Annotated in this window: 51 protein-coding genes, 1 pseudogene and 1 riboswitch (1 of these 53 running past the window's edge); of the genes and pseudogenes, 18 read left to right on the forward strand and 34 right to left on the reverse strand. The window is 49.8% G+C overall.

Features of this window, described 5'->3' with window-relative positions; genetic code table 11:
* Positions 1–253: 253 nt before the first annotated feature.
* From C2M35_RS03470 to C2M35_RS03535, 14 genes are all read right to left on the reverse strand, one after another.
* Positions 254–529 carry an HU family DNA-binding protein gene (locus C2M35_RS03470; protein ID WP_105201414.1) on the reverse strand — a complete coding sequence of 92 codons (276 nt, stop codon included), beginning with the start codon at positions 527–529 and terminating at the stop codon, positions 254–256.
* Positions 530–651: 122 nt separating this feature from the next.
* Positions 652–1182 (reverse strand): DUF3833 domain-containing protein, encoded by a 531-nt coding sequence (locus C2M35_RS03475; protein ID WP_105264606.1) that lies wholly within the window; start codon positions 1180–1182, stop codon positions 652–654.
* Positions 1179–1679, reverse strand: coding sequence for a chalcone isomerase family protein (locus tag C2M35_RS03480; protein ID WP_105201416.1), 501 nt, complete (start codon positions 1677–1679; stop codon positions 1179–1181). Before C2M35_RS03480 ends, C2M35_RS03475 begins: the two co-directional genes overlap by 4 nt.
* Positions 1680–1693: 14 nt before the next feature.
* Positions 1694–2203 carry a DUF2878 domain-containing protein gene (locus C2M35_RS03485; protein WP_105264607.1) on the reverse strand — a complete coding sequence of 170 codons (510 nt, stop codon included), beginning with the start codon at positions 2201–2203 and terminating at the stop codon, positions 1694–1696.
* Complete coding sequence (locus C2M35_RS03490) at positions 2175–3440, reverse strand: SAM-dependent methyltransferase (protein ID WP_105264608.1); 1266 nt, start codon at positions 3438–3440, stop codon at positions 2175–2177. The genes C2M35_RS03485 and C2M35_RS03490 overlap by 29 nt, the downstream gene beginning before the upstream one ends.
* Entirely contained in the window at positions 3440–4153 is a 714-nt protein-coding gene (locus tag C2M35_RS03495) for a DUF1365 domain-containing protein (protein ID WP_105264673.1), read from the reverse strand. Before C2M35_RS03495 ends, C2M35_RS03490 begins: the two co-directional genes overlap by 1 nt.
* 58 nt (positions 4154–4211) lie before the next feature.
* Positions 4212–5468 (reverse strand): NAD(P)/FAD-dependent oxidoreductase, encoded by a 1257-nt coding sequence (locus tag C2M35_RS03500; protein WP_105201419.1) that lies wholly within the window; start codon positions 5466–5468, stop codon positions 4212–4214.
* A complete protein-coding gene (locus C2M35_RS03505; protein WP_105201420.1) occupies positions 5465–6172 on the reverse strand; it encodes an SDR family NAD(P)-dependent oxidoreductase in 708 nt (235 codons plus the stop codon). Before C2M35_RS03505 ends, C2M35_RS03500 begins: the two co-directional genes overlap by 4 nt.
* Positions 6169–6597, reverse strand: coding sequence for a nuclear transport factor 2 family protein (locus tag C2M35_RS03510; RefSeq protein ID WP_105214114.1), 429 nt, complete (start codon positions 6595–6597; stop codon positions 6169–6171). The genes C2M35_RS03505 and C2M35_RS03510 overlap by 4 nt, the downstream gene beginning before the upstream one ends.
* Complete coding sequence (gene phrB, locus C2M35_RS03515; protein WP_105264609.1) at positions 6590–7987, reverse strand: deoxyribodipyrimidine photo-lyase; 1398 nt, start codon at positions 7985–7987, stop codon at positions 6590–6592. Before phrB ends, C2M35_RS03510 begins: the two co-directional genes overlap by 8 nt.
* Entirely contained in the window at positions 7987–8937 is a 951-nt protein-coding gene (locus C2M35_RS03520) for a YbgA family protein (protein ID WP_105201423.1), read from the reverse strand. The genes phrB and C2M35_RS03520 overlap by 1 nt, the downstream gene beginning before the upstream one ends.
* Positions 8937–9626, reverse strand: a complete 690-nt coding sequence (locus C2M35_RS03525; protein ID WP_105201424.1) for a ChrR family anti-sigma-E factor — start codon at positions 9624–9626, stop codon at positions 8937–8939. The genes C2M35_RS03520 and C2M35_RS03525 overlap by 1 nt, the downstream gene beginning before the upstream one ends.
* A complete protein-coding gene (locus tag C2M35_RS03530; protein WP_233998019.1) occupies positions 9619–10176 on the reverse strand; it encodes a sigma-70 family RNA polymerase sigma factor in 558 nt (185 codons plus the stop codon). The genes C2M35_RS03525 and C2M35_RS03530 overlap by 8 nt, the downstream gene beginning before the upstream one ends.
* A gap of 472 nt (positions 10177–10648) precedes the next feature.
* Complete coding sequence (locus C2M35_RS03535) at positions 10649–10921, reverse strand: hypothetical protein (RefSeq protein ID WP_105214120.1); 273 nt, start codon at positions 10919–10921, stop codon at positions 10649–10651.
* 305 nt (positions 10922–11226) lie between these two features.
* Between C2M35_RS03535 and trhA the strand changes: the two genes are divergently transcribed.
* On the forward strand, positions 11227–11853 hold the full coding sequence (gene trhA / locus C2M35_RS03540; RefSeq protein WP_105201427.1) for a PAQR family membrane homeostasis protein TrhA: 627 nt from the start codon (positions 11227–11229) through the stop codon (positions 11851–11853).
* Positions 11854–11856: 3 nt separating this feature from the next.
* On the opposite strand, the gene C2M35_RS03545 is transcribed toward trhA, so the two are convergent.
* Positions 11857–12165 carry an MGMT family protein gene (locus tag C2M35_RS03545; RefSeq protein WP_325034812.1) on the reverse strand — a complete coding sequence of 103 codons (309 nt, stop codon included), beginning with the start codon at positions 12163–12165 and terminating at the stop codon, positions 11857–11859.
* Entirely contained in the window at positions 12152–13036 is an 885-nt protein-coding gene (locus C2M35_RS03550; RefSeq protein WP_105264610.1) for a LysR family transcriptional regulator, read from the reverse strand. The genes C2M35_RS03545 and C2M35_RS03550 overlap by 14 nt, the downstream gene beginning before the upstream one ends.
* Before the next feature lie 122 nt (positions 13037–13158).
* On the opposite strand from C2M35_RS03550, the gene C2M35_RS03555 reads away from it, so the two are divergent.
* The 3 genes from C2M35_RS03555 to C2M35_RS03565 all read left to right on the forward strand — a co-directional run bounded on the left by C2M35_RS03555 (position 13159) and on the right by C2M35_RS03565 (position 18671).
* Positions 13159–14244, forward strand: a complete 1086-nt coding sequence (locus C2M35_RS03555) for an efflux RND transporter periplasmic adaptor subunit (protein ID WP_105264611.1) — start codon at positions 13159–13161, stop codon at positions 14242–14244.
* Positions 14245–17301 (forward strand): efflux RND transporter permease subunit, encoded by a 3057-nt coding sequence (locus tag C2M35_RS03560; protein ID WP_105264612.1) that lies wholly within the window; start codon positions 14245–14247, stop codon positions 17299–17301.
* A gap of 266 nt (positions 17302–17567) precedes the next feature.
* Positions 17568–18671, forward strand: coding sequence for a glycosyltransferase (locus C2M35_RS03565; protein ID WP_105201431.1), 1104 nt, complete (start codon positions 17568–17570; stop codon positions 18669–18671).
* Between the two features lie 140 nt (positions 18672–18811).
* On the opposite strand, the gene C2M35_RS03570 is transcribed toward C2M35_RS03565, so the two are convergent.
* From C2M35_RS03570 to C2M35_RS03590, 5 genes are all read right to left on the reverse strand, one after another.
* Positions 18812–19147 carry a 5-carboxymethyl-2-hydroxymuconate Delta-isomerase gene (locus tag C2M35_RS03570; protein ID WP_105264613.1) on the reverse strand — a complete coding sequence of 112 codons (336 nt, stop codon included), beginning with the start codon at positions 19145–19147 and terminating at the stop codon, positions 18812–18814.
* Between the two features lie 76 nt (positions 19148–19223).
* On the reverse strand, positions 19224–19811 hold the full coding sequence (locus tag C2M35_RS03575; protein ID WP_105264614.1) for a GDSL-type esterase/lipase family protein: 588 nt from the start codon (positions 19809–19811) through the stop codon (positions 19224–19226).
* Between the two features lie 10 nt (positions 19812–19821).
* On the reverse strand, positions 19822–20889 hold the full coding sequence (rluF, locus tag C2M35_RS03580; protein WP_105264615.1) for a 23S rRNA pseudouridine(2604) synthase RluF: 1068 nt from the start codon (positions 20887–20889) through the stop codon (positions 19822–19824).
* Positions 20890–20931: 42 nt separating this feature from the next.
* Positions 20932–22086 (reverse strand): ABC transporter substrate-binding protein, encoded by a 1155-nt coding sequence (locus tag C2M35_RS03585; RefSeq protein ID WP_158677903.1) that lies wholly within the window; start codon positions 22084–22086, stop codon positions 20932–20934.
* Between the two features lie 50 nt (positions 22087–22136).
* Entirely contained in the window at positions 22137–23312 is a 1176-nt protein-coding gene (locus C2M35_RS03590; RefSeq protein ID WP_158677904.1) for a DUF418 domain-containing protein, read from the reverse strand.
* A 441-nt stretch (positions 23313–23753) separates the two neighbouring features.
* Here C2M35_RS03590 and C2M35_RS03595 point away from each other — a divergent pair, with 441 nt between their 5' ends.
* The 3 genes from C2M35_RS03595 (at position 23754) to C2M35_RS03605 (ending at position 27886) form a co-directional block, all read left to right on the forward strand.
* Complete coding sequence (locus C2M35_RS03595) at positions 23754–25907, forward strand: M3 family metallopeptidase (RefSeq protein WP_105214138.1); 2154 nt, start codon at positions 23754–23756, stop codon at positions 25905–25907.
* Between the two features lie 144 nt (positions 25908–26051).
* Complete coding sequence (locus C2M35_RS03600; RefSeq protein WP_105214140.1) at positions 26052–26960, forward strand: hypothetical protein; 909 nt, start codon at positions 26052–26054, stop codon at positions 26958–26960.
* Between the two features lie 53 nt (positions 26961–27013).
* Positions 27014–27886 (forward strand): mechanosensitive ion channel family protein, encoded by an 873-nt coding sequence (locus C2M35_RS03605; protein WP_105201439.1) that lies wholly within the window; start codon positions 27014–27016, stop codon positions 27884–27886.
* On the opposite strand, the gene C2M35_RS03610 is transcribed toward C2M35_RS03605, so the two are convergent.
* Positions 27883–28311: an Lrp/AsnC family transcriptional regulator gene (locus tag C2M35_RS03610; protein ID WP_105264618.1), complete on the reverse strand. Its 429-nt coding sequence runs from the start codon at positions 28309–28311 to the stop codon at positions 27883–27885. The two genes, C2M35_RS03605 and C2M35_RS03610, sit on opposite strands and share 4 nt — an antisense overlap.
* Positions 28312–28471: 160 nt before the next feature.
* Between C2M35_RS03610 and C2M35_RS03615 the strand changes: the two genes are divergently transcribed.
* The 7 genes and pseudogenes from C2M35_RS03615 (at position 28472) to C2M35_RS03645 (ending at position 38650) form a co-directional block, all read left to right on the forward strand.
* Complete coding sequence (locus C2M35_RS03615) at positions 28472–29680, forward strand: aspartate aminotransferase family protein (protein ID WP_105264619.1); 1209 nt, start codon at positions 28472–28474, stop codon at positions 29678–29680.
* 24 nt (positions 29681–29704) lie between these two features.
* On the forward strand, positions 29705–30739 hold the full coding sequence (gene astA / locus C2M35_RS03620; RefSeq protein WP_105201442.1) for an arginine N-succinyltransferase: 1035 nt from the start codon (positions 29705–29707) through the stop codon (positions 30737–30739).
* A 9-nt stretch (positions 30740–30748) separates the two neighbouring features.
* Complete coding sequence (gene astD / locus C2M35_RS03625; protein ID WP_105264620.1) at positions 30749–32209, forward strand: succinylglutamate-semialdehyde dehydrogenase; 1461 nt, start codon at positions 30749–30751, stop codon at positions 32207–32209.
* 39 nt (positions 32210–32248) lie between these two features.
* Positions 32249–33051 (forward strand): annotated as a pseudogene (locus tag C2M35_RS03630) (DUF1338 domain-containing protein).
* 301 nt (positions 33052–33352) lie between these two features.
* Positions 33353–34723 (forward strand): sigma-54 dependent transcriptional regulator, encoded by a 1371-nt coding sequence (locus C2M35_RS03635; RefSeq protein ID WP_233999524.1) that lies wholly within the window; start codon positions 33353–33355, stop codon positions 34721–34723.
* A 33-nt stretch (positions 34724–34756) separates the two neighbouring features.
* A complete protein-coding gene (locus C2M35_RS03640) occupies positions 34757–35566 on the forward strand; it encodes a thioredoxin domain-containing protein (protein WP_105264621.1) in 810 nt (269 codons plus the stop codon).
* A 615-nt stretch (positions 35567–36181) separates the two neighbouring features.
* Positions 36182–38650: a hypothetical protein gene (locus C2M35_RS03645; protein WP_105258731.1), complete on the forward strand. Its 2469-nt coding sequence runs from the start codon at positions 36182–36184 to the stop codon at positions 38648–38650.
* Positions 38651–38850: 200 nt separating this feature from the next.
* Here the strand turns inward: C2M35_RS03645 and C2M35_RS03650 are convergent, their stop codons facing one another.
* Entirely contained in the window at positions 38851–41856 is a 3006-nt protein-coding gene (locus C2M35_RS03650) for an NEW3 domain-containing protein (RefSeq protein WP_105258732.1), read from the reverse strand.
* A gap of 190 nt (positions 41857–42046) precedes the next feature.
* A riboswitch (cyclic di-GMP riboswitch) is annotated at positions 42047–42133 on the reverse strand.
* A gap of 528 nt (positions 42134–42661) precedes the next feature.
* Positions 42662–43627: a ribonuclease Z gene (locus C2M35_RS03655; protein ID WP_199774382.1), complete on the reverse strand. Its 966-nt coding sequence runs from the start codon at positions 43625–43627 to the stop codon at positions 42662–42664.
* 77 nt (positions 43628–43704) lie between these two features.
* Here C2M35_RS03655 and C2M35_RS03660 point away from each other — a divergent pair, with 77 nt between their 5' ends.
* The 4 genes from C2M35_RS03660 (at position 43705) to C2M35_RS03675 (ending at position 48141) form a co-directional block, all read left to right on the forward strand.
* On the forward strand, positions 43705–43962 hold the full coding sequence (locus C2M35_RS03660; RefSeq protein WP_105201451.1) for a DUF3081 domain-containing protein: 258 nt from the start codon (positions 43705–43707) through the stop codon (positions 43960–43962).
* 135 nt (positions 43963–44097) lie between these two features.
* On the forward strand, positions 44098–45696 hold the full coding sequence (locus C2M35_RS03665) for an AbgT family transporter (protein WP_105201452.1): 1599 nt from the start codon (positions 44098–44100) through the stop codon (positions 45694–45696).
* An 80-nt stretch (positions 45697–45776) separates the two neighbouring features.
* A complete protein-coding gene (locus tag C2M35_RS03670) occupies positions 45777–46727 on the forward strand; it encodes a Solitary outer membrane autotransporter beta-barrel domain (RefSeq protein WP_158677905.1) in 951 nt (316 codons plus the stop codon).
* A 34-nt stretch (positions 46728–46761) separates the two neighbouring features.
* Positions 46762–48141, forward strand: a complete 1380-nt coding sequence (locus C2M35_RS03675; protein WP_105264624.1) for a DUF2254 domain-containing protein — start codon at positions 46762–46764, stop codon at positions 48139–48141.
* Between the two features lie 171 nt (positions 48142–48312).
* On the opposite strand, the gene C2M35_RS03680 is transcribed toward C2M35_RS03675, so the two are convergent.
* The 10 genes in view from C2M35_RS03680 to C2M35_RS03725 are tightly spaced (at most 3 nt apart) and all read right to left on the reverse strand, a layout consistent with a single transcriptional unit that may run on beyond the window.
* A complete protein-coding gene (locus C2M35_RS03680; protein ID WP_105201455.1) occupies positions 48313–48741 on the reverse strand; it encodes an excinuclease ABC subunit A in 429 nt (142 codons plus the stop codon).
* A gap of 2 nt (positions 48742–48743) precedes the next feature.
* Positions 48744–49625, reverse strand: coding sequence for a MipA/OmpV family protein (locus C2M35_RS03685; protein WP_234000016.1), 882 nt, complete (start codon positions 49623–49625; stop codon positions 48744–48746).
* 3 nt (positions 49626–49628) lie between these two features.
* Entirely contained in the window at positions 49629–50846 is a 1218-nt protein-coding gene (locus C2M35_RS03690; protein WP_105201457.1) for a beta-ketoacyl-ACP synthase, read from the reverse strand.
* The gene (locus C2M35_RS03695) at positions 50846–51571 is read right to left on the reverse strand and encodes a 3-ketoacyl-ACP reductase FabG2 (protein WP_105264626.1); all 726 of its coding nucleotides are present in this window, start codon (positions 51569–51571) and stop codon (positions 50846–50848) included. The genes C2M35_RS03690 and C2M35_RS03695 overlap by 1 nt, the downstream gene beginning before the upstream one ends.
* On the reverse strand, positions 51568–52023 hold the full coding sequence (locus C2M35_RS03700; protein ID WP_105264627.1) for a hotdog family protein: 456 nt from the start codon (positions 52021–52023) through the stop codon (positions 51568–51570). The genes C2M35_RS03695 and C2M35_RS03700 overlap by 4 nt, the downstream gene beginning before the upstream one ends.
* A complete protein-coding gene (locus C2M35_RS03705) occupies positions 52016–53236 on the reverse strand; it encodes a beta-ketoacyl-ACP synthase (protein ID WP_105264628.1) in 1221 nt (406 codons plus the stop codon). Before C2M35_RS03705 ends, C2M35_RS03700 begins: the two co-directional genes overlap by 8 nt.
* Positions 53233–53802 carry a DUF3261 domain-containing protein gene (locus C2M35_RS03710; protein WP_105264629.1) on the reverse strand — a complete coding sequence of 190 codons (570 nt, stop codon included), beginning with the start codon at positions 53800–53802 and terminating at the stop codon, positions 53233–53235. Before C2M35_RS03710 ends, C2M35_RS03705 begins: the two co-directional genes overlap by 4 nt.
* Positions 53802–55052, reverse strand: coding sequence for an NAD(P)/FAD-dependent oxidoreductase (locus C2M35_RS03715; RefSeq protein WP_105264630.1), 1251 nt, complete (start codon positions 55050–55052; stop codon positions 53802–53804). Before C2M35_RS03715 ends, C2M35_RS03710 begins: the two co-directional genes overlap by 1 nt.
* Positions 55039–57300 (reverse strand): hypothetical protein, encoded by a 2262-nt coding sequence (locus C2M35_RS03720; RefSeq protein WP_105264631.1) that lies wholly within the window; start codon positions 57298–57300, stop codon positions 55039–55041. Before C2M35_RS03720 ends, C2M35_RS03715 begins: the two co-directional genes overlap by 14 nt.
* Positions 57301–57302: 2 nt before the next feature.
* Positions 57303–57671, reverse strand: the 3' portion of a protein-coding gene (locus C2M35_RS03725) for a LolA family protein (RefSeq protein WP_105214180.1). 189 nt of this gene lie beyond the right edge of the window; the window shows 369 of its 558 coding nt (coding positions 190–558); the start codon falls outside the window, past its right edge; its stop codon occupies positions 57303–57305.

Here is a 57671-nt window from a genome sequence, read left to right on the forward strand (position 1 = left end):
CCCTCAAAGTGTAGTCAAGGAGTCCGTAAGTGTGAAATCTTGGAGTGGGTGTCTTAGTTAATTTTTTTGAGATGGGTGTCTTAGTTAATTTGTTTATATAAATAAAACTCAGCAGTATAGTGACCGTCAGTAATTCGCTCTCAGCGGCCTCCGAGTATGAGCTTTTGTACTAGCTCACAGCAAGAGTTGTTGCACTAAAAAACAGGCATAAAAAAAGGGCGTTAACGCCCTTTTTCAACAGTATTCTTTACTATTAAGAATTAACTGAATCTTTAAGACCTTTACCTGGCTTGAAGCTAGGAATGTTCGCAGCCGCGATTTGGATTTCCGCGCCTGTTTGCGGGTTGCGGCCTGTACGAGCAGCACGCTCTTTTACAGTGAAAGTACCGAAACCAACTAGCGCAACAGAGTTACCGTCTTTCAAAGAGTCAGTTACTGCACCAGTGAATGCATCCAGCGCACGGCTCGCCGCTGCTTTTGAGATTTCAGCATCGTTGGCGATTTTTTCGACTAATTGAGCTTTGTTCATTGTTTGATTCCTATTCGTTATTTTTTTTGCCTTAGCAAGACCTATATTTAAGTATTTTTATTGACTTGGCAACTGCAAACCACACATTTTTGAGAAAAAACTTCATAAAAATGGGCTATTTGTTAACGTTTTTCGATAACTAGCGTGATTTCGCCAACTTCGACTCCAAACTTATCAATTGCGGTACGGTTGATCAACCTTGTTTCGGTGACAAGAAACATCCAGTCATCAAGGGCTACCGTGATGGTGTCATCGCCATAGGGGATACGCAAACTATACTGCCAGTGCAAGGCATTACCGACCACTTTCCCCTCGGCCTGCCCCACCACATCATCGGCGCGGCCAAACACCTTTCCATTTTCGCCCAGTTCCAGATACCAGACCCGCGTGCTCTGTTCACCATCTTGCTCTCCACCCAAGTAATAAAACTGCTCATCAAGAATGCCCTTATTGCCATCCCATGAGCCCTGCATATCCACTTTGAAACGCCGGGTAACCATACCGCTGTAGTCCTGGACTATGCCATAGGCCACCAGCTCGCCGTTAAAAAAGCGCTTAAAGTCGAATTGCGGCTCTGTGCCTTCATAATCCTCTATGCTAACGCTGCAGGACACTAGCAGTATTAACAGTGGCAGTAATACTAGGTGTCTCATGGACGCCCTCCCAATAATTGCGCCCTAAGCCCGGGCTCTGTTGTCTGTGGCGATAGCCAGATTGAGGTAAAAGCGTCGCTAAACGCTGGGTCGTCAACCCGCTGCAATAACTCACCATTGAAGTAAAAGGCCCCCTGGCCGTTGGCATCGGTAACAAAGCTTAGCGTATCGCCCGAGCGAACATCAGGCCATAAGCCTTTGAGTAGCGTTTTGTAGGCCCGCACATACTCGGGTCTATCGAGCTTACGCCATTGGTCCAGTGTGGCTTTGGTGATGTCGTCGCCTTCAATATCTCGCAAATAGGTCAGCGACAAACGCATGGGATGCTGCCCCTGGCGATAGTCACCTGTATCTGTCGCCAGTTCGGCGCGGTAAATATCCCAAAATAGGTAGCGCATCACGCCTTCGCCCACACCCTGCCACTTATCTGTGGTCGCCGTGGCCGGAAGCGCAAGCACAAAGGCCGATAACAGGATTACACTTTTCCAAGCATTCATAACTGTGCTCCTTATCAACTCGTATGTGTCACTACGTGTTTAAGGTGCCGATTGATCACTACCATCAGGGTAAAAGTACCGGCCCAGAGGCCACCATAAAGAAGATAGAACTGCCACCAGGACACCCCTAAGGCAAAGATCTCAAAGTGCGCGGCGGTAATATAACTGGACGGGGCACAGAGCCAGCACAGCAGCAAACATTGCCACCAAGGCAGGCGTTTAATAAAGGCCAAGGAATGATTGATGGTGAGGATCAGGGCCAGCCACAGTAATAAAAGCCAGGCCGGAACTGTGGCGTCGGCAAATTGCAGCAGCCCAAACCATTGGGCCAGTGCCTCACAGACAAAAGCCAGCACCAGGGTGCTACATAAATAGAGGTCGCGGCGGCGATCTGACGACAGCCACAACATGATGAGCAGACACAGCGCCATTACCGGCAGTGCCCGCTGCTGAGCATAAAAAGCTGCCCACCAGCAGGTTTGAAACAATAAAAAGTTAGTAATGCAAAGCCAGCGCTGCGTCATTGGTTTTAAACCCTTGCTTGCGGGCAACTAAGTGCACAGTGCTGATAGCCCGCTGACGAAATGCGCCTTCACAATAGCCCAGGTAGTAGTGCCAGAGACGGTAAAATTGGGCATTAAATTTTGCCCCCTGTAATTGTGGCCAGGCTTTATCGAAGCGCTCACGCCAATCGGCCAGGGTGCGAGCATAATGCAAACCAATATCGTGCAGTTCGTGCATCACCAACTCGGTGCCTTGGCGCAAATGACGACTCATCTCATCAATACTGACCAGGCAACCTCCGGGGAAAATATACTGCTGGATAAAGTCGGTCTGTTTGACGTAAGTATGATAACGCTGATCGTTGATGGTGATGGCTTGAAGCAACATGGCACCATCGGGCTTCAGCAGGCTGTTACATTTGGCGAAGAAACCACCGAGGTATTGATGGCCCACTGCTTCAATCATCTCGATGGATACCAGCTTGTCGTACTGCCCCTCGAGTAAACGGTAGTCCTGTTTCAGCAGGGTGATCTTGTCTTCAAGGCCCAAGGCTTTAATCTTATTCGCCACATAATCGTGCTGCTCTTCGGAAATGGTGGTGGTGGTAACATGCACGTCATAGTGCGTGGCGGCATAGATAGCAAAGGCGCCCCACCCGGTACCAATCTCTATGACTGTGTCGCCATCTTTGAGCTGCGCGCGCTCGCAAATCAGCTTAAGCTTATGCTGCTGCGCCTGCTCCAGACTCGCTTCCTTGTGCGGATACACGGCACAGGAATAGAGCATTTCATTACTTAAAAAGGACTCGTACAGCTCGTTGCCTAAATCGTAATGAGCGACGATATTGCGCTTTGAGCCAGCACTGGAGTTACGGTTGCGCACATGCTTAAGGCGGTACGCAAGTCCGCTCAGCAGCGCAAAGCGACGCTCAAAGGCATCCAGCTGTGCCTGGTTTAATACAAATATTTCAATGAGTTTGGTGAGATTGTCACATTCCCAGTGACCTTCAATGTAAGACTCCGCCGCGCCTATGCTGCCGGAAAACGCAAAGGCCTGATACATCTTGGCGTCAACAACCTTGACCACAGCCCTAGGCTGCGCTGACTTATCTCCAAAAGCATGCACCGGCTCGCCACGCTCATGAATCTCAATACAGCCGTTTTCCAGCGTATTGAACGCTGCAAACACCAAACGTTTGGCTAACTTGGTTTTCCAGCTTAAATTTGAATTTATTTTTACCTCGGTAACTCTATCCATCATTCTTTCCCAGGGTGAGCGTAAAAAGGCACTCGTTTCAAAAATAGTTTAACTGCTTGCCAGTAGATCCCTTTGACTATGCTAAGGCTCATCGCTGGAAAGCGCTTGAGCAGATCACTCACCGCCTGTTTTTCCAACGTTCTGCGTTGCAGGCGCATGGTGGCATCGAATAACAGGGTTTCCTGGCGCTTGTTCTCAATATGGATAAGCAAGGACTTGGGTAGCACTTTAACCACCCAGTGATAATGCATATCCAAATTCATAAAAGGAGATACGTGAAAACATTTCTTAAAGTTCACTTTAGTCTGGAGATCAACCAAATAATAATGGCGCTCGTTCCAAGGCGTATTACTGACCTCTGCCATCATATGGGTGAACCCACTGGCGCCGCGCCGTTGAAAGAAATAGAAATTGGCTGGCGAAAAATACACCCCAAAACAACGCAACTGCCCAAGCAAAAACACGGTTTCAACCTCGATACTGCTATCTAGCGTATGCAGTTGCTTGATTGCCCGGGTGGCTATGTCCCCTTGTTGCAATGGCACATAATCACTTTGCTTAAAGCGCAGTAACTTGGCTCTGCCCGAGCCCAGTAGAGGATGAACGCCGTCCAGTTGCTCCGGGTGAGCGAGGTCGACCCACATCATATAAAGCGGATAAAGAAATTGATGAGACTTGGGCTCAAAGCGCCGATGACGTATATCGCCCAGCATAATGGCGCTTTGCCACAAAGCCTGCTGCGTTAATTCGGTCGTATCAAACGCCAGCGCGCTAGTCAAAATCGACTCCTAGTGCTTTGGCTACATCCACGGCGCTGCGCACGCCGTCTTCATGAAAGCCGTTATACCAATAGGCACCGCAAAAATACGTGTGCTGTTTACCATTGATCTCGTCACGACGTTGCTGAGCACGCAAACTCTGTTGGTTAAACACCGGATGATGATAAGTAAAGTGTCGCAAAATATGTTCCTCGGCGATAACCTCATCACCATTTAAGGTGACACACAGAGGTTGCTCAGAGCTAAGCCCTTGAAGAATATTCATATTATAGGTTACCACCGCAGCTCTATCGACATTATTGTCTAAGCGGTAATTCCAACTGGCCCAGGCCGCAGGGCGTTTGGGCAACAAGGAGCTGTCGGTGTGCAGGACCACGGAGTTGGCGGTATAGGGTATAGCGCCGAGCACCTGCTGCTCTGCCTCGCTGGCATCAGCCAGCAGGGCGAGTGCCTGATCCGAATGGCAGGCAAAGACCACGGCATCAAAGTGCTCGCTACGGCCATCATTAAGGTGAATGACTACCCCCTGCTCTTTGCGCTCTACCCTGTCTATATGGGCACCGAGTTCTATCTGCTCTTTAAAAGACTCGGTTAAAGGCGCTATATATTCGCGGGAACCACCGGGGATCACGTACCACTGGGGTCGGTTGGTGATATCCAACAAACCATGGTGGTAGAAAAAGCGCACGAAAAAGTCGATGGCAAAATCATTCATCTGCTTCAGGGAAGTGGACCAAATTGCCGCTCCCATGGGCAAAATATAGTGCTGGCGAAAGAAGTCATTAAAGCCGTGGCGATCCAAAAACTCCCCTAGAGTATCCCCCTGCTGAAAATCGCCCGACTTATACATGTCCTTACAAATGCGATTAAAGCGCACTATTTGCCATAACAAATGCCAGAACTTGGGGCGCAACAGATTGCGGCGCTGGGCAAACAAGGTGCTCAGGGTGTGACCATTGTATTCAAATCCCGTGTCGCAATGATGCACGCTAAAGCTCATTTGCGTCGGCTGCCGACCAATGCCTATCGAAGCCAGCAGCTTTTCAAATTTTGGGTAGGTGCGGTCGTTAAATACGATAAACCCGGTATCAACGGCCAGCGTTTGGCCGTCAATGGTTACATCCACGGTGGCCGTATGTCCGCCTATATAGTTATTTTTTTCAAACACCTTTACCTGGTGTTTTTTGGCCAACAAGTGGGCACTGGTTAATCCGGCAATACCACTGCCGATGATGGCGATATTTTTCACCGTACCATTCCTTTTGCTATTCGTAACCACAGCGATGTGGGCAAGGCCCGCAGCGCTTTCAAAATAAGGGTAAAACGTTTGGGAAAATGAATCTCCGCCTGGCGCTTGTGCAGGCCGCGAACAATGCGCTTAGCCGCTTCTTCGGAGCTGATGGCCATGGGCATGGCGAAGTCGTTTTTGGCCGTTAAGGGCGTATGCACAAACCCAGGGTGGACCACACTCACATCAATATCTGGTAAATCAACGGCCAAAGTGCGGGCTAAATAGGTGGCCCCGGCCTTGGCGGCGCCATAGGCCTCGGAGCGGGTAATGGGTAAGTAGGTCACACTGGAAGAAACGATGGCCAGCTGACCACCGGATTTAATCTTGGTCAGCAGCGCCTCCAAACAATAACCCAGGCTCAGCAAGTTGCCGCGGATCACCCGCTCAAATAGGGCGCTATCAAAATGTCGGGCATCGTCTATGTATTCGCATACCCCGGCATTGAGCACCACTAAATCCAGATCTTGGACGTCGGTGGTGACATCGGTGATTTGCGCCAAGTCCGTAACGTCGAAGCACAGCGGCGTAATCGATTCATGCTCGCCCAAACGTTGCAGTGCCTCGGCGTTGCGACCACAGGCATAAACCTGATGCTCCTTGGCATATAACAGCGCCAGGCTTTCGCCAATTCCCGAGGTCGCACCGGTGATCAATATCTTCATACGCCGCTCGCTCGCTTTTCAATAAACTTAATCAAACCGCCTATTACCGGCAGGTTGCGATAAAGCAACTGGCCGACATCAAAGTAGTCGCGATGCATAATCACCTGCTCACCTTCAAATCGCAGCAGGCTATGACCATTTACCAACACCTCGCGCCCGCCTTTGATACGGGGATGGCTAAACGCCATGGTCCAGTACAGGAAGGCCTGCTCTTCGCATTCAAAGCTGTCGCTGATGGTAAAGCTGCAGTCCTTGATATTGGCGTACAGATTGGCGAAGTATTGATGTAATTGGTCACGGCCATGTAGCTCATGGAGCGGGTCGATAAAATGAATATCCTGGTGATAAATCGTATCGAGTAACGCCAGGTTATCTTTATCTAGACGCTGGTACATGGCGATAAAATCGGCAATGCGCTTACTCATGCTCAACCTTAAACCTTGCGAGTGCACGCGCACGTGCACTTTGGTGATCGACAATTGCCGGCCAGTAATCAATCCCTCCCACTTTTGCCATATACTGGTGCGGGAAATGGATCTCTTTAGTCGGCACCTTTTCTAGCTCTGGTAGATAGTTACGAATAAACTCGCCGTCCGGATCAAAACGTTTGCTTTGGGTGATGGGGTTAAAAATACGAAAGTAAGGCTGCGCATCGCAGCCTGTGCTTGCCGCCCATTGCCAGCCGCCGTTGTTGGACGCCAGATCGCCATCGATCAGATGTCGCATAAAAAATGCCTCACCACGACGCCAGTCGACTAACAAATGCTTGGTTAAAAAGCTGGCCACCACCATGCGCAAGCGATTGTGCATCCAGCCGGTACGCAGTAACTGGCGCATCGCCGCATCGACCAGGGGATAACCTGTTCGGCCCTCACACCAGGCCTTAAATCCGGCGTCATCATCCTGCCACTGCAGTGCGTCATACTTGGTATTGAAATTGTTATGTTTACAGAGCTGTGGGAAGGCGACCAGTAAATGGCGGTAAAACTCACGCCAAATCAGCTCGTTCACCCAGCTAAACAAATTACTTTTAGCGCTTTGCAGAATATCCGGATGTCGTGATTGCAGTTGCACCAACAATTGCTTCATGCCCACTATGCCCAGGGCTAAATAGGGGCTCAGTCCGGAGGTGCCTTTGATGGCGGGGAAATCCCTGTCTTCGCTATAGTGTGGTAACTTCTCAGCGATAAAACGTTCGACGACTCCGGCAAGCGCCTCATCGTCCACCGGCCACTTGTGCGAGCTGCCATCCCAAGTTAAGCACTCGGGACGCTGCCATTGGCCTTGAGTCTTAGTGCGAGGCCAAGCGGGTAAGCTAAACTGAGTGCATTCGTACTGCCGTAACCACTGGCGTTTAAAGGGCGTGAACACCTTAAACATCTCATTATTTTGCGTCGTGACCGTGCCCGGCGGGGCAATCACATCACCATCAAACAAGTGAAATGCCACATCCATCTGCGCAGCGACTTCAACGCAGGCCATGTCTCTTGCGCGCTCATTGACTTCATACTCGCGATTGGCATACACGCTAGTGCAACCGAGTGTGTTGCATAAACCCATTAACGCCGATGGCACCTCGGCAAACGCGGGGATGGCCAATACATGCAGTTGCACGCCATAGTCACTCAGTTGCTGACCCAGGTAATCAACCCGACGCAACAATAAGTCACGCTGTATGGGTGCCATATCATGTGCTTGCCATTGCTGTTCGGTGACAAAAAAAACCGCATGCTCGGCACCTTGTTCGAGAGCGGCTATCAGTGCTTCATTACTAAATAGGCGCAAGTCGCGCCGAAACCAAAAAAGAGGTGCCATTAGATCCCGTATCTTAGTTTTAAATCATTGGGGTGAGGATTGAAGTACACCTGCTGCGCCAAATAGGGGTTGGGATGCACGTTAAGCTGGTGTTTCAATAACGTCAATGGCACATACAAGGGCACCAAGCCTTGGCGATAATCCTCGATGGCGGCACGCAACTCTTCTTTTTCGCCCTTACTGAGATGACGCTTAAAGTAACCCTGTAAGTGCATCAGGGTGTTGGTGTGCGCCTTGCGACTGGCCGGCTTTTTCAACGCCGCCATCAGACCACTGATGTATTGCTCGGCGATGGACTCCAGCCCTTCACCTTGATGATGCCCAAGCAGTCGGCCTAAATCACGATAGGCCTGATAGTTGTGACTCATCAACAAATACTTGTGCATGCCGTGAAAGCGGGTGAGCCGGTGCACGCTCAAGGGCTCTCGGCATAACTGCCGCCAGCTGTGATAGACATAAACGCGCATTACGAAATTCTCACGCAGATGCATATCATTAAGGCGGCCATTTTCCTCACAGGGCAGTAACGGGTTTGCTGCCATTATTTGGGCAGCAAAAAAACCCACGCCCTCAGCGGTGTTGCCTGTTCCCTCTTCGTTAAACACCTTAATGCGCTCCATGCCGCAGCTCGGACTTTTGGCACAAAAGATAAAACCGTCGAGCTCAGAGCCATATTTGGCGCCGATACGCTGACCGTACTCGGTCAGTTTATCGCCTACATCACCTGTGCCATCGGGACGGCACACAGTGATTACGTCCCCTTTACGCACCTGCCTGATCGTCGGTCTGGGGATGGGCAGACCAATGGCAACCTCGGGACAAAAAGGCACGTATTGCACATGCCTGGCCAGCTCATCCATACAAAAGTTAGAACGTTTATGGCCGCTATCGAAACGGACTTTTTCGCCGCTTAAGCAGGCACTGATGCCAATTTTTATGTCTTGGTTCATTAGTAGATCAGCTCACCAATAGGATTCAATAACTTACTCAGGCCCTTATTGAAGTGCAGCGCACTGTTCACCACCGCCAGACACAAACAACCGTGCTCTGTGTACGGAGTGTGCTGATGCCGGTGATCAAGCCACATAAAATCGCCGGGCTCATAAGTCCCCTGCTCATCGCTAAAACTGCCATCGAGCAGCAAAGTCAGCTCGAACCCGGTATGGGTATGTTCGGGAATAGTGCCGCCGGGGGCGATATACAACAGGCTGGTGCGCATGCTGCCCTCGTCCAGTTCTAGGCGAGAGCGCGCCAGTTTGCCCGCTTGCATAAAACGACCCATGCCAATATGGCTTAATGCCCGCGGCAAGGTGATGGTTTTGTCGCCAAAGCGTAGCTCCTTGGAGCTGGCAATACTGAAATCGTCACGCAGATCGTCGGCGGTGATGTCCGCTAGCATGGCGGCGTACTCGTCGCCCAAAGCATCCTCATTATGGCTTTGCTCATACGCGAGCTCCGACGCCTCAATTTGCTCATCGGCAAATGCACTGTGGGCACATTGCTGCTCAAGGGTGTCAGTGTGTTCGGCGCAGTGAGCACAGAGCTCCAGGTGCGCCGCAATCGCCACGCTGATGGAAGCCGGTAACGCCCCTTGCACATATTGCAGGAGTAATTCTGAGTTGGGGTGATACTTAATCATGCTCTGCTCCAAGGTAAGTTCTAAGCTTAGCTAAAGCCAATCGTAACCGTGATTTCACGGTACCCAACGGGACGCCTAGCTGCTGCGCCATTTGCTCTTGAGAGAGCTCTTGAAAATAAATCCCCTGCACCACTTCACGCTGCGCCAGCGGTAGTTTGTCCAGGTGTTTTAGTAACAACTGAGTTTCGAGGTGGTCATCAAATTCAGCTGGCTCGATGCTTTGCAAGGTCGGCCAAATGTCTTCACTGAGGTTATCTTCCTTATTGCTACGCATCTTACGCAAAGCGTCGAACGACGCGTTACGCATGACGGTATAGACCCAGGTGGTCGCCGCGCCCTTGTCTGGATGATACAAGTGCGCCTTACGCCACACCGCGGTCATCGTGTCCTGCACCAATTCCATGGCCGCCGCCTCGTTATTAAACTGTTTAAAGCCAAACCGTTTAATCTTGGGTGCAAAATATTCAAACAAGCTGGCAAACGCGGCTTTATCACGCTCAACGGCTACCTTGACCAAGGCATCGCTTAGATGCTCGGTTGACGACATCATGTTTTGTCCTTCACCTTGGCTTTCTTCCACCTTGTGGGAAAGCAGTGAGTATTGCCGCCGATTTGGGACATTGGACGTTATTTGCAAGGCCATCTGCTATCTCAGTTAAAGGATTGATAGCGACCAATACGTCCACTGGCGAGCAATGGATCACTTATTTATTAGATACTTACCAGTATGGCGAAGAAGCTGATATTGAGCAAAGGCAATGAACAAAAAATCCATTGTTTATTGTTAGTAATCAATAAGTAGGAAATTTAGAAAGGATGTGAGTAAGGCTTGGTTTGACTATAATTGTGCTCGGCCTAAAGGCAAAGGGGCCGGCCTATAGAAGACACAAAGGATTTGCCGAAAAGGGCTCGGTGGTAGGTACTACTTAGCCCACCAACCGAGTTGACGACAGAAGCTTAAGCCCAGGTAAGTGCCAAATAAGCTGGCTACGGGCAATAACATCAAGCCTAACAGTGCCAAATTAAGCGTCATGGTCATCACCTTTTTTTGGTGCTTCAGGTTGCGCTTGTGATTTCGCTTCGCCTTGACTTTGCAGCTCTTGCACATTGCTTTCAAACATGGCTTGAGTTGCTTTACTCAGCGCCGCCTTTTGCGTGCTGATCAGAGTTGCAAATGCCTCGTTGGCCGCCTCTTTAACCGCACGTTCAATATCGTCGGTTAGGCTGTTGGCATGAGCGCCCATACTTAGGGTTAAACTTGCTGCTAGGATTGCTGCTTTAGTAAATGTGTTCATAATGGTTGTCCTGTTGTGTGCCTGTTAACGTGTCATTAAGTTAGTCGCAATATCTATTTCAAAGGTTGTGCCAAGGTAAAAATATTTTTTATCTTGTTGTTTTTTAATAATTTAAATTTATTTTTCTAAATACGCGGAATTGACAACCAAACTGAATTGACCAAAAAATAGCTTTTTTAACAGGTGAGTTTGTGTTTTTAACCACAGTGGATTTGCAATGAATTTTCGGTGTACAAGTGTACGCTCAATAGTTATAGTCTGGCTTGTACCCATCGAACCCAGCAAACAAAAGCAAAGTGAGCCCTATGCAAATAAGCAGCTACTCAGCAGCAGAAGAAAAAATTAACTGGCTTAGTCATGGACTTGGCGCCCTGTTAGCCTTGGGCGCCCTGGTGGCCATGTTGATGATCAGTGAAAGCACCACGGCAATCATCTCCTCGACCATTTACGGCGCCAGCTTATTGTTGATGTTTGTCAGTTCCACCTGCTATCACGCCATCAGTCGCAGCAGCATTAAGGCAATTTTAAAAAAGCTGGATCACAGCGCCATTTACCTATTAATTGCCGGAACCTATACGCCCTTTTTGCTGTTGGCGCTGGGTGGCTATTGGGCCTGGGCGGGAATGTTGTGTATTTGGGGTCTGGCATTATTCGGGGTGATCTTTAAGCTCTGCGCCAAGGTGCCGCGCCCTCGGGTGTCACTGGCCACTTACTTGATCATGGGCTGGATAGCACTGGCTTTCGTCTACCCCTTGTATCTGGCCTTGCCGGGACCGGCACTTTGGTTGCTGGTACTGGGTGGGGTGATCTTTAGTCTGGGCACGGTATTTTATAGCGCCAAGCATCGCCAATACAGCCACGCTATTTGGCATGTTTTTGTGCTTGCCGCCTGCCTGTGCCACTTTCTCGCCATTTATTTATATGTGATTTAGGGGTTATAACTTCCAGGCGAATTTGCTCATACTCACCTTGCCATTAGTAACCAGCACACCTTCGGCCAACAGCGCTTGTTGTTGGCGCATAAAACCATCGCTGCCTTCTGGAAAGGAAATCTTACCCTGGCTATTGAGCACCCGGTGCCAGGGAATACGTGAACCAAAGGGCAATGTCTTTAGCGTATGACCCACAAAGCGGGCATAACCGGGTAAACCCGCCCTTTTTGCTACCTCGCCATAGCTGCATACTTTGCCCTTTGGAATGGCAGCCACCACCTGATAGATCATGGTTTTTTTATCCATGGGCAATGGCCTCCAAACGTTGCCATAGACTGCGAGCCACCGGCCCATGATGCGCCGAGTGACGTCGAAAGGCGCGAATTTGTGCTCTAAAGGAGTGCTCCCTGTCACTGAGCGTCAACACCTGTAGTTGTCCTGAATCTATTTCCTGACGGCATAAATCCAAGCACATCAGCGCCCAACCTGCGCCGTTAAGCAAGAGCGAGCGCAGCGCGAAAATGTCATCAAGCTTAAGCTTGGCGACCTGGTTTAAAAACGGCATGCGCCCATGCTCAAAGGGCATATCGCTTTCATACATGGCGACACAAGGGTATTGCTGCAATTGTTTGTAGCTAAGGCGCGGCTCGCTGATAAGCTGTGGCGAGGCCACCAGCCCCACCTGAATTTCTCCCACGGGTATGCTTTCCAAATCACCAGTGGCATGGAAAATATCGAACCAAGGGCCGATACCCAAATCCGACTGACCGCTGTTGACCTGCTCCAGGGCACTGAAACGCTTACCACTGTCGATGGCAAAATCGGTGTGGGGGAATTCATGGTAACAGGCTTTAAGTATGGCACTGAGCTCCTTGCCGACACACACCTGCTCGTAGCTCAAACGAAGCAAGGGCTCATTGCCATTGGCCAGCTCACTGCCAAATGCGCTGAGCTCCTGTAAATCCCGCAGCAGGTACTGGGCGCGGCGACAATAAGCCTGTCCCTGCTCGGTCAGGGAAAACCTATACCCGCTTCTGTCAACCACGGCAAAGCCCACCGCTTCTTCGATTTTTTTGACCGTCATGGTCAAGGCTGGTTGGGTTTTATGTAATTGTTCCGCCGCCTCGCTTAAAGAGCGGCTGCGCGAGAGTACGTCAAGAACCTGGAGCCATGCTAACTTCATAAGTAAATCTAATCTTGTTCAAAGATATTTATAATTTTAATTTTATCTTATCCTGCAGTAGTCTGTGTAGCAATAATGGCCACAATTCCAATCATTAAGATCATACTGGGAGTCTAAAATTTATGCGGCGTATCCTTTCTTTCACCCTGCTAGCCCTTAGCGCAGCACTTGTTGGCTGTAGCGAACCGACCGAGCAAAGCAAGCAACCCGCGCCTGTGCGTCCAGTTAAACTACTTACGGTGGGTCACAGTGATGAGAGCATGATGCGCAGTTTCCCCGCCGAGGTGGTGGCACACCAGGGCTCTTATCTGGCCTTTCGCGTAAACGGCGAACTGTTAGAGTTTCCTGTGCTGGCTGGTCAACAGGTGCAAAAAGGTGAGTTGCTGGCCAAACTCGACCCTCAAGACTTCCAACTCCAATACGATGAACGCAAGGCCCGTTATGATTTGGCAACTTCGCAATTAGAGCGGGTGCAGGCCTTATTCGACAAAAACATTGCCAGTCGTGCCGAGCTGGATCAGGCCGTGGCCAACGCCCGGGTGGCCGAGTCAGCTTTTAATATTGCCAAAACCAATTTAGAGAATTCCGAGTTAAGGGCGCCCTTTGCCGGCACAGTGGCCAAGGTGTTCGTAAAAAACTTTGAAAACATTCAGGCCAAACAGAATATTTTACGCCTGGAAACTCGGGATCTGATGGATGTGGAAATTCAGGTGCCGGAAAAGCTGGTCGCCCGAGTCAATAAAGACACTCTCTATCAGCCAACGGTGATCTTCGATGGCTTCCCGGATAAATCCTATCAACTGAGCATCAAGGAATACGATACTCAGGCGGATCCTGCCACCCTCACCTACAAGGTGGTGTTTTCACTGCCGGTGCCAACAGACTTTAATCTGCTGGCGGGCATGACGGGACACGTGTATATCGATGTCAGCAAGATCACCAAAGAAGTGAAAGCCTGGCATAAACTGCCCGCCGAGGCGGTGTTCTCAGACCCTGAGCAGGAAGCCGAGGACAACTGTTATGTTTGGGTTTATAACAGCGAAACCGCACAAGTGCATAAGCGTGCCGTGGTAGTCGGACAAATGCACCGCGACGGCATAGAAATTCGCTCTGGCATTGCATCCGGTGAGCAGGTGGTCGCCGCAGGCGTGCACTACCTGCAAGAAGGCATGCAGGTACGCCCTTGGCAAAAAGAGCGAGGGCTGTAAATGAATCTGGTTGCACTGGCCATCGAGCGCAAAGTTATCAGTTGGATGTTTGCGCTGTTTTTGCTGCTTGGCGGCATCTTTTCCTATTTATCTCTGGGGCAATTGGAAGATCCGGAATTCACCCTGAAAAAAGCCATGGTGATCACCGCCTACCCCGGCGCTTCCCCTCGTCAGGTGGAAGAAGAAGTAACCTACCCCATAGAGAATGCGATTCAAGAGCTGCCCTATGTGGATTATGTAACCTCCATTTCCTCCAATGGCAAAAGCCAGATCACGGTGGAGATGAAAAGCACCTACCGCAAGGAAGACCTTAAACAGATTTGGGATGAGCTACGCAGAAAGATCAATGACTTATCCTCATCCATGCCACCGGGTGTGTATCCCAGCAAGGTGATCGATGACTTTGGCGATGTCTACGGCGTAACCCTGGCCTTAACCGGCGATGGCTATTCCTATGACGAGCTTAAAGACTATGTCGACTTCTTAAAACGTGAGCTGGTGTTGGTGGAAGGCGTGGGCAAGGTAACGGTTGCCGGCGAGCAACAAAGCCAGGTGATAGTCGAGATGTCGACCCATAAACTGGCCCAGCTTGGACTTAGCCCCAATCATATTTACTCCCTCTTGCAGGCGCAAAATACCGTTTCCAATGCAGGCCGCGTTATGGTCGATGGTGAGTCTATTCGCCTGCACCCCACCGGCGAATTCGATGATGTCGCCGAGCTTGAGCACCTGCTTATCTCCAGCCCAGGTGCCAGTGAGCTTATTTATCTTGGCGATGTCGCCCGGGTGTACCGCGAATATGCCGAAGTGCCCAGCCATATCGTGCGTTACAACGAAAAACAGGCGCTACTTATTGGCCTTTCCTTCGCCAGTGGCGTCAATGTGGTCGATGTCGGCGCACGTATTGAGCATCATCTGCAAACCCTTGAATACCAGCGTCCACACGGCATGGAAATCGATGCCATCTACAATCAGCCGGCAGAGGTTGAAAGCTCGGTCTCAAGCTTTATTCTCAGCCTGTTTGAAGCTGTGGTCATAGTCATAGTGGTGCTGCTGGTGTTTATGGGTGTAAAAAGTGGCCTGCTGATCGGTGGCATCTTGCTGCTTACCGTACTCGGCACCTTTATTTTTATGGCCCTGTTCGACATTAACCTGCAACGCATTTCCCTTGGCGCCTTGATCATTGCCCTCGGGATGCTGGTCGACAACGCCATAGTGATCACCGAAGGCATTCTGATTAACCTTAAACGCGGACAGACCAAGTTGCAGGCGGCGGTTAACATAGTCGGTCAAACCAAGTGGCCCCTGCTTGGCGCCACCATAATCGCCATTACCGCCTTTGCGCCTATCGGTCTGAGCTCGGATGCCAGCGGTGAATTTGCCGGCAGTTTGTTTTGGGTCTTGTTTATCTCCTTGCTGCTTAGCTGGGTAACCGCCATTACCCTAACGCCGTTTTTCGCCGATATGATGTTTAGACAAAAGCAAAGTGACGATAATAGCGCCGATGACCCTTATCAGGGTGTGCTCTTTAGCGCCTATAAGTTTGTTCTTAGCCGCGCCATGCATTACGGTAAAACCACCATAGTCTTAATGTTACTCTTACTGATAGCCGCCTTGGTGGGCTTTAAATCGGTTAAACAATCCTTCTTCCCGGCCTCGAATACACCCATGTTTTATATCGACTATTGGCACTATCAGGGCGCCGATATTCGCACCACAAGCCAAGGGGTGGCCAAGTTGGAGCATTTCCTGCGCAGCGATGAACTGGTCAGCGAAGTTACCAGCACCATAGGTCAAGGTGCGCCGCGTTTTATGCTCACCTATGCGCCGGAAAAACAATACCCGGCGTTTGCCCAGTTAATCGTGCGCGTGCGTGACCGCGACGCGGTCCTCACCATGATAGACAGGGTGCGTGCCTATGAGCAGGCGCATATTACCGATGCCAAGCTTAAACTTAAACGCATGGAAATCGGCCCCTCCACCGATGCTAAAATCGAGGCACGCTTTTCCGGGCCCGACCCCGTAGTGCTGCGCCAACTAGGCGAGCAGGCCAAGAGCATCTTGGCGGCAGATGGCGGTGCCTTCCATATTCGTGATGACTGGCGTCAGCGCTCCAAGTTGATCCGTCCTATTCTGAACGAACAAAAGGCGCGCCGCCTAGGTATTAGCAAAAGCGATCTCGACCAATTGCTGCTGACCAGTGTCAGCGGTAAAACCGTGGGCCTGTATCGCGATGGCACTCAACTATTGCCTATTATTGCCCGCAGCCCCGCGGAGGAACGCCTTAATGTGGAAAGCCTGCGCGACCTGCAAATATACAGCCCGGTACTAAGGGTGTTTGTGCCCATCACCCAGGTGGTGGACGACTTTGTGGTGCATTGGGAAGATCCCTTGATCATGCGCCGCGACCGCAAACGCACCCTGACCGTGATGGCGGATCATGATCTCCTTGGCGATGAAACTCCGGCCAAACTCTTTACCCGTATTCGCGGCGACATCGAAGCCATTACGCTACCTAAGGGCTATGAACTGCAATGGGGCGGCGAGTTTGAGTCTGCCAGCGATGCTCGCAGCGCCATCTTCGGCTCCTTGCCGCTGGGTTATTTGGCCATGTTTGTGATCACGGTTTTATTATTTAACTCGGTGCGTAAGCCCCTGGTTATTTGGGCCACTGTGCCGCTTGCCATCGTCGGGGTCAGTGCCGGATTGCTGAGCATGAATGCATCCTTTGGCTTTATGTCCTTGCTCGGGTTATTAAGCCTGTCTGGCATGCTGATTAAAAACGGTATCGTACTGCTCGATCAGATAAATTTAGAGCTGGCCTCGGGCAAAGACCCTTACCAGGCGGTATTTGACTCCGGCGTCTCCAGGGTTCGCCCGGTAGCTATGGCAGCGATCACCACCATATTGGGCATGATACCTTTGCTCTTTGATGTGTTCTTCAAGTCCATGGCGGTGACCATAATGTTCGGCCTTGGTTTTGCCACCATACTCACACTGATAGTGATCCCCGTGTTGTATTGCAAGTTCTTTGGCATCCATAGCCATAAGCGCTAAACACGATAAAGCCAGCCCTCGGGCTGGCTTTTTAATTGCGCTGGCGTTTTTCCGGCGTTACTTGAGCTGGCTCAGCCCTGCGGCAATGACCCTTCCCAGCCAGCATTTTTACAAAAAAATACACAATATTCTTGTATTAAACAGGTGTTCTTGTTGTATAAGAGCTATATAATTCAGACATTAAGCCAATTAATTTCATCAAGGATTATTTGTTTAATTGACGTTATAAGATTTAAGCCTAAATTAAATAAATTACTTTTATTTATATGAAAAAAATAAAACTGTTAGCGGTTACACACCACAATCGAAAAAACATTAATCCTATTCGCCCTGAAGCGTCACAAATAATTGGCCTGCACCACAGTGGCGCCGTTGATGTAACGGTTCTGTGCAACCCAGGCTCAACATTAATCCCTTACTTTGAACAGCACGGGATCAAGGTCATAACCAACGCTTTAGATAAAAAAGTATCTTTAGAGACTATCAAGTTAATCAGGGAATATATCAAGGCTAACGATATTGATATATTGCATTTGTTTAACAATATTGCCTGTAGTAATGGCGCCACAGCAGCCATTGGCACTAAGGCTAAGGTGATAGCCTATCGCGGTCAGACGGGCAACGTTTCACGTTGGGATCCGACTGTCTACCTCACCATGCTTCACCCTCGGCTGGATAAAATTATCTGTGTCGCGAATGCGGTGACCGAAGATTTACAGCAACATGTATGGGGAAATAAAGACAAGGCGATCACGGTTTATAAGGGTCATGACCAGTCCTGGTATCAAAACACTCCGGCGGATCTCAGTGGCCTGCCATTGCATGACGACAGTTTTAAGATATCTCTGGTCGCCAACCTAAGACCTAGAAAAGGATTGCATGTTTTAATGGATGCGGTTCACTTACTGCCCGATGACTGTAATCTAGACATCCTGTTGGTGGGTGCCGACCCTGAATCGCAAGCGATTCAAGAGATGATAAAACGAAGTGGTAAACCGCAAAGAGTTCATGCTCTAGGCTATCGTGAGGATGCGCCCGAAGTAGCAGCAGCCTGTGATGCTGTGGTATTGCCAACAACCAAGCGCGAAGGCCTATGCCGCGCCGTGTTAGAAGCCAATTCCTATGGCGTGCCAGCGATAGTTTCGGATACCGGCGGCAATGCTGAGCTGGTAGCAGATGGCGTTACCGGAATCGTTGTACCGCCGTCGGAGCCGCAAGCCTTGGCAGACGCCATTATGACCCTGTATAAAGATCGCGCTCTGTGTAGCAAATTTGGTGTTGAGGCGAAAAAGCGCGTTATTGAAAAGTTTAATGTGCAGCAAGGTGTCGATAAGACACTGGAGATTTATCGAAGCCTACTGGAAGATTAAGTACATTCGAATAGTGCCCTTCATAGACATCATAGCTATGCACTTGATGTCTATGAATAGCAAGCTCCACTGATGGCTAAGGTCCAGCGATGGCTTTAGCAGGTCTTGATAAAGCAAAACTGCCAAAGCAGCTGTTATATTTAAACTACTTTCTTGCGATAGCTATTTCGGTCTATATCTACCACTTCTATTGTTATAGACGCATTAACTAATGGTATGGACTCCAACTTAGACATCACACTGCTAGATAGCAATTCTTTGTCACTGTCGCTACGACCAGAAAGGATGCGTAATGTTACATGGATGAACGCATCTTTAGCCGTTCCGGTCTGATAATGCTCAAAAGCAATACTTCTAACTTTTATATCGCGGCCATCCGTCTCGAATAAACGAGACTCTAAAGCACCTAAAAATACTTTTTGATTCAGCTCTTCTACCTCGATAGAAGAAGAATGCTCAATAATGCAATGAGGCAAATTTTACTCCTTTAATCTATGCAACGGCTTCGGCTCCTGCGCCGCTATGCAGGCAACAATTTGGCTGGCTATAAAGTTATCTTGCCACCTTAATCTTATCAGCGATGGCCTCGGCCAATAGCTTGTAGCCCTTGTCGTTCAGGTGAATTTGGTCCGACTTATATTGGCTGTCGCCGAGCAAATCACTGAGGGTCTCGGCAACTAGGGCGACCTGATATTGCTCTGCCAGCTCTTGATACAGGGGCGCATCGCTCAGAAAGAGCGATTTTTGTGGCACCGCCACCAAGATCACCTCTATACCCTGCTGATGTGCCAATTCAATCATGGCCGCCAGGTTGCTTTTAACCGAATGCGGCTGTTTATTACGCAGAAAATCATTACCGCCTTCGAGCAACACCAAAACCCGGGGCTGATGTGTAGCCAGGGTATCACCAAGGCGAGCCAGACCCTGATGGGTTTGCTCACCGGAGACGCCACTGGCTATCACTTCTAAACCGGTAAGTTGCGCCAATTGCTCAGGATAACTGCTGTGCCTGGCTCCCACCGACACGGTGAGGCTATCGCCAAAGGCCAACACCTTGGCATCGCTGTTTAGCTCGAGTCGCGCCGGCTCGGAGCAAGCGCTAAGCAGTAATAAAAATAAGGGGACGAGCCAAGGTTTCATGTCTATATCCTTATTTCTTTAAACTGAGCGTGCCGCCTACACGACGCTTTTTCGGCGCCGAGCCCGCTCCGCCTTGATTGGTTTTGGCGCCATTTGCTGGCTTTCCGGCAGGCTTGCCTGTTGGCTTGCCTGTTGGCTTGCCAGATGACTTACTAAGAGGCTTACTGGGCGATTGGCCATAGGGCTTACCTTGAGATCTGTTTTTCCCACCGGGCTTTGTATCGTGAGAAGACTTTGCACGGGGGGCTTTTTCTCCCTCGCGGCGCTGCTCTTGGCGTTGTCGCGCAGGCCTTTGTCCTGACTCGGCCCTTACTTCTTGCTTTGGCTGTTGTTGAACACTTGAAGCATGCAGAGAATGCTCTTCGGTTTTACCCGAGTCGGCGATCAGGGCATTGATTGTCGCCATTTCGCTCTCGCTTAGGTGGCGCCATTGGCCGGGCTTAAGACCGCTCAAAGTCACGTTCATTATGCGAGTGCGCTTAAGCTTGGTCACGTCATAACCCAGGTACTCACACATACGGCGAATTTGTCTGTTCAGGCCTTGGGTGAGGATAATACGAAAACTCTGAGTGCCGGTTTGCTCCACCTTACACTTTTTGGTCACAGTACCAAGAATGGGAATGCCCTGTGCCATACGCTCGACAAAACGCTTATTCAGTGGCTTGTCGACCACCACCTCGTATTCTTTTTCATGATTGTTGCCCGAGCGCAAAATCTTATTGACTATGTCGCCCTCGTTAGTCAAAAAGATCAAGCCTTCCGAGGGTCTGTCCAAGCGGCCAATGGGAAAAATGCGCTCGGGATAATTAATGGCGCTAACGATATTGCTTTTGATCTTACGCTCTGTGGTGCAGGTCACTCCCACCGGTTTATGGTAGGCAAGATAGACCCGCTTAGGTTTGGCTTTAAGCGCCTTACCGTCCACCAATATGTCATCGGCATCACTGACCTTATCGCCCATTTGCGGCTGCCGACCGTTAACGGTTACGCGTCCTGCGGCGATCAGCGCATCGGCCTCACGGCGCGAGCAAAAACCGGTTTCACTAATGTATTTATTAAGGCGGGTAGCTTGGCTCATGTTTACTTCAATCTAGCTGATATTGCCCCTATTGTAATCGACTCACCGCGAAAAATCCGAATTAAAGTAGTGCTCAAGCAGGCTTTGTACAGCAAAGGGATAGCTTACCAACTCCTTATGCTCGCTGCGGCTGAAATCCTTAAAATCTACATGCAGCCAATTGCTCGGATCGACCAGGGGTTTAATTTGCGCCACATTGGTTTCATCGGCTATGGCCAGCTTAAAGCGAATATGACGCTCAAGCAGCTGCGGCTCGGCGAGCCGCTCATGGTCGTAAATCACCACCAACGCCCAGGCGGCCATTAAAAAGTGACCGCCTACCGAGGCACTTAACTGCTGGGTTTCAATGCGTTCTAAGGCCTCGGGTAACCAGTCGAAACCTCCGATAAAAACATTGCGATTAATACTGCGCCCGGCCAATACGGCGGCCTGGGCCGCACCCATGGCCATACCATCCGAGGCGCTCCAAATCACCTTGGCATAAGGATAACGACGCAGTAGTTGCGCCGTTTGCTGCGCCGCCCGCTCACTTTGCCACTGCGCATGCACCAGTTGCCGCAGCGCTATTTGTTGCGCGCCAAGATAATCATTTAATCCCTGCACCCTGTGGTCGGTTTCGGCGCCATAATGACCGCCTATAGCCAGCACATCGGGTCTGGCTATCCCACGTTTACGGGCCATGGCAATTAAGCTTTGTGCCAATTGGTAACCGGCATCCCGGTTATCATGGCTGATCTCATACAACCAGTATTTAAAAGAGCTGCCAGGCTCGCCTAAGGCGGCACGCTCGCTAACCGATAGCGTTTGCTCTAAGGTAATAAAAGGCACCTTGGCGGCTTCTAGAATGCGCATGGTTTCGCCGTTGCCACCGGGGTAATTAATTAAAATGGCATAATCCGGAGCGGCATCACGCTTGAGGTAAAGGCGCAGATTTTGCTGTTGATATTCACGATGGGCATCGCCGTAAATCACATTCAGCTGTATGTTTAAATCCCTTGCGGCATACTGGGCGAAGGTTTGCACCTGATGCCAAAAAGGATCTGTTTTTGTAGACGGGTTGATCAGCAAGACCCTGGTTTGCGGCTTTGCCGATTGTTGCATCGGTGATTGTTTCAATAACTGCGCAGATACCTGCGCGGAAAACACCATAGCTGTCAGCCATAGCGTTACCCATAACACTGATTTTAGCCAGTTCATCTCACCCTCCCTAGTCGATTTGCGCCGTATGGCTGGCATTCCTTGCCATACTAATTAGTATTTATTTTCTTATTCTTATCTCGATACCAATGCCGCCACAGCCACTCCGCAGGGCCTTGCTTAAAGACACGCAGATACAAGGGGCAAATTATCAAACTGACCGCGCTCACTAAGGCGGACAACAACAAATAATCCTGCAACTGAAATTCGGTTGCCATTTCGCTCCCGAAAAAGTGGATCAACACCACCATAAACAACGACTGGCTTAAATAACAGCTCAGGGACATTTTCCCAACACTGGCCAGCGCCCGAGTCAAAACATTATCGGCAAACGACCAAAGGTACAAGAGATGTACCGCAATCAGCGCGGTGCAAAAACCACTAAAAGAATTGGCAACCAGGGCCAACACATCGTTAAAGGCGCTGACGTCATGCCATTGCCGCGAACTTAAATAGGCGCAGCCAAGTAGAACGCTGATTAATGCCAGGGTATGCACCAGCGGCCAGGGCCTTACCAGCCACCCGCTGCGCCAGGCGGCGACGACTAACAACACCATGCCCAGTTGCTGCCAAAGAATCGCCAGCATTAACGCTAGCAGCATCAAGGCGCTGTTGCCGGCGTTAGCTCCCCGCGTGCGCCAAAAGTTGCCATCGAACTGAGCTAAATAGGCCTGATAGTGAGAATCGGTAAACTGCACCTGGGGCTCATTGCTTAAAGCGGCCAGCACCAACAGCATGGCACTGCCAAAGACCAGAAATGCAATGCCCTGTAGAGTGAGTTTATTTCTTGGGTTAGCCAGCATGGGCAGGGCCAGCAAACCGGCAATCGCATAACCAATAAGAATATCGCCGGCCCAAATAAACAGGCTGTGAGCGAAGCCAAAACCCAGCAACACCAATAAGCGGCGCTGTAATTTAGGAATGGGCGCTTCATGTTCATAACAGCGTTGCCACTGGATCACTAACCCTAAAGCAAACAACACTAAGAACAGGCCACGAAAACGCCCTTCCAGCGCGATATCTGAAAGTCGAGTCAGTATCGCATCGCCCTCGGACAGTGGCAGCGGTGGTACATAACCATTGGCAAAGTCGATAAAATACGGGGCATTAAGAAAGAAGATCCCCAAAATCGCAATGCCCCTGAGGATATCCAAATCGGGGCGGCGCCCCTCGCCCACCAGAGCATGATAGGGCCCGGAGGATTGAAATAAACTCGATGCAAACACGGCTAACTCCGACGCCATTATCTAATTAAACTAAGGCTAACATAGGCTTATGCCTATTCAGTAGTTAAATTTAGTGGTGATATTAAGTGGCGTCTTGCAGTGCATAAAACCACCTATTTAGCCTCAACTCATGCCTAACCTTGCGCAAAATTGTCTTTAAAAGAGCTAAAAAGTGACACAGAGCCGAGGTATTTACGACAAAATGCCCGTAAATACGGCCAAGTCACTTGTTGTTGGGCGTTATCCGCAGTAATGTGGTGGTTTTAGTGCATGGATGTCGGCGCCATCGAAACTATGCTTTCTTAGCTGTTTCCTCACGCTGCTGACACGGTCATTATTGCGGGCATAACCGGGCCTTAATCGCGATTTATCGCCTACCGCCATGCACCGCTGTACCAGCGCACCATAACAACACAACCTTAACAACATTTGGAGTAAACAATGCGTTTATCCGTTATTGCTGCCGCCCTGAGCGCGACAACATTATTGGCCGCCTGTAGCGAGCAACCTAGCAACAACCAAACTCAAGCCGCAGCTAAAGCTCCGGTAACACAGCAGGTAGCTCAAGAAAACCTATTCCTAAGCAAAAGCCCATTGCCTTACATGGCGCCGGAATTTGATAAAATTGGCACCGAGTTATACGAGCCGGCTTTCGATGCCGGTATCAAAGAGCAACGCATTGAAATCGATGCCATTGCTAACAATCCAGATGCGCCTACATTTGAAAATACACTGGTGGCGATGGAGCAATCGGGTACTATCCTAAAGCGCACCCGTGCTGCGTTTTCTAACCTGTCTGGCCTTATCTCTGACGACGAATATCAGCGTATCAACACCAAAATGGCGCCTATTTTCGCCGAACACCGCGACAACATCTTCCTAAACAAAGCCCTGTTTGATCGCGTTGCCGCCGTATACGACGCTAAAGACGCACTCTCAAAAGAAGATCAGCGTCTGGTTGATTACTACTACAAGCAATTTGTACGCGCCGGTGCCAAGCTAAACGAAGAGCAAAAGCAGCGCATGCGTGAAATCAACGGTGAGCTATCTAAGCTAAGCACACAGTTCTCGCAAAACATCATGAAGTCATTTAAAGAAGACACCATTTTGGTGAGCGACAAGGCCGAACTTGCAGGCTTAAGCGAAGATGATATCGCCAGTCTTAAAGCAGCAGCGGAAAAAGCCGGCAAAGAAGGCTATATGATCACCCTGGTAAACACCACACGCCAGCCTATCCTTACCAGCCTTGAAAACCGTGAGCTACGTGAAAAAGTATGGCGTACTTCGTCTGAACGTGCACAAAAAACCAATGGCCCTATCGCCATCGAAGAAGCGCAGCTACGCGCAGAAAAGGCTCAGCTACTTGGCTTTGAATCTTGGGCGCATTATCAGCTTGACGATCGCATGGCAAAAACACCTGAAGCCGTGTTCACCATGCTGGATGACCTGGCACCAAAAGCTGTGGCCAAAGCCAAACAAGAAGCCGAGCTAATTCAAGCGGCAATTAAGAAAGACGGTAAAGACTTTGAACTACAGCCTTGGGATTGGGCATACTACGGCGCCAAGGTACGTGCCGAATTGTACGATATCGATTCCAGCCTGGTTAAACCGTATTTTGAAATGAATACAGTGATCAACGATGGTTTGTTCTTCGCCATGAACAAGCTATACGGCATCACCATGAAAGAGCGTAACGACTTACCTACCTATCACGAAGACGTGTTCGTATGGGAAGTATTCAACGAAGACGGCAGCTCTATCGGTCTATTCTACCTTGACCCTTATGCGCGTGAAGGTAAGCGTGGCGGTGCCTGGATGAGTGCTTACGTAGGTCAAAACCACCTGCAAGGCACCAAGCCAGTTATTTACAACGCGCAGAATATTCCTAAGCCTGCCGAAGGCCAGCCTACGCTGATGACCTTCTCTGAAGTAACCACCATGTTCCATGAATTTGGTCACGCTATTCACGGCCTATTTTCTGACGTGAAATACCCGTCATTGGCCGGTACAGCGACCGCGCGCGATTTCGTAGAGTTCCCATCACAGGCGAACGAAGACTGGAATATCGAGCCTAGCGTGTTGGCCAACTATGCCAAGCACTACCAAACAGGTGAGCCAATTCCTCAAGAGCTGTTAAATAAGCTATTGGAATCACACACCTTTAACCAAGGTTTCGATACCACAGAATACCTTGCTGCAGCCCTGCTTGATATGGAATGGCACTCAATCGCCCCAGGTACCAAAATCGATGATGTGGCCGCCTTTGAGAAAAATGCACTGGCCCGTCACGGCATCGACTATTACCCGGCCCCGGCACGTTATAAGAGCTGTTACTTCAGCCATATCTTTGCCGGTGGCTACAGCGCTGGTTACTACGCCTACCTGTGGACCGAAGTATTTGCGGCCGATTCATTCGCCCATATGCAAAACGAAGGTGGCCTAAGCCGTAAAAACGGTGATCACTACCGTAAAGAAGTGCTATCACGTGGTAACAGCCGCGACTTGATGCAAAGCTACATTGAGTTCCGTGGTCAACAACCAACCACAGACGCTCTACTTAAACGTCGTGGCCTGGTTGATGGCAACGCCGAATAAGACCTAGCTCAGATGTTAGCTTGACAAGTAGCCAAGCTAAATTTACAAAACGCGGCCACCCGGCCGCGTTTTTTTGTATTTACCCACAAGCATATCCATCACCCTGTTGTTATACTATAGGGCGTTGATTCTTCTGGTGTTGTTATGCTTAAAAAGTCGTTCGTTTTTATCAGCATTATCTCCGTACTGGTCACGGGGATGATTGCCTCGTATCTGATTTATTATCTTTATCAGCACAAATTTGTGACCCTAGATCCGCAATTAAGAGAAGTCTCCGGCATCGAATTCGATAAGCGTGGGCGCTTGTGGGCCATCAATGACGGCGGCGACGGCCCATTTTTATATCAGGTCGATGAACAGGGTAAGGTGCAACAACGCATCGAAGTCACCAATGCCAAAAACATCGACTGGGAGGACATGACTCAAAACGAGTTTGGTCACTTCTTTTTAGGGGATTTTGGCAATAACGAACATAACCGTCGTTGGCTGACCATTTATAAAATTGAAAACCCTATCGACATCAAATCCGGTAAGGCCTTTGCGGAGATCATTAAATTCACCTACAAGGAGCTGTGGGAAGAGCCGCTGACCCCGGAGCGGAAAAACTTCGATTTAGAGGCATTTGTCGAATACAAACATAAGCTCTACTTATTTACCAAAAACCGTACCCAGCCTTTCGATGGTAAAACCAATCTCTATCGCATCGGCAATCATGCCGACAATTACGAGGCTGAGTTTATCGGCTCCTTTAAAACCTGCACCACGGCGGAGAAACTCTGTTGGGTCACCTCGGCGGCCATGAGCCCGGATCGCTCTACCCTGGCCCTGCTCGACTCGACCGATCTTTGGTTGTTTAGAAACTGGCAGGGAGATAATTTTTTCTCCGGCGAGGTAGAAAAAGTAAACCTCGGCATAGTCACACAAAAAGAAGCAGTCACCTTTTACGACAACAACACGGTTGTAATAGCCGACGAAGAGTTTAAGGGCATAGGCCGTAATATCTATATATTTAAGCTCGATGAGCAAAAACTTGAACCCATGGATATAGACTAATAAATCGGCTTGGCTCTTATTGGCCTATAATACAAAAATAAAAGGATACGACTTTGTTAAATAGCCCTTTTTTCGAAAAGCTCACACAGGCGCTAGAGACCGTAGTCTTTAGTTACGGCGGCTCAGAATTCACTCTGGCCAAGCTGATCCAAATTCCACTGATTATTTTAGTGGTGTGGGTTTTGGTACGCTATATCGGCAAGCTGCTACAGAGAAAAATCAGCAATAAGCGTATCGGCCCGGATGCCGCACTGCTGTTTAAACGTATCTACCTGGTGCTGTGCGTTGTTATCATCGTTTTCACCACCTTGGAAGTGCTCAACATTCCGCTTACCGCTTTCGCCTTTGTCTCAGGTGCGGTGGCCATTGGCGTCGGTTTTGGCGCCCAGAATATCATTAACAACTTTATCAGCGGCTGGATTTTGATTTGGGAGCGCCCCATACGCATCGGCGACTTTCTAGAGGTGGGTGATGCCAAGGGCGTGGTGGAAACCATCAATACCCGCTCTACCCGTATTCGTCGCAGCGACGGCGTGCACATGCTGGTGCCCAATAGCCAACTGCTTGAAAATACAGTGACCAACTGGACGCTGATCGACACCATGGCCAGAACCCATGTACGAGTCGGTGTAGCCTATGGCAGCGATGTGGTTCTGGTCGCCAAGTTGCTCAATGAAATACTAAGTGAAACCGAGGCGGTGCTGCAAACCCCAAAACCCACGGTAATTTTTGCAGACTTTGGTGACAGCGCTTTGATATTCGATGCGGTGTTCTGGGTTAACGCCGAGGCCGAGGCCAGTGTACGCAAGGTAAAAAGCGATATTCGTTTTGCTATTTGCGCCAGTTTTGCGGCCCATAATGTAGTGATCTCCTTCCCACAAAGGGATCTGCATATCGACGGTGAGCTAACCCTCAAACGCCATTAGCGCTTAAACTTGGTCTCCAAAATCACCGAGGAGGTGGTGCGCTCTACACCATCAAGATTGCCGATATCATCAAGCAGGTGACTCAGTTTTTCTAAACTTTGCGCCTGCACCAGGGCGATAAGATCGTATTCCCCACTGATGGCATAGAGTTCGGTAATGGCATCAATATGCTTAAGTTCGATATTGGTTTTGGTGGTGAGCTTTTGTTTGACCTTGATAGACACATGGGCGGACACCATGGACGATAAATAGGCATCACCATATTCGACACTGTAGCCCTTAATTACCCCGCTTTCCTCAAGCTTCTGCATACGGCTTTGCACCGTAGAGCGCGACAAATCTAAGGCACGGGCGAGATCTGAGATGCTGGCACGGGCGTTGGTTCTAAGCATGGCCAGGAGCTTTTCATCTTGTTTATTTGTCATTATGGTTGCCGATTTCGTCATTTTGATAGAGATTATACGCAAATTTATCAATATGACACTGCAAATTTAATGCTTAAGTAGTCAATATAAGGGCCATAATAATCGACTATAATTAGCGGCCATCCATTTTCGAGCCGCTCTCTCATTTTAAAGGTGTGTCATGCAAGTAAACCGCGAACTATTTAATGAAGTAATGGTACCTAACTACAACCCGTCTGAGGTTATCCCGGTTAAGGGCGAAGGCTCTCGCGTATGGGATCAGCAAGGTAACGAGTTTATCGACTTTGCCGGTGGTATCGCCGTTAACTGTTTAGGCCACTGTCATCCAGCTTTAGTTAGCGCCTTAAAAGAGCAAGGCGAGAAAATCTGGCACCTGGCTAACGTGATGACCAATGAGCCTGCGCTGCGCCTGGCTAAAAAGCTAACCGATGCCACCTTTGCCGAAAAAGTGTATTACGCCAACTCAGGTGCCGAAGCGAACGAAGCGGCGCTAAAACTGGCTCGTCGTTGGGCACTGGATAAATTCGGCGCACAAAAATCTAAGATCATCGCCTTTAATAAAGGCTTCCACGGTCGTACTTTCTTCACCGTAACCGTAGGTGGCCAAGCCGCTTACTCTGACGGCTTCGGTCCTAAGCCGGGCGATATCGTGCACTGTGATTACAACGACCTGGAAACATTCAAATCACTTATCGATGACAACACCTGTGCGGTGATGATGGAACCACTGCAGGGTGAAGGCGGCATCATTGCCCCTGAAGCAGATTTCGTTAAAGGCGTGCGTGAACTGTGCGATAAGCACAATGCCCTGCTTATTTTCGATGAAGTACAAACCGGTGTTGGCCGCTTAGGTCACCTATACGCTTACCAAGGTCTAGGTGTAACGCCTGATATCCTAAGCACAGCCAAAGCCTTGGGCGGTGGTTTCCCTATCGGCGCCATGCTGACCACCACCGATATCGCCGAGCACCTAAAGCCAGGCACACACGGCTCTACCTACGGCGGTAACCCGCTGGCCTGTGCCGTTGCTGAAGCCGCATTCGACACAGTAAACACCCCAGAAGTGCTCGAAGGCGTTAAGGTACGTGAGCAACTATTCCGTGACGGCTTGGCTGCCATCAACCACAAATACAAGGTCTTCAGTGAAGTACGCGGTCAAGGCCTATTGCTAGGTGCAGTACTGAACGAAGATTACAAGGGACGCGCCCGTGATTTCCTTAATGCCTCTATGGACAACGGCCTAATGAGCCTGGTCGCTGGCATGGATGTGGTACGCTTTACTCCTTCTCTTGTTATTCCAGAAGCGGATATCAAAGAAGGTCTGGCGCGCTTTGAAAAAGCGGTTGCTCAGGTTGTTGCTGCTAAATAACAGTAGCTGGCGACGACTAATCTTATGCTAGTTTTACGACCTATATGCGGCGATGACTTCGCCGCTTTAAAACAAATTGCCACCGAGTCAGGGCACGGCTTTACCTCCCTGCCCGTGGATGATGAGCAGTTACAGGCTAAAATCGCCCGTGCCGAGGCCAGTTTCAACAAGCAGGTCAATGGCCCTGGGGATGAAGGCTATTTGTTCGTGTTAGAAGATACCTACAGCGGCCAGATAGTTGGCACCACGGGCATTGAAGCTGCGGTGGGCATGTCTGTGCCCTTATACCACTATCGGCTGTCAACCTCAGTGCATCACAGCCCCAGCCTAGGTGTTTACAACTCGGTTGAAACCCTGTCCATGTGTAACGATTACACCGGCTGCTCGGAAATTTGTACGCTGTTTTTACGCGAAGACCACCGCAAAGGCTTAACCGGGCGTTTTCTATCGCGAATTCGCTTCTTATTTATGGCCGAGCACAGTGACCGTTTTAGCGACACCATAATCGCCGAGATGCGCGGGGTGAGCGACGAGCAAGGACATTCGCCGTTTTGGCAATGGCTACAGCAGCACTTTTTCTCCATTGAGTTTCCTCAGGCGGATCACCTGGTGGGCTTAGGGGATAAAACCTTTATCAGTGAGCTGATGCCGAAATATCCGATTTATGTCAGCCTGTTAAGCCCAGAAGCACAAGCCGTGATCGGTGCAGTGCATGAAAACACAGCCCCTGCCCTGCGCTTATTGCAGCGTGAAGGCTTTGAGCACCGCGGCTATGTTGATCTGTTCGATGCGGGTCCAACGGTAGAAGCCAAGCTAGGCAATATAGCCACGGTGCGCCAATCCAAGGTGTGTCCGGTATTGATCAAAGAAGATTTGCGACCGCAAGGCATCACCTGGGCGATATGTAATGACAAAGTCAGCGAGTTCAGGGCTATATTTAGCGATGCCGTACAGTATTGCGATATCAAACATCAACTTTATTTAAATGCGCAAACCGCACAAGCGCTTGGGGTGTCCCAAGGTGATTCAGTGCGCTTTTTCGCGCTCTCTAGTCGTTAAGGAATGACTATGCAAGTGCAATTAATTAATAACCAATGGGTTGCGGGTCAAGGCCCGGCGTTTTCATCCATCAACCCAAGTAAAAATACCGAGATTTGGCAAGGCCAAGGCGCCAGTGCCGAGCAGGTAGACGCAGCGGTAAAAAGCGCCCGTGCGGCGCAATTCGACTGGGCACAAACCGAGCTTGGTGAGCGTATCGCGCTACTAGAGCGTTTTGTCGATCAGCTTAAAGCAAACAGCGAAGAGTTAGCGACCACCATAGCCGAAGAAACCGGCAAGCCACTGTGGGAAACACGCACCGAAGTGGGTGCTATGGCAGGCAAGATTGCTATCTCAATCAAGGCTTATAACGAGCGTACCGGTACGGTTGAAAACCCCATGCCTGGCGCTCAAGCCTTTATCCGCCACAAGCCTCATGGTGTGGTTGCGGTATTCGGCCCTTATAACTTCCCAGGCCACCTGCCAAACGGTCATATAGTACCGGCTATTCTTGCGGGCAATACCGTGGTGTTCAAGCCTTCAGAGCTTACTCCTAAGGTTGCACAGCACACTCTGGAGCTTTGGCTCAAGGCCGGCCTTCCTGCAGGTGTGATTAACCTGGTTCAAGGTGAGATAGAAACGGGTAAGGCCCTGGCCTCACATCAGGATATCGACGGCCTCTTCTTTACCGGCAGCTCGCAAACCGGTCACTTACTGCATCAGCAGTTTGGCGGTCATCCGGGCAAAATTCTGGCACTGGAGATGGGCGGCAATAACCCGCTGATCATTAAAGGGGTGAGCGACATTGACGCCACGGTACACGATATTGTGCAGTCTGCCTTTATTACTTCTGGCCAGCGTTGTACCTGTGCTCGTCGTCTGTTTATCGAGCAAGGTGCGCAAGGCGATGCCATTCTTGAGCGCTTGGTAGCAGTGACTAAAAACATCCAAATTGGCGACAGCTTTGCCGAAGAGCAACCATTTATGGGCGCCATGATCAGCAAAAAAGCGGCGGCGGGCATGCGCTCGGCCTACGAGCAGCTAGTAGCCCAAGGTGCAACATCACTACTAGAGATGAAACATCTAGATGAGAACACCGGCTTTGTTAGCCCAGGTATTGTCGATGTCTCTAACATCACCCTGGCCGATGAAGAACACTTTGGCCCACTGTTAAAAGTGTATCGCTACAGTGATTTCGATGCGGCCATTGATGAGGCCAACAACACCTCATTCGGTCTATCTGCGGGTCTGCTTGGCGACTCGCAAACCGACTATGACTATTTCTTAAAGCGCATTCGCGCCGGTATTGTTAACTGGAACCGTCCAATCACTGGGGCCTCAAGTGCCGCCCCGTTTGGTGGTATCGGTGCCAGTGGCAACCATCGTGCGAGTGCCTACTATGCATCAGATTACTGTGCTTATCCTGTGGCTTCTGTGGAAGCGCCGAAAAGCACACTACCAGAAAAATTAGCGCCGGGCTTAATGCTTTAATAGAGAATAATTCACGCGCACATGCGTTAAGGAAAAAACATGCATAACGATGTAAATACATTATTTGAAAAGCTGTGGGACAACTACCTTGAAGTAACACCTTCAGCGGTAAAGGTTCACGAGCTACTAGGTTCAACGCAGCAAGATGATGTGATCAATGATCATATTGCCCTGCGTACCTTCAACCTGCCTAAAGTAGGCCTGGAAAAACTAGCCGCCCATTTTTTAGCCGTGGGTTACAAAGAGTGTGGTGAGTATCACTTCGAAGCGAAAAAGCTGTACGCTAAGCACTTCGAACATGAAGACCCAACTCAACCTAAGGTGTTTATCTCTGAGCTATTAGTTGAACAGTGCTCTGAAGAGCTACAAAAAGTCGTTCATGAGATGGTTGAGCAAATCGATGAAGCCGCCGTGACCGCCGATAACTTCTTGTACTCGGGCACTCATTGGCAGGTAAGCCATGAAACATACAAGGCGCTGCTTGCCGAAAGTGAGTATGCGGCCTGGATGGCGGCCTGGGGCTATCGTGCCAACCACTTCACCGTCAGCATAACCACCTGGCTCAGTTCGACACCATTGAACAGGTGAACCAGAAACTAAAAGATGCAGGCTTTGCGCTTAACACCTCAGGTGGCGAGATCAAAGGCTCTCCGGAAGTGCTACTTGAGCAATCATCCACCCTTGCCGATGATGCCAAGGTGCAGTTCAGTGATGGTGAGTTCGCGGTGCCAAGCTGCTTCTACGAGTTTGCTTTGCGCTATTTGCAGCCAAACGGTGAAATCTACACGGGTTTTGTTGCCGCTTCTGCGGACAAAATCTTTGAGAGCACCAACGCTCGTTAATTCAGACGGTAATATGCAGACTTCAGAAAGCCCCATTAGGGGCTTTTTTTATGATCTACATCAATATTTGTTACACCGTATTACAGCTTCTTGTGTCAAGGTGCTCACCTCATCCTGGGCATAAATCCTCTGTAATTCAGTATAAACAAAGCCTAAGGAGAAAGTATTAACTTTAATACCCATTATAGAAACTTAAAAATGCGCTAACGCCCATCAAAGCTGGCTTGCGAATAGTCCCAGCTCTTCTAGACTTTAAGCTAATCACCTCACAAATGCATGGTCTCATAGCTAAGGGTTTAGTGTGAGTAAGCGCAATACAACAACGATCCACATGGAGCGTGATGTATTGGTATTAAATTTTACCGATGAAACATGCTTAAATAACTCACGGACGAACTTACCCAACTGGCATTTTATCCATGCCAACAGCTTGGATTGTGCCTATAAAATCCTCGAGCAGCATAACTGTTACGTTGCTATAGCCTTGGTCGGACATAGCCAACAGCAAGCGGTGCTCAAAGCCGTAAAACAGCTGTCGGCCAGCCAGGACTCACTGTTATGGTTAGCGCTGTTTCGCGACGGCGACAATCTGCTAGACAATATCAGTTATTGCTTTACCGACTACTTTCTTGATTATCATCACCTCCCTGTAGACTGGGCACGGCTGGATCACACCTTGGGTCATATTTATGGCATGGCGCAACTTAAATTGCGCTCAAAACTAGGTACGGCAGCGAGCAAAGCCAACAGCATCTGCTTTGGCGAATCCAAAGAAATGCAGCAACTAAAAGAGACCCTGGATAAGGTTGCCTGTACCGATGAAACCATATTAATCGGCGGTGAAACCGGCACAGGTAAGGGCTTGTGCGCCCAATATATACATTCCTTGTCGCCACGCCGCAATGGCCCCTTTATCACGGTAAACTGTGGTGCACTGCCGCCCACCCTGATCCACTCTGAGCTTTTTGGCCATGAAAAAGGCGCGTTCACCGGTGCCAATAAGCAATATATAGGACGTATAGAACGGGCCCATAAAGGCACCTTATTTCTCGATGAAATAGGCGATTTATCATTGGAATTACAGATAAATTTACTGCATTTTCTTGAGGAAAATTATATTGAGCGCATAGGTGGTAATCAAACGACCGAGGTAGATTGTCGCATTATTTTTGCCACCCATGTAAATTTAGAAAATGCCATCGAAGAAGGCCTTTTTAGAGAAGATTTATACTATCGAATTAACATTATTCAGTTGGAGATCCCAAGTCTTAGAAAACACATTAGTGATCTCCCCCTTCTTGCCAACGACTGCCTCACAAAACTGACGCCCCCGAATCATCAATTCAGCTTTAGTGATCAGGCATTACAGGCAATGGAAGCCTACTCTTGGCCTGGCAATATCAGGGAGCTTAAAAACCGTATCCAACGTGCCATTATCATGAGTGAAAACGATATTATCACCGAGCAAGACCTGGGTATAAGGCTGCCAAAAAAATCTGACTCAAAGTCAGAGGTAATAGATTTAGTAAAACATAGATCAGAGATAGATACAGAGTTAATACTTACGGCCATTAGAAATAATGGCTACAACATCTCAGCAGCGGCAAGAGAGCTGAATATTTCGCGAACGACTTTTTATCGCTTAATTAAGAAGTGCAAAATAAAGCTGTAACTCAACCTAAGTTGCAATCCAGAGGACCACACAATGTCAACATTTATACCCAAGTATATAGTTTTAATAATTGCCTTATTCTTACTCAATGGCTGTGATGCTGAGGCACAAAACACCAAAGAGAGTAAGCTTGAACAGGAACTAAGTGCACTAAAACAAGAAGTGAGTGAGTTAAAAAAACAACTCGCGACCATAGGCGCTCAGGTTAGTGAAATTCACACCATAGCTAAAGATGCACGAAAACCGCGACATAAAACATTACCGGATCAGGAAAACTTCAATATCGACGGGACCTTACCTGAGCTCGGTGAAGCCACTGCTTCCCTTGCCATCATTGAATTTTCAGACTTTCAATGCCCCTATTGTAAGCGCTATGTAGACAATACTTTTAGCAAGCTTAAAACCAATTTCATTGAAAATGGCAAGGTTAAATATGTCGCTCGCGACTTCCCACTAGGTTTTCATGATAAGGCCAAAGGCGCGGCGGTAGCAGCCAACTGTAGCTTGCAACAAGGCGCCTATTGGCCTATGCGCGAACAGCTGTTTAACAATATGCGCCAGCTTGGCGATGAATTATACCAAAGCAGCGCCGAGCAACTTGAGCTGGATATGGATAAGTTTGCTAAATGCCTCGCGGATGAGGCTATCTTGGCCAAGGTAGAGCAGGACATGAGTTATGGCACGTCTTTGGGCATTCGCGGTACACCCAGCTTTTTGATTGGCCGAATTGAAGGCGAACGCCTTATCAATCCCACCTTGCTGGTCGGTGCCCAAAGTTATGAAACCTTTGCCGCGGTACTGAACGAACTGGCTAGCGCCCATGCCGAGCAGTCCGGCGAATAATCCATCCCAGATAGCGCGACCCGCCAACCCAGGCCAAGGTCGCGCTATTTTTACTTTACTTAGCCTTACCTGAAAATAATCACATCACGCCTGCGTAAGCCCTTTGTATTTTATTCTCTTTCTTTGTGACAAGGCCTTGTTACACAGGCCTAATTGTCGATATCAACCCCCTGCTATCGAGTCCCACGCTTTGCGAAAAAGTGTTCGTATCTGTTCACCCGCTGTTGAACAATGACAAAAAAAAATAACATATTGATATTTATAATATTAATTTATTTTTGTGAGACTTTGCCAGGCGATTTTTTAAGCAAACTGTTACACCTGTGCAACACCCCCCCGGAAAAGCCCCCGTAAGCAAGATAAAAATCCTTTTAAAACAATTAGATAACACACTGGCACAAAGCATGCTCTATATCGCTACTAGATAAGGTTCTGCGCTATGGACACCACTTAAATATGGGCCGCCATAGACAGTAGCTAGACACGGCAAAAACGCCGAAACAAGTAGTAAAAAGCAAAGTGGACACTTGAGAGAAATCCAGCCTTATTCCGCAGTTAAAAGTGCCGCACTTACATACGTTTTATCAATATTAACGATTGACTGAGGTCATGATTATGAAACGATTTAACTGTAAGCAGCTTGTCAGAGCCCTGGGTGTCGCCCTGATAAGCACCGCTAGCCTTTATGGCATTAGCACCACACCCGCACACGCCGAGGAAGTTTATAATGATGGTATTTTCGGAGGGCTAGACAGAGAGCTCTGTATGGCGGATGCCTATCTTAAGGTACCTAAAAATTCACTGCCGCAGGACACGTTAGGCTGTCAAGCAAATGATGTGGAGATCACAGCGGTAGAAAACCCCAGCGTTGCAGAATGTGCTGAAGGCGACTTGGTGATGTTTAATGCGGATGTCACCATTAGAACCAATGCCAATGAACGCTATGACACCACCTTTTATCTGCCCCTAACCGATCAGTCGCCAGATGATGTCTCTATAGAACTAGGTGCCGGTGAAAACCCCAATAGTTTGGTCTTCCCTAATTATTGCTCGATTGTTTTACCGGATGCTCAGTATGCTACGGCTACAGGGCAAACCTATGCCGAACTTGACGGCGACGTTTGTGCCGACATCACCAAGGCGTATGGCAGTGATTCTTACACCTTGTTACAACAACCTATGACCATGCTGTGTCAGGATAACGATGATGACGGCCAGGCCGATTTTCATTACTGTGCAGCCTGGGATAACCAGGAGCGAGATAATTGTACCTTGGATGGCGATTTCCCAGGACAAGTTCCTAATACAAAATCCAAGTGTAATTGCGACACTTTGAATATTCCTATCTTTATCAAACCTGAGCCACCTACAATTACCAAAACTATTGTCGGTGACAACTTCGCCAATGAGCCTGAGGGCACATTTAAATACAAAGTAGAAATTACCAGTGTAAGCGAAAAAGCTGATGTTTTTGTTAAAGAAGTTTATGACGAGGTCAGCTCAACCACAGATGGCACAGTGTCGGCCACCTTTGACTTATCAACTCAGGTTAATACAACCATAGGTAACCTAACTTTACTCGCACAACATGCAGATCATACTTGTGATGAAGCATTTGCATCTTTGCCTGTACAACTTACGCCTACATCTTCTTCCGTAGACTGTATAGCGGTGATGAGAATCAACGATGACGACGGCCCAGATGATGGCACTGCAGAGCTCTATCAAGACTATATTCGCACCCTCATTTGGGATAAAAATGACGATGTAGTTGGCGAACCAAACTGCGATCCAACAGCCATGCCTCCAGTAGCAGGAACCTGTAGCGGCATAGTTGAAGTGGAAATCCGCGATGTGGATCCAGAGATCGATATCAAGAAATTTGCAATAGATGGCCCTGGATTTGAATGTATGGGCAACTCATTCGACAGCGATGGCGCTTGTAACAATGCGGTCTACATTGATGAACCTGGCGGTGATGTAACCTTCAAGCTCATCATTAAAAACCTCAGTACCGTTGACCCATTGACCATTACGTCTCTTGAGGATGATGTGGATGGCAGCATTGATGATTTGCTAACCGATCTATCCGGCAATACCTGTGACGACCAGTCTCTCGATCTCGCCATAGCTGGTGAAGTGGGTGATACCTTAACCTGTCAATTTGTACGCGATGTAAGCGGTGGGCTGATAGCGGTAACCAATACGGCAACCGTTTTAGCCGTCGAAAGTACCGACCACAGTGAAGGCAATAGCGCCACCGACAACGATAGCGAAACGGTCAATATCGTCGATGTACCACCGGCGGTGATGTTTACCAAAGAAGTTAAGGTAGCGGGTGCCGATGACAGCTCTTATAGTGATTTAGCTCAAGTAGACGAACCCGGTGGTGATGTGGTGTATCGCTTTACCATTGAGAATCAGTCAACTTCGGGCGAGGACATTACCCTGCTTAGCTTGACCGACGATCAGCTAGATGGCCCAAGATCGACCTCAGGTACTAACACCTGTGTACTTGATGGCTCCCAGACCATAGCGGTTGGCCCTGCCAACGCGTATCAATGTACCATTGACGCTGCCGTTATCGGTGATGCCGGCGAGGACCTAGTGAATGTAGCCTATGTGACCATCACCGATGGCGAATCAAATCTGAATTCACTCACCGATACTGCAACGGTTGAATTCTTAGATGTACCTTTGCAAATTACACCTCAAGTGGCCATGAAAGCGACTATTTTCGTTCGCCTTGCTAACGGCGGCGTAGATACAGTAACTGTGAATGGCTTTGAGCTTGCAGGCCAAGCCGTAGCTGCCGGTAATGGTACAGCCGACTTCACTATCCTAGATGATGAAGCAAGCTATGAATACGATGAGTTCAATTCAGGTTTTGCCTTCTGTGGTGATGTTACCTCTATTGCAGTAGGTGCAACTGCAGAGTGCGCTATTCCTCTGCGGTTATTACCTGGCTTCAATGTACAAAACATCAACATGATATCTAATTCTCTGACTGTTAATGTCACCGACGGTGATACCGCAGCGGTCGATGTAAGTATCGTTGATGTATCTGTGGTGACAGTAGAGTAATAAACCCTGTCTTTTCTTCGAAGCTAGCCCTAAAAGGGGTTAGCTTCAAGCAAAGACAATATTGCAACACTGTGACTGCAAATAAAAAGAGGAAATTGAATTTGGTTAATAAAAAAAAGCGACGGCTACCGCCGTCGCTTTTTTTATAACTTAGCCTTTAAACGGTATTGCCTGTTGTCGAACTAAGCTGGGCGCTGGCATTATTTATTGCCTTTACCCTTATTTCCGCCGTTGCCGCTGCCACCGTCGCTGGCAAGAGTAACATTTACCGTCGCAGTAGACTGCAATTGACCATCACTAATGGTATAGCTAAAGCTGTCACTGCTTTTAAAGCTTTTGGCCGGCGTATACTTGATACGACCATCACTGAGCACCTGCACACTCCCCTTGGCACCTTGAGTCGCACTCTTAACTACTAGGGTATCGCCATCGATATCCTTATCGTTACCAAGCACATTAATGTAAATGGCTGTTTTAGACGCCATGCTTACACTGTCGCTATAGGCAACCGGCGCATTGTTTTGTTGCTGTGCCACGCGGTAAACCAAGGTATTGGTGCTGTTATAAGCGGTATTGGCTACATCCTTGGCCGTTAAGGTCAGGTTATAACTGCCGGCGCTGGCGCTGGTCGCTGACATTACACTGACACTGACCGTCGTAGTCGTGCCACTGGCCAGGGTAACCGAGCTGTTGCTAGCGCTCCAACCGCTTGGCGTAGCAATGCTCAAGTTATAGGTCGCATCGCCGCAGTCCTGATTCTGGTTAGTGATCTCGACGTTATAGCGTTGTACTGTGCCGGCATCAACTTCGCTGCCAAGCGCATCGGCCACAACTAGTTTTGGTGCCGCCAAACGACAACTGGCCACCGGCGCCGCTACCTGATAAGTAGCACTGGCCGAGCTCTGATAGCCGCCATTATCACGGTTTAGTGCAACTAGACTAAAGTCATACACACCGGCATTGGCATCCGCAGCCGAGGTAACGCTGACACTTAGGGTTTGTGATTGACCCGGCGCCAAACTCGCACTTGGGCTAGTTGCTTGCCAACCCGCAGGCAGGCTTGCCTTCACATCAAATGTTGAAGCCGCACAGCTATCCGCATCCTTATTGGTCAGTGTGCCCTGATAAGTCACCGTTGTGCCCGCTGCTACCTGAGTTGAGCTCGTGTTTAACAAGGTCCATTGTGGATTTGCCGAAACACAGGCCGCCACTGGCGTTTCAACCACATAAGACGCAGTAGTACTGGCTTGATAGCGAGTATCGCTGGCATTCACGCCCTTGATAGCGACATCATAAAAACCATCTGTAGCGGTTGTGCTTGAAGTAACGTTTAAGCTTACCGTGGTGCTTTGACCCGGCGCCAAGCTCACCGTTTGTTGCGTAGCATTCCAACCCGACGGTACTTGCGCAGAAACGCTGTAATTGCTGTTGCCACACTCGGCGCTGTCGTTATTGGTTAAGGTCGCGCTATAAGAAACGGTTTCGCCCGGCGCAGCCCAAACACTGCTGTTAGACGCCAGCGCGATGCTTGGTTGCGCTGCAATACAGCTTTGCTGTGCTGAATAGCTGATATTCACACCCACACCCGAACTATTGGCCCACTCAGTAGTAATGGTGACGCCGGCCTCATTATCGGTATAGCTATTACCAACAACTAAAGCGATATCATCCAAGTCCCAGATACTGCTTGAAGGTGTCAAATCCAACATTTCACTGCTTGAGGCATCGGAGCCAGTTGCTAAACGCAACACCACGCCTTCGGTAATTCCGGTTTTGCCTTCCAAAAAGCTATCAAAGCCAACTGGCTGACGATATTCAAGGTAGTACCATAAGGGTTCACCTGTGGTCGCATCTGTACCACGACGCACCTTTAGACCCTTGGCTTGACCCTGTGAGGCTTGCGCATAGGGTTCCAGCTGGTAGCTACCATCATCTTGGGCGGTGATAATCTCGCCGCGTTCAGGAGAAAGCCAGCCCAGTAATTCTTTGTTAAAGGTGTTGAAATGACCCTCAACTCCGTATTTACCCATCATATCCAGGGTATCTCCGTAATCCACCGAACGGCAATCACCACCAATAATATCACTCGGACATTCAAGGCGCTTAGCGTGATGCAAACCCAAGTTATGGCCAAACTCATGGCCTATGGTATTAAGCGTAAATGAACCATTGATCCAAGCGCGAGAAGGAGTCCCTCCTAATGTACCTTTACCAGTCCAAGGACAGGCTTCATTTTTAGGAAATAAGTATATAAAGCGATCGTAACTGCCCACGTCAACACCTGCATCGCGTGCCGCCTGTTGTCCATAAGTGTTAATGTCGCGAGTCTCACATGTCTTGGCAATCGGCAGCGTGTGGTAGCCCGTTACCTCTCCACTTAACCAGGTTTTACCAAAAGATGCTTCACGATAGTAATCGCTGACTTTACCAAATACCATGTCGCGAACTTCTTCAACGGACCAGGGGCGCTCACTTGCATTGTCTTGGAAGTTGACCAAAACCACTAAAGTGCGCTGCTCACCCAGGGTATTAGGTAAAGGCTCAACTGCGGTACTGGTAGCAGCGGCGTCAACAATACTCTCACCCCCTTGCAGCATGATAATTTGTGATTCTTCGCTGATCACGAGGGAGCTTTCAGTGGCGTCATTTTGCTCATGCTTAAATAACCAGCCATTGGCCTTGACCTTAGCGCCATTGCGTAGTGATTCAGCCTGTGCCTGGTTAGCTAAGTGCAGCTCAACACGCTGATCTTCGGTAACCAAGAAATGACGCAGGCGGTCTTTACTGGTGTCATGGTGATCTTCATAAACGAATTCCAGTTGACCCACCAGCTCCGCTTGTTGGGCTAGTTTGGCTTCGATATGCGCAGGCATGCCGCTACGCTTGGCGTTTGGCATCACTGTACGCAATGCGGCATTGGCATCAAACTGTAATAAGGCGTATTGGCTGGCCTGGCGGGCAGTCACTAATTCTTCTAGTTGTTGCTCAAAGGCAGGAGAAAATTTGTCTTTGCCACCCTTGCCGGCGCCCTTGTTAGCACGGCGAAGCTCACCCATGGTGGCGGCAAGCGCTAGGGTTTGCTGTTCTAATTGATTTTTCTTAGCTTGAGTGTCAGCTTGATTTTGTTTGAACACTTGTCCAAGGCCCGTATGCTCATTCTGCATCGCACTCTGTACGCCGTTACCGTTTGCAGCGTACAAGTTCATTGAGGTAAAGCCCAAAGTAGTTGCCAAAAGTCCTAGGCCACAGGCTTTTAAAACAGATGAAGAAAGTTTATTAGGCGTTACGACGCCTTTCGTTATAGTCACTACTAGAACCTCTCAAAGTTTGTACATCACTTCGAAAGCTCCCAGTTTTATGACCAAGTCAATAACCGAGCTCTATCAACGCGCCTCTTTCGGTAATCCAGCTGCCCACTGCCTTCAACAGTTAGGGCCTGTGATTTTGCGTACATTAGTTTCCTAATGTTTGCCGTTTCGAGAGTGCTTTCGAATCTTACTTCATGGACCATTGGGGCCCAAGCGAAGGCGCATTCTAACAAGGTGATTTAAGGATTCTCAATGATAAAACTGATCTTTTTTTGAGCTATTTTTGAAACTTTTTATAAATCAATGGACAAGAAACGAACAAAATTGTAACTGAACAAGGCGTTCAGGATAAAAATGCGGAGAAACAGCTCTTTTTAGATAAAAATATCAATTAATGCCAACTGAACAGCGGATTTAGCTAGATTTTTTATTTTACTTCGGAGCAGATCAAAGCACTATCCATGCTTTCCCAGTTTTAAATTTGAGCACAAAAGTGCATGTATGCAATTTTCAACCTATTGTATTTCTGTGCTTTATTAATGGATTTGTGTGCTTTTTAAACAGTACAATGCTTAGTCTTCCAAAAGACTATAAAATACAGCTAACTAACTATTGGCAAAGCCTTTTTCGGGTATACGCACTATTTTAGAATGATGACTTTCTGAAATTCAGCAAAAGACAAAGTTAGTGAACTCATACTAGGTTATTCCTTGTTAAAGTCACTTTGCACTAGCCTCACTTGGGTGTTTTTATCCACCGCGACTACCATGCCGTCGGTTGCCAAAAACAAGCGTCCGCAATACTCACCTTTAGCCTCATCGGCTATTGCCGACATGCCCTCTCCCGGGCCATATCGGGCACTAAAGTGACTCAGTAACAGCGCCGGTAGCGCCTGCTTTTGCGCATAGGCGCAGATACGCTGCACATCGCTGTGCCCTGTATGGGGGCCCACCTTTTGTAAGTCTGCGGCGAGAAAGGTAGCTTCATGAACCAGCAAATGCACACCGGCAATTACTGGGTCTAAACAACTGGGCGTCTCATTGTCGCCACAGATAACAAGCACCCTGGGTTGCCAGGCGAAATAGGTATAGTCATCAGCGCGCAATAGGACGCCTTTATAGCTCACATCCTCTCCACGCTGCAAAAGGTTGTAATGGGGGCCGCTGGCTATTTGCTCTGCCCTCAGGCGTTCAATATCCAGTTTGCGCGGAATTTGGGTTTCGATAAATTTAAAGCCCTGGCTTGGCACCCTGTGTTGCAGCGGGCAGATTTGAACCTTAACCCAACTAAAGATTTGCCCACTCAGTTCCTCAAAATCTACAAGCTCAAGATTAAAGGGCAAGGTCCATTCGCTCATTGCCATGGCGGCACGGACAAACTCCAGCACCTCTGACGGTGCCACTATGCGCAGTGTCTGGGTACGCCCCGATAAACCTGCCGAGGCAATTAAACCCGGTAAGCCATAGCAATGATCGCCATGCTTATGAGTGATAAACACAGCCTCAAGGTGATATAACGCCAGCTTGGTTTTTAATATCTGATGCTGGGTTGCCTCACCACAATCGACCAGATACCAGGGCTTCTGATCGTCACGAAACACCGCATAGCCGGACACATTTCGGCTTTTGGTCGGTGTTCCTGAGCTGCTTCCCAATACTTGAACTTGCACCTGTTTACTCCTATTTTTGTGCTGTACGCCACATACCCAAAGATTATAACTTGTCCCTTATCGCAAGGATCTAGCTTATGAAAAATGAAATCGACAGTAAAACCCTGCTCCGTGCCTATGAGCGCATTCAACAACATGGCGAACAAACCGAGCAAGGCAAGTTTTACCAAGGCCTGTACGCCTATTCTGATCTTGATGGCTATACCTTGTACCTGCAAGGCAGCGGCGTACTTTTACGCTTTGGCTTTCATAACACCTATCACCTTGATTATCAAAGTGAGAAGAACAAATCTGACTTTATGAACAAGCTACTGAGCATAGGCAAAGAGCCCTAATTTTGCTTGTGCTTGCCGTGCTGATTTTCACCGCTATTCACCGCTTATAGGCGCGAGTTTGCCGAAACACCATGATCCCAAGGGCCATTAATGGTATCTTTGTCCGAATTTGTGACACCAAGGGATAATAAAGGTATGACCAAGGCTGTATCCTCCGCCGTACCGGAACAACAAGAACAACAAAAAGGCTGGTTTAATCGCTTTCTAGCGACCGTCGAGTTTCTCGGTAACCTGCTTCCACACCCCATTACATTATTTGCACTTTTCTGTGTTGCCATCGTGGTGATCAGCGGCATCGCCGACTGGGCCGGACTTAGCGCCATTGACCCTCGCCCAGAAGGCGCTAAAGGCCGCGATCCCGATGGTGTTATCGAGGTAGTGAGCCTGATGAGCGCTGAAGGCCTCAGACGTATTTTCGAAGGCCTGGTTACCAACTTTACCGGCTTTGCCCCTTTAGGTACCGTACTGGTTGCCCTGCTCGGCGTGAGCGTTGCCGAGCACTCAGGTATGCTCTCTGCGGCCATGCGTGGCATGGTGATGGGCGCCTCAAAACGCCTGGTGACCTTTATGGTAGTGTTTGCCGCCATTCTTTCTAATACTGCTTCTGAGCTCGGCTACGTGGTACTTATTCCGCTGGCGGCGATGATTTTCCATAGCCTTGGCCGTCACCCCTTAGCCGGTTTGGCTGCCGCCTTTGCCGGTGTATCTGGCGGTTACAGCGCTAACCTGTTACTAGGTACTATTGACCCACTATTGGCCGGTATTACCACACCAGCGGCACAAATGATCGACCCGGATTATCAGGTCGGCGCCGAAGCCAACTACTACTTTATGTTCGTGTCCGTATTCCTAATCGCCATCCTTGGCACCTGGGTGACCGAGAAAATTGTCGAGCCGCGCCTGGGCAAATACGACCCGAGCGAAGCCAGTATCGACCTCGGCGAGAATAAAATTGAGCACCTTAGCCAGCGCGAAAAAAGCGGCCTAAAATGGGCAGGTCTTACCTTCCTGGCCTTGGGTGTATTACTTGCCTTTACCGTTATCCCGGACGACGGCATCTTACGCCATCAAGCCACCGGCGAAATTAAGGGCTCACCCTTCTTAAAAGGCATAGTGGTCATCATCTTTATCACCTTCGCCATTCCGGGCTTTGTCTATGGCCGCGTGGTTGGCACCATGAAGAATGACCGCGATGTCATTGATGCCATGAGCAAGAGCATGAGCTCCATGGGCATGTATATTGTGCTGGTATTCTTCGCCGCCCAGTTTGTTGCCTTCTTTAAATGGACCAATCTTGGCACCATATTAGCCGTAAACGGCGCAGCCCTGTTACAGGCGCTGAATCTGACCGGCCCCGAGGTGTTCGTGTTCTTTATCCTGATGTGTGCGCTTGTTAACCTTAGCCTGGGCTCTTCATCGGCACAGTGGGCGGTCACCGCACCTATTTTTGTGCCCATGCTGATGCTAATTGGCTATGCGCCGGAGACCATTCAGGCGGCCTACCGTATCGGTGACTCGGTAACCAACCTGATCACCCCTATGATGAGTTACTTCGGCCTGATATTGGCGGTGGCCTGTAAATACAAGAAGGACATGGGCATAGGCACGCTGGTCGCGACCATGTTGCCGTACAGCATGATCTTCTTCGTTGGTTGGGTGTGCTTATTCTATCTTTGGGTATTCGTACTGGGTATGCCGGTGGGCCCGGGCTCACCAATCTATTACCAACCTTAATAACATCATCAGCCGGCCTTAGTTGCCGGCTTTTTGTTAACTGCTATAGTGTTACTATTCAATTGGTTATTAAGATAACTGTGCGTATTTTCTTCCTTATAACCCTGATTTGCCTGCCCTGTTACAGCATCGCCGGCGCAGCAAAGCTGTTGGAGCAAAACTTCGCCACGGCCATGGTGCTCACCAATGGCGAGTCAGTAAGCCTGGGTTATGGTCATTTCAGTAGTCCGGCGGCACTGTTTGATGACGACTCGCAAAGCGGCAACGAATTACGCCAAGACCTCAATGTGTTTAACGTGCCGTTTGGTATCAAAACCACCAGCCCGGAAATATTCAGTCAATATAACAGTGAGTTGCATCTGCAAGGCAGCTACATAGACCAAAAAAACAGCCTAAATCTTTTTAACCAAGAGCGCGCCGATAGCTTCGAAGAAAGCATCTATGGGTTTGGCGCCAACTGGATATTTGAGCGGCCAATCAGCTCTAAATGGTGGTTCGGTTTTGGCGCTCGTCTGCAGGGTTTTCGTTATTACAACGACTACGACTATAACTCTCAGCTCAGCAGGCAGGTATTGGCGCCAGCCCTCGATGGCAGCGTAGTTAACATTAGTGCCAACGCCCTTGTTGCCAGCCCGCATGTAGAGATGATGTATCGCCTACCTCGCCATTGGGGCTACTATGAATATAAAACCAGTTATAGTTATTACTACGGCACCACACTGGTGGAGCCTTCAGCCTTGGGTAAAATAAGGCCGGAAGGCTGGCGTTATCAAAATGGCATTAAGGCGCGTTTCGATACCGCGCATATAGGCCAGTTTACTCAGGCCATCTATATTAAGGCCCATCGCGTCGACCTAGGGGGAGACAGCGCCAGCTCCTTTGCTACGAATCATTTTTATGAATATGGCGTAGGTGTATTACTCGATACCAGCACCTGGTCTTCCTGGTTGGAAAATATCGGCATTGGCCTAAACTATCATCATGGCAGCGTCCTCGAAGGGGGCAGCATTGTGCTGTATTTTAACGAGTAGCTCGCTGACAATAACATAGAATAATGAGGTACTTATGCGCACGCCCCGGAAAATAGCAGATCAATACCGCGCCATTGTCAGCAGCATTGGCTTCTACCCTGCGATTATTATTACCCTCTTTATGTTGTTCGCCATGGTACTGGCTAATATAGAATACCAAAGCTGGGTAATGCGCATAAAGCAGGCCTGGCCGGTGCTCTTTGTTACCGATGTTGATACCGCCAAAACCCTGCTCGGTATCCTCGCCGGCGGCCTGATCTCGCTCACCGTGTTTAGCTTTTCCATGGTTATGGTGGTGTTAAACAATGCCGCCGCTACCTTGTCGCCACGGGTGTTGCCCGGGCTTATCTCCATCAAGGCGCACCAGTATGTGCTCGGCATGTATCTGGGCAGCATAGTCTTTACCCTGCTTACCTTGATGAATATCCACACCGAGGGGGAGACCTTGCAAACTCCGGCTTTAGGCACTTTTTTCGCTTTGGCCATAGGTATTTACAATCTGGTGCTCTTTGTATTCTTTATCCATTCCATTTCACGCTCCATCCAGGTCGACAGCGTACTGAATACCCTGTTTGCGCAAACCAATAAGCAACTGCAAAACCTGATCGCCTACCAAGATCCGAGAATTGCCGCCGCGGTGCCGGATTATTGTGATTGGTATCGACTCAAAAGCCCTCGCGCCGGCTACTTTAAGGGTGTGCATACCCATCAACTGTGTAAACTGTTAGCACAACATGAGCTGCGTATGGTGACCGAGGTGGAGCCGGGGTTTTTCTGTGTTGAAGGCTTTCCCTATCTGGCGCTCGACAGAGATATTAGCGCCGATGAAGAGCTCTGCGAGCAAATTCATAAATGCAGCGTATTTTATATCGAGGAATACATAGGTGATCATTACAGTTATGGTCTGCGGCAAATTGCCGAAATTGCCATTAAGGCGCTCAGCCCAGGCATTAACGACCCAGGCACAGCGGTCAAAGCCATAGACATGCTTAGCATACTGACCATTGCCCGCCTGCATGTGGCGGATCATAACTACACCCTACTCAATACCGAACAGCAACAGTCGCCTTTGCTCTGGTTTTATGAGCCCAGTCTGGCATCCCTGCTGGAAGAGAATTTCGACCCCATCCGCCACTATGGCTGTAATGACACTACTGTACTGGTCAACCTGATTGAGGCGTTAAAGAATATTCTGTTTGTTTGTGAGCACAACCGAGAATATACCCAGGCGCTGTATCGTTATGTGCAGGCCACGGTTTATGACGCCGAGCACTGTATTGACAACCCCTATGAGCGCGAGCGCATTAATCGCATGCTTACCCGTATGAATGAGGTCGCCAACAAGCGTGGCGACGATATTCATTTCAGCCTAAGCGACAAAGACGCCGAGCCCAGAGTTACCTTGCACAACTAAGCTTCGCCCCAGGCAGACTGCTGTTTCAGGGGAGACGCATGGGCTGCTGCTCAGAGTTACGAGCGTGACAGTTAAGAGTTGCGAGCGCACGTGTGATAACTGGAAAATGAAAAAGCTGCCTTGTTCAGAATAGGAACTGGCAGCCTTCAGTACTTAGCCTTTAACCAATACTTAGCGTTTAACCAGTGTGCCTTTTAGGGAAACGCCCGCCATTAAGAAGCCGGCGCCACATTCGAACTCGGTTTCACTGACAAATTCACGCTTTTTATAATAAGACTGGATATTCACCACCGCATTCATACCCTCACGCTTGGCGCGCTCCTGCAAGGCCTTTAGGGCGCTCAGCATCACCCATTGACAGGCTTCCTTGTCGGACTTATTAAAAGCATTGGTCTTTTGGTTAGTGGTCACCTCGCCGTAGGTTTCCTGCACCTCGCCATAAGCCTGATTACCGAAATACAGCGGCACATCAAGCAGGGCATTTTTAGCCTTAGTAGTTTCCAGCAATTCGGCGATATTGTATTGGCCTATATCGTCACGAGCCATGGCCGTATTGGCCGTTAGTGCCAATCCCAGTGCTAAAAATACTGATTTTTTCATCGTTAATTTCCCTCTACGTTATAAAACTTCCATGCCAGGCCGATGCCAAAGGCAAGATTATGATGTCGCTCAACCAAGGGGCTGTCGCGCCACACCGCATCCTTGATGCGGTAATACTTTACAAAGCCACCAAGCCACCAGCGCTTGCTGTCGTAATTGACACCCACGGACAACTCGCTGCCGCTGTAGCCGGATTGCGGCTTATATGCTTGGCGCTGCACCGTGCTTTGGTGCTCACCTACGCCGTAAAAATAATCAACATACTGGCTGCTGGCATAGTTAACTGCACCGCGGGCGGTGATGCTCACCGTTTGCTCAGCCTCTTGCCAAAGTAATTGCTGCCATTGCATATAAGGGCCCATACGAAAGCCGATATCATCAATGGAGGTAAAATCAGTAGCCAACGCCTTACGCACAAACAAACCGCTTTTCAGGTAGTTATCACTACGTGGCTGTCCGGCAAAATAATAATCCAAGGCTGGACCTAATTCAAATACCCAGTCCAAGTCGTCCATACCCGAGCGGGCTTGATTGTCCTTGCTGTCCACCGCCAAACTGGCGGTCGCTGACACATCCAGGTGCCAGTTATCACTTTGCCACAAATAGCCCACAGCGCTGTTGCGGTCGACACTCATGCGTTCACTGCGATAACGCACATAGGGCAAGGGCACGGTATACTTGTTATGCTCACTCGAGCCGAGATAATGAGGTAAGGAGGTGGTAAAAATTCCCACGCCCAATTCCAGCTCACGGCTGCTTTTAATTGCGTCTTTCCCTGCCTTGTCTTCGACGTTTTGAACACTGTCCTCATTAACCCCCTCGGCAAACGCGGGGGTCAACGAGCATAGCAAAAGCAGCACATAAACCATCAATCCCTTGCGCATGGCTTAAACTCGCTTAAAGATCAAAGAGGTATTAATACCGCCGAAGGCAAAGTTATTACTCATCACGTAATCACAATCTAGTTCTGTGCCTTGTGTTAAGTAATCAAGCGGCGCGCATTGCTCGTCCACCGAGTCTAGGTTGATGGTGGGCGCAAACCAGCCATCACGCATCATCTCGATACTGGCCCAGGCTTCAATGGCGCCACAGGCTCCCAAGGTATGGCCGAGGTAGCTCTTTAACGAGCTGATGGGCTTGGCGCCCAGGGCATTAAAGGTGGCATGAGATTCGGCGATATCACCGCGATCCGTGGAGGTGCCATGAGCGTTAACATAACCTATCTGATCGGCACTAAGCTCGGCGTCTTGCAGCGCCATTTCAATGGCCACCTGCATGGTCTCACTGGTGGGCTGGGTGACATGCTGACCGTCAGAATTACAGCCAAAGCCGACGATTTCCGCCAATATGGTGGCACCGCGCGCCTTGGCGTGCTCATATTCTTCTAAGATCAGAGTCCCGGCCCCCTCGCCTATGACCAAACCGTCCCGTTTACTGTCGAAAGGACGCGGCGTTGCCTTAGGGTTATCGTTGTTGCAACTGGTGGCGTACAGGGTGTCGAACACCGCCGCCTCGGTAACGCACAGCTCTTCGGCACCCCCGGCCACCATCAGCTTTTGGCGGCCGTACTTAATGGCTTCATAGGCATAGCCTATGCCCTGAGAGCCCGAGGTACAAGCGGAGCTGGTGGTGATCACCCGGCCCTTAAGACCGAAAAATACACCGATATTCACCGGCGCCGTGTGCGCCATCATCTGAATATAGCTGGTGGCAGTCACGCCACTCATCTGTCCCGACTTCATCATATCGGCAAAGGCAATGAGCGGTGGTGTTGAGCCGGTAGATGAGCCATAGGCAATACCGGTATCACCATTGGTCAACGCCGGATGCCCCAGCAGCTCGGCCTGTTGCAAGGCACGTTCGGTGGCCACTGTGGCCATTAGGGCCACACGGCCCATGGAACGCACCATTTTGCGTTTATAATGGCTTGGGCGCTCAAAATGGGTGACAGGCGCCGCCAACTTGGTATTGAGATCGCTGATATCATCCCACTGCCCCATGGTTTGCACGGCATTTTCGCCACGCTCAAGGGCTGTACGGAAGCTCGACCAATCATCACCTAAGGCCGTAATACAGGACATGCCCGTAATCACCACACGTTTCATTATACTAATCCACCATTGACGGAAATAACCTGACGGGTAATGTAACCCGCCTGATCCGAGGCCAAGAAGGCCACGGTTGCAGCCACTTCATCGACACTGCCCATGCGTCGCATCGGCACATGTTCAAGCAGCATCTTGGTATCGAGTTCGGCGGTCATCTCGGTTTCAATCAAACCTGGCGCCACACAGTTTACCGTGATTTTACGCTTGGCCAGCTCCAGCGATAACGCCTTTGTAGCACCTATAATTCCGGCCTTGGCGGCACTGTAGTTTACCTGGCCACGGTTTCCGGCGATACCCGACACGGAAGCCAAAGTAATAATACGCCCCCCCTTGCGGGCACTGACCATGGGCATAACCACAGGGCGTACGACATTATAAAATCCATCAAGGCCTGTGCTTATCACAGTATCCCATTCCTCGTCTGTCATCGCCGGAAAGGCAGTGTCTCGGGTAACGCCTGCATTACACACCACGCCATAATAGGCGCCGTTGGCAGCGATATCCGCTTCCAGCTCTTGCTTGGCCTGGGCTCGGTCGGTGACATCAAAAACAAGAATATTAACCGCTCGACCTAAGGCGCTAATTTGCTCGGCTACCTGCTCGGCCAAGGCCACCTGCGAGCGGCAATGCAGCGCAATATCAAAACCTTGCTCTGCCAATTGCAGCGCCACGGCCTTACCGATCCCACGGCTAGAGCCGGTCACTAAAATACGTCTGTTCATTGATTTTCCTTAATAAATTTCATTGGATCGGCGGGTTGGAAAACATTAATTTTGGCTTCGACCAAACAATTACCCTGATCTTCAATACGACAAGCAAATACACTTAAGCCAGACTCGTCCTGGATCACCTTTTCGACCAGAATATCCAACAAGATGCCCTTGTCAAAGCGCGGTTTATGACAGCGAATTTTACGACTGCCGAGAAGAAAACCAATTTTAATTTCCCGACTCTGATCCAGGTCATGGGCGCCGGCATAGGCGGCAATGGCCTGCGCCATATATTCGCTGCCGATATAACTTGGCACCGCACCCATCTGGGCATCATAAAAGGGGCTATTTTCACGGATGCGCACCTGACAATGGGCACTGTCGTCGTCAAACGCAACGAGAGAGTCGATCAACACCATGGGCGGGCGATGAGCGATAAGTTCCGTCATGCTTATCTCACGCATCGACTGCTCCGATAATTAAACTGGCATTATTGCCACCAAAGGCAAAAGAATTACTCATACAGATTGTTGGAATTTTCATTATTGGTTGTTGTAATACATGGATTGGTGCCAAGTCGGCATCCAGCGCATAACCACTGTGCCAAGGCAAAGGTGTTACCGATGGCGGTGCCTGCGCCCCTAAACGCTGTTGTTCGATAAGCAGCCAGCACAAGCCCGCTTCTATGGCGCCGGCAGCGCCCAAGGTGTGCCCGGTTAAGTGCTTGGTCGAGCTTACAGGCACAGCGTCGGTAAACAACTCGGCGATGGCCTTGGCTTCCATTTCATCATTTTTCGGCGTCGCCGTGCCATGGGCATTAACATAATCTATCTCGGCTGGGCTTAGCTTGGCTTGTGCCAAAGCCTGACGCATGGCCGCAAGAGCACCGCTGCCGCTAGGCTCGGGCGCTGACATATGGTGCGCATCCGAGCTGGCACCGCTACCTAGTAGGGCACAAGAACTCTCGCCCAAATCGCGCTCGCGGCTCATTACAAAGAGCGCTGCTCCATCACCTATATTAATGCCATCACGTTCACCACCAAAAGGCTGGCACAGGCCGCTGCTGGTCGACGCCAGGGCACTAAAGCCATTAATGGTAAGCTGACACAAGCTGTCGGCGCCACCGCAGATCACCGCATCGGCTAAACCGGTGGCCAATAAACCCTTGGCACTGCTCAAAGCCTTGGCGCTGGAGCTGCAGGCCGTGGAAATACTGTAGGCAATACCTTCTAAACCTAGCTTTTCCTTGATATAGGCGGCGGGGGCGTCAAGAGCCTGCTGATCATAATGGTAATCCTCGGGCCAGTTGCCGGTTTGTGCTTTATGCTTGCGGGCCCGCTCACCGTCGTAAATATCGGCGGTGCTGGTACCGACAACCACGGCAATGCGCGCCGGACTATAGCGCTCGCGCATGCGCGCCAGGGTCGGTGCCAATTGCTGCAACGCAAGGTCTATAAGGCGGTTATTGCGCTGCTTGGCAGTTAAAGGAATTGCCTGCACCAGGCCCACATAAGGGTCTTGCTGATCCGTTTGGTCACCGTAATGTAAACCACTGCCCTGAGTTAGGGGAGTGATAGCACCGCCGGCTAACTCCTGGTTGGATAGCGCCTGTAAATGCTGCGCCTTATCCGTGCCCAAGGCGCTGACTATGCCTAAATCATTTAACCATGCCCTCATGGCTTCACCTCTTCAAAGCGGATCTCGTAGTGATGAATTTTATTGTTCAATATGATCACCTCGCCGCCATAACGTATATCCAGCAAGCTGGTATCATTTTGGCGCAGCTCGCGGATAAGTTCGCCGCCTTGGCGATATTCTATCAAGTGCGCCCCTTTTAAATGTTTATTTAATTGGGCCACAGGCCAATGTACCAGTTGAATATCGGCCAGGATATAACTTGGATCCAAATCCTCGGCAGCAATAAAGTGCTGGGCCGCCACGCCTTGCTCGGCGTTGTAGCTCAAGGTAAAAACGGGTAAACCGGCGGCGCTCATCAAGGCTAAACGCAGCTCGCCTTCGCCATTGATGGCCAATTGACTCAGCAGAGCCTGCTGAGTTTGTGCCTTGGTAACAAACATACGCTTTTGCCACTGACTGTTAAGCAGCTCAGAAGGCGGCGCGCTCAGTGCTAAGCCAACCTCGGCACTGAACATCACGGCTTTATCCTTTACCTCCGGCTCCACGGGGCTGTAACTGGCGCAACCGCTAAGCACTAAAAGGAGCAGCAGACATAAGCAGCGCATTAACAGGGCTCCATTTGGCACAATTGTGCCAACACATCTAATCGGCGCTCGCTTTGCACTACATAAGGGTTGTTCGCATCCCAGGCATAACCGGCGAGGATAGCGCTGATCATACGGCGCACTTCATCGCTTTGCTCGGGATAGAAAATCACGTCCTGAAAGCGGGTGTCATACCAGGCATTAACAAAGGTTTTAAAGCACTCAACTCCGCGTTTAAGCGGGGTAGAAAACTCGCCTTCAAAGTCCGCCTGCTCACCGCGCAAATGCGCATCGACCACCGGGGCCACTAGGGAGGCGGATTTTAGCGCTATGGTCACCCCGGATGAAAATACCGGGTCTAAAAACTCTCCGGCATTGCCCAGCAAGGCATAGTGTTTGCCGTATAGGCTGGATACATCGGCGGAATAGCCGCCCAGGGTTTGCACCGGGTTAACGGCTTGCGCATCAGCCAGCAAGTCGGCCAGATTTGGCTCGGCCTTCACCTTGGCCCAGAGGTTGTCCTCATTACTGATGGAAGTATCAAAATGATGAGGCTCACCCACCACGCCCAGGCTTGCAGTACCATCGGCAAAGGGGATCAACCAATACCAGATATCCCTGTGCTCGGGATGCACACTGATCAGAATTTTATTGCGGTCAAAACGACTGGCAGTAATGCCGTCTTTAACATGGCAAAAATAGGCGCTGCGCGATGGTAAGCTTGAGGGCTTATCCAAATCCAATAAACGCGGCAACACCCGACCAAAACCACTGGCATCAAGGACAAAGCGGCTATGCAGCTGGTATTGCTCCTCGCCCTGAGTTACCGTCAACAGCATGCCATCCTCTTGCTCGGTGATCGTCTGCACTCTATGGCCGTAACAGATATCCACGCCCTTGGCGGCGGCGGCATCGGCAAGCAGCTTGTCGAAATTGGCACGCTTTACTTGATAGGTGGTGCCGCGACCCGGGCTAAATTTATCGGTAAAGTCGATTTGGGTGTCTGTACCACGGTAGTGAAAGGCAGCGCCATTTTTAAACTGAAATGCCTGAGTTTCGGCATGCTCGTCCACCACCTTGTCCATGCCGGCCTCGGCGAGAAAGTGCATACACTGAGGTAACAGGCTCTCACCTATGGAAAATCGCGGAAAATGCTGCCCTTCCAAGACCTTTACCTGCCAACCCAATTGCTGTAACAAGGCACTGGCCAGGGCGCCTGATGGGCCCGCACCTATCACTACTACATCCACTGTACAATCATTGTTTGTCATTATTATTCTCGATACTTAAAGGTGCCAAAAAGTAAACCACCAGCAGCCCCAGTAATACGGCACCACCAAATTGGCTTATCGCAGGCGTTTTGGAAAAAATCAGCATGGCAAAGACCGCCAGCGACGACAGTGCCGACAGGCTAATTGCCACCAGGGTATGGGCACTGTGGCCGCCCTGACGATAGAAAATAAAGTAATCCACTGCCAGTGCCAACACCAGAATAAGCCCCAGGGTATGAAACACGGATATGGCGCTGAACTGGGCAATCACACTGACGATCAGCGCCGTGGCCAAAGCCAACCAAGCCGCCATTTTAAGGCCATGACGCCAGCCAAAGCTAAATACGAAAATCAATATAATGGCCACTGCCGCCAATAATAAGGCAAGGTGAATTCCACGATGAAAATGCGCCAACATGGCACTGAGCTGCCCCGGCACATCGACAATCGCCACATAATCGTAATGGGTACCTAGGATCTGTAATTGTGCTGCACTGACGGAGCTGACATTGAGCAGGGAATAGACAGCGCCATCAAGGTGCACCACATCGCTAAAGGCTTCATTCAGGGGGCCGCTGACAAAGGCATCATAATCCAATAGCGCTGCGCTCGTCGGTGCAATGGCTTGGCCGCTAAAGGCTTGCAATGGCGTAAATACGCCGCTTGCCACCGCCTTATTATAGGCCGCTGCATTCTCCTGCTGACGAGTCAGACTGGGCAAGGCACGGCTAAGGCCTTGTGCCCGAGCACCTTGCTCTTCCAACCAGGCGCTAACTTGCTCTTCGCGCCTCAGCAGCTGCTGCACATCCTCGCCCTTAAGGATTAAGCGCTGTATCGGCTCGGAGCCTTGTAAATACATCTGATGCTTAACTTGGGTATCCATCAACTCGGCACTGCTGGCATTAAAGCTGGCGATGGAGTCATTACTGGCAGGCATACGCCACCAGCTCAGTAGCACGCACAGCAGCGCCAGGACCAGGTAAACCTTGCCACTGTGGCATCTAGCCTGGCTTTGCCACTTAAGGCCAAGCTCGGCACCCGATACTACAGAAGCACGAAAGCTCAAGGTCATGGCCACAGGAGCCAGACAGAAGCGGGTAAACACCCAGGCACCTACTAAGCCGGCGACCACAAAGATGGCTACATCTTGCAGCAAGACCAAGGGCGCGCTAAGAAAACACAAATAGCCGATGGCGGTTGAACACAGCGCCAACAGCAGGCCACGTTTAAGGGCACGGGAATATCGGCCTTGCTGCGCGGCTTTGTCCGCTAAGGCATGAAACGCATAGTCTATGGCGACCCCAATCAAGGTGGTGGCAAAGACCAGGGTCAGTAGATGGATCTCCTGGCGCAGTAATAACAGCGCCAAAAGACCACTGAGTATGGCGGTACTCACCGTCAGCATACTCACCCACAAGGGCCAGGCACCGCGCAAGGACAAGAATACAAAAAGAGACAACAAGACAACGCTGGCAATACCAAAGCGGTTCATTTCCCATTTTGCCTGAGTGGCATTTTCGGCATTATGAAACAGTAAACCGGAATGACGCACTTGCACCCGGGGATAGCTTAGTTGTAACTGGTCTAAAAGCTCATCTATGGCCGCGGCGGTACGCTCTGTGGCACTGATGCTGCTTACACTTTCATGCGTTTGCGCCAGCAAAATCCACACCGGCTCACCCTGCTCATCCCGACCTTGTAATTTACCATCCACCAGGGTCAGGGCTTGCTCGCCACTGAGGGCACTGACAAAGCTGTAGGTGGCCAAGGACGTATCCCGGCTCAGGCTCTGGCTTAACCAGGGCGAGGCAGTTTGCGCCAACTGGCGCTGAAAGTAGTGATTAAATTGCGCGGGGTCGGCAATGGCCTGAGCATATTCAAGGCTCATCAGAGCGCCGCGATAAGGCGCATAAAAGTCGATAATTTGCGTTAACTGCGGCTGCTGCTCTTGCACCTTAAGGCCAGCGTGCGCCAAACCCTGAGCCAACTCTAGATAAGCTTGCTCACTGTTTGCACCTTGCAGCGAAAAAACCAGACGCTGTTGCTGCTCACCAAGCAGCTGTTGCTGGGCTCGATAAAAGTCTTGAGCCTGCTTGCCTGGGCTTTGCTCATTTGAAACGGGTGTCAACAAGGCCAGCATATCGCTTTTAATGGCAATGGGTTTGAGCTGCCACAGCAAGGCGATGCCTGCTACCAGCAGCAGAGGCATAAAAGTCAGGACCAAGGCACGGCTAACCCAATGTTTCATAGCTACTCTTGGCTTAGACCGGGCTCAAAGTTAAGGCTGATTTCAGTGGCCGTGCCGCTGTGCTCATACAAGCCAATAAAACGTACCCGCTCTTGGCTATCTAGGCAACTGATAAAGTGGCTAAACAGACCTTTGAGCTCTTGTGTGATGGGCGTGAGTTGCTGACATGAATAGGCGCTCTCTAACAAAGATGCCGGTGGCTGGGCCTCGCTGCTGGTAAAGAACTGCGCCAACTGCGCCTGATCTTGGGCTAATAAGGCTTGCAACAAACTGCTGTAAGGTCCGCTCTGGCCTTGACGGCGAAATTGACCATCCGCTTGGCGCTCAAACACACCATCACCATCGATTTTCAGCAAGGAATCGATGGGCGT

This window comes from Pseudoalteromonas sp. T1lg76, assembly GCF_002964725.1.
Taxonomy (GTDB): Bacteria; Pseudomonadota; Gammaproteobacteria; order Enterobacterales; family Alteromonadaceae; genus Pseudoalteromonas.

Excerpts from the sequence above, each read along its gene's own strand:
- C2M35_RS03680 (WP_105201455.1), bottom strand. The coding sequence starts at position 48,741 with ATGAAAAAATCAGTATTTTTAGCACTGGGATTGGCACTAACGGCCAAT.
- C2M35_RS03720 (WP_105264631.1), bottom strand. The coding sequence starts at position 57,300 with ATGAAACATTGGGTTAGCCGTGCCTTGGTCCTGACTTTTATGCCTCTG.
- C2M35_RS03715 (WP_105264630.1), bottom strand. The coding sequence starts at position 55,052 with ATGACAAACAATGATTGTACAGTGGATGTAGTAGTGATAGGTGCGGGC.
- C2M35_RS03675 (WP_105264624.1), top strand. The coding sequence starts at position 46,762 with ATGCGCACGCCCCGGAAAATAGCAGATCAATACCGCGCCATTGTCAGC.
- C2M35_RS03535 (WP_105214120.1), bottom strand. The coding sequence starts at position 10,921 with ATGAACACATTTACTAAAGCAGCAATCCTAGCAGCAAGTTTAACCCTA.
- C2M35_RS03470 (WP_105201414.1), bottom strand. The coding sequence starts at position 529 with ATGAACAAAGCTCAATTAGTCGAAAAAATCGCCAACGATGCTGAAATC.
- C2M35_RS03575 (WP_105264614.1), bottom strand. The coding sequence starts at position 19,811 with ATGAAACCTTGGCTCGTCCCCTTATTTTTATTACTGCTTAGCGCTTGC.
- C2M35_RS03550 (WP_105264610.1), bottom strand. The coding sequence starts at position 13,036 with ATGAAGTTAGCATGGCTCCAGGTTCTTGACGTACTCTCGCGCAGCCGC.
- C2M35_RS03610 (WP_105264618.1), bottom strand. The coding sequence starts at position 28,311 with ATGACAAATAAACAAGATGAAAAGCTCCTGGCCATGCTTAGAACCAAC.
- C2M35_RS03595 (WP_105214138.1), top strand. The coding sequence starts at position 23,754 with ATGCGTTTATCCGTTATTGCTGCCGCCCTGAGCGCGACAACATTATTG.
- C2M35_RS03475 (WP_105264606.1), bottom strand. The coding sequence starts at position 1,182 with ATGAGACACCTAGTATTACTGCCACTGTTAATACTGCTAGTGTCCTGC.
- C2M35_RS03710 (WP_105264629.1), bottom strand. The coding sequence starts at position 53,802 with ATGCGCTGCTTATGTCTGCTGCTCCTTTTAGTGCTTAGCGGTTGCGCC.
- C2M35_RS03700 (WP_105264627.1), bottom strand. The coding sequence starts at position 52,023 with ATGCGTGAGATAAGCATGACGGAACTTATCGCTCATCGCCCGCCCATG.
- C2M35_RS03505 (WP_105201420.1), bottom strand. The coding sequence starts at position 6,172 with ATGAAGATATTGATCACCGGTGCGACCTCGGGAATTGGCGAAAGCCTG.
- C2M35_RS03525 (WP_105201424.1), bottom strand. The coding sequence starts at position 9,626 with ATGATTAAGTATCACCCCAACTCAGAATTACTCCTGCAATATGTGCAA.
- C2M35_RS03565 (WP_105201431.1), top strand. The coding sequence starts at position 17,568 with ATGAAAAAAATAAAACTGTTAGCGGTTACACACCACAATCGAAAAAAC.
- C2M35_RS03665 (WP_105201452.1), top strand. The coding sequence starts at position 44,098 with ATGACCAAGGCTGTATCCTCCGCCGTACCGGAACAACAAGAACAACAA.
- C2M35_RS03560 (WP_105264612.1), top strand. The coding sequence starts at position 14,245 with ATGAATCTGGTTGCACTGGCCATCGAGCGCAAAGTTATCAGTTGGATG.
- C2M35_RS03650 (WP_105258732.1), bottom strand. The coding sequence starts at position 41,856 with ATGAACTTGTACGCTGCAAACGGTAACGGCGTACAGAGTGCGATGCAG.
- phrB (WP_105264609.1), bottom strand. The coding sequence starts at position 7,987 with ATGGCACCTCTTTTTTGGTTTCGGCGCGACTTGCGCCTATTTAGTAAT.
- C2M35_RS03695 (WP_105264626.1), bottom strand. The coding sequence starts at position 51,571 with ATGAACAGACGTATTTTAGTGACCGGCTCTAGCCGTGGGATCGGTAAG.
- C2M35_RS03600 (WP_105214140.1), top strand. The coding sequence starts at position 26,052 with ATGCTTAAAAAGTCGTTCGTTTTTATCAGCATTATCTCCGTACTGGTC.
- C2M35_RS03520 (WP_105201423.1), bottom strand. The coding sequence starts at position 8,937 with ATGAACCAAGACATAAAAATTGGCATCAGTGCCTGCTTAAGCGGCGAA.
- astA (WP_105201442.1), top strand. The coding sequence starts at position 29,705 with ATGCTAGTTTTACGACCTATATGCGGCGATGACTTCGCCGCTTTAAAA.
- C2M35_RS03660 (WP_105201451.1), top strand. The coding sequence starts at position 43,705 with ATGAAAAATGAAATCGACAGTAAAACCCTGCTCCGTGCCTATGAGCGC.
- C2M35_RS03640 (WP_105264621.1), top strand. The coding sequence starts at position 34,757 with ATGTCAACATTTATACCCAAGTATATAGTTTTAATAATTGCCTTATTC.
- C2M35_RS03685 (WP_234000016.1), bottom strand. The coding sequence starts at position 49,625 with ATGCGCAAGGGATTGATGGTTTATGTGCTGCTTTTGCTATGCTCGTTG.
- trhA (WP_105201427.1), top strand. The coding sequence starts at position 11,227 with ATGCAAATAAGCAGCTACTCAGCAGCAGAAGAAAAAATTAACTGGCTT.
- C2M35_RS03705 (WP_105264628.1), bottom strand. The coding sequence starts at position 53,236 with ATGAGGGCATGGTTAAATGATTTAGGCATAGTCAGCGCCTTGGGCACG.
- C2M35_RS03615 (WP_105264619.1), top strand. The coding sequence starts at position 28,472 with ATGCAAGTAAACCGCGAACTATTTAATGAAGTAATGGTACCTAACTAC.
- C2M35_RS03585 (WP_158677903.1), bottom strand. The coding sequence starts at position 22,086 with ATGAACTGGCTAAAATCAGTGTTATGGGTAACGCTATGGCTGACAGCT.
- C2M35_RS03690 (WP_105201457.1), bottom strand. The coding sequence starts at position 50,846 with ATGAAACGTGTGGTGATTACGGGCATGTCCTGTATTACGGCCTTAGGT.
- C2M35_RS03555 (WP_105264611.1), top strand. The coding sequence starts at position 13,159 with ATGCGGCGTATCCTTTCTTTCACCCTGCTAGCCCTTAGCGCAGCACTT.
- C2M35_RS03510 (WP_105214114.1), bottom strand. The coding sequence starts at position 6,597 with ATGAGTAAGCGCATTGCCGATTTTATCGCCATGTACCAGCGTCTAGAT.
- C2M35_RS03480 (WP_105201416.1), bottom strand. The coding sequence starts at position 1,679 with ATGAATGCTTGGAAAAGTGTAATCCTGTTATCGGCCTTTGTGCTTGCG.
- rluF (WP_105264615.1), bottom strand. The coding sequence starts at position 20,889 with ATGAGCCAAGCTACCCGCCTTAATAAATACATTAGTGAAACCGGTTTT.
- C2M35_RS03485 (WP_105264607.1), bottom strand. The coding sequence starts at position 2,203 with ATGACGCAGCGCTGGCTTTGCATTACTAACTTTTTATTGTTTCAAACC.
- C2M35_RS03645 (WP_105258731.1), top strand. The coding sequence starts at position 36,182 with ATGAAACGATTTAACTGTAAGCAGCTTGTCAGAGCCCTGGGTGTCGCC.
- C2M35_RS03490 (WP_105264608.1), bottom strand. The coding sequence starts at position 3,440 with ATGGATAGAGTTACCGAGGTAAAAATAAATTCAAATTTAAGCTGGAAA.
- astD (WP_105264620.1), top strand. The coding sequence starts at position 30,749 with ATGCAAGTGCAATTAATTAATAACCAATGGGTTGCGGGTCAAGGCCCG.
- C2M35_RS03495 (WP_105264673.1), bottom strand. The coding sequence starts at position 4,153 with ATGCTGGGCGATATACGTCATCGGCGCTTTGAGCCCAAGTCTCATCAA.
- C2M35_RS03530 (WP_233998019.1), bottom strand. The coding sequence starts at position 10,176 with ATGATGTCGTCAACCGAGCATCTAAGCGATGCCTTGGTCAAGGTAGCC.